The organism is Chloroflexota bacterium, assembly GCA_016219275.1.
Classification (GTDB): Bacteria; Chloroflexota; Anaerolineae; order UBA4142; family UBA4142; genus JACRBM01.
The window spans coordinates 57672-115342 of sequence record JACRBM010000033.1; the positions used below are offsets into that span (position 1 = coordinate 57672).

Genomic DNA, 57671 nt, shown 5'->3' on the forward strand with positions numbered 1-57671 from the left:
AGTCGGCGTGACTCAACAACAAAAATTCGGCGTCAATCACGACATAGACGCTGGCGGAGTGATTGCCGCCAAACAGCGCCGCGCCTTCGCCGAAAAAGTTTCCCGGACCGAGATACAGAATGAACCGGGCTTCGCCGCGTTGCTCGGAAACGATTTTGACAAGACCGCTTTCGATAAAGTACATCGAATCGTCGGGTTCGCCGGATTGAAAAACGGATGCGCCTTTACGCAAGCGGCGGCATTGCAAGCGTTGGGCAACCGCGTCCAATTCTTCATCGCGGAGTGTGCTAAAGAAGGGAATTTTACGTAGGCGTTCTCTCATGGCATTGTTCCGATTCGACCTCGTAGACGTTTATGCATTCATCGGTTTGCGTGGACGCGGCGCGAACAATTGCCGGATGGTGGGTAGCTGTGCGCGCGCGGCTTCTTCACCGCGTTGGATCAATTCGCGGACTTTGTCATATTCGAACGTGCCATAGCGCGCAATGTTGGGCGAGATGAGCACATCTACCGGACCCATCCGCGTGCGGATGATCTCGCTCTCCATTATTTCTTGCGCGCCCATGATGATGCCGAGAAAGTTGGGCAGTTTCCCTTCGCGCTTGAGTTCGCGGCGATGCAATCGGTCTTCGAGACTGGGAATGACGCTACTCGCCAAGATGATGTTCGCGCCGCGATCGGCAAGCAATTGCGTCGGCACGGGATTGACCGAGCCGCCGTCAATCAAGAAGCGTCCCGCTACCGACGCCGGTTCGAGCACGCCGATCACGCTCATGCTTGCGCGGACGGCTTCCGCCACGGGTCCTCGATCAAACACAATCTCTTCGCCAGAAATCAAGTCGCACGCAATAATATACATAGGGACAGTCAAATCGTCAAATGTTTTGTTGCCGAGCATTTGGCGGAAATAACCGAGAACCATATCGCCTTTGATCAAACCGGAGCGCGGCGGGATGCGAAAATCCCAAAAGCGAAAGCCAGTCATAAAATTGTACTTGTTCCGCACATCGTCGGCGAACGCGAAAATCTCGTCGAACGAGCGTCCCGCCGCGTAGAGCGAGCCGAACACGGCGCCGGCGCTGGTGCCGGCGATCAGGTCAATCGGGATGCCTTCTTCTTCGAGCACTTTGAGCACGCCGATATGCGCCATGCCGCGCGCGTTGCCGCTGGAAAGCGCGATGCCGACCACGCGTTGCGCGATACGCCGCGCAAGTCGCTGAATCGCCTTGTCGCTCGAATCCGCGTGCCACAACCCTTTCGGCGCGACATTACGCAACCACGCCGGTTCGTCATCGCCAACCTGGACCGTAATGTCCGCCAATTCCATCGCCTTGAGCGTGAGCGGGGTTTCGTATGGCGAGACGCACAATAACACCCAATAAAATTGCTCGACGAGGCGGCTCAGGTATCCCGCCAAGGTTTCGGTATCGAGTTGCGCGTCGCGGATGAGCGTCACATTCGCGCGCGCCAACATGCCCTGGCTTAAGGTCACATTCGCCAGTCCACCCAGGTCGAGCACGGTCACGGGTTCGCCGGTCACCTGGGCAAGGTAACGCGCGAGCGTAGGCGCGGCGCGTCCCACCGTCGCAACGATGTTGAACTCTTCGCGCAACACGGGCGTTTGCTGCGACTTGCCCAAGCGGCGACCCAGTTCGCGCGTCATCATCAACGCGATGGCGGGGTGTTGTTGCAATAACTCTTCGAGATCGTGCTGCCGCAGCACAAGCAAATCCGCGTCAATCACCACGCGCACGGTCGCCGAACGCTTTTCGGCGAGCAGCAGCGCCATCTCGCCGAAGAAATTGCCGGGACCGAGATAGTTGTAAATTTTTTCGCGCCCGCTTTTCTCGGAGACAACCTTGACCTGCCCACTCTCGATGATGTACATACAATCGCCCGGTTCGTCTTCCGCAAAGACGATCGCGCCTTTGTGATAATGCTCACGCTGGAGACGCCGCGAAATTGCGTCCAGGACAGTATCATCTAGTTCGTTGAAAAAGGGAATCTGCCGCAGGTCGTGTTTACTAGCCATGTTTATGCCTGGTTCTTCAATTCATCGAGTTCGGCGCGTGTCCGTGCGGCTTCCGCTTGCGCGCCCAATCGTTCGAACGTCGCCAACGCATCGGTGAACGCGGCGTGCGCGCCGTCTAAATCAAGACGCGCGCGCAAGACGAGACCGAGTTGATACCGTGTCCGCGCGAGTTCGATGGGATTGTTGAGCTTGGTCAGCACGTCCAAACTACGTTGCAAATAGTCCACCGCCACGTCATACGCGCCTTGGACGCGCGCCACTTTACCCAGGACGCGCAGCGCTTGACCTTCGTTCACGCGACTGCCAATCTCGGCGGCAAGGGTACGCGCGTCGGCGGCGGCTTGATACGCTTCGTCAAGCATATCTTTGCCGAGATATGCCTCGCCGGTCAGCCACAACGCTTCCACACGATTCTCTTTATGCCCGATTTCAGTCGCAATGTCAAGACTACGTTTGAGCTGTTCCAACGCCCGATCAAACTCTTGCTGCAGAATGAAAACGTGCGCAAGGTTATTAAGTGCGAGACAACATAGGTTGCCATCCTTGATTTTCTCGGCGCTTGCCAACGCACCCGCGAAATTGTCGCGCGCGCGGGGATGGTCTCCTTTTTCGCGATAGACCAGACCCAGGTTATTGTTGACTTGGGCGATGCCACGCGTGTCGCCGGTCTTTTGCCGGACATCGAGGGTACGCTCAAAATGTATCAACGCGCGATCCCAATCGCCTTGACCGAGCGCGATGTTACCCAGGTTGTTGTGTGAGTTGGTGACACCAGTCAGATCGCCGATGGACTCGCGCAAGTGCAACCCTTTTTCAACGTACGCCGCCGCGCGTTCCCAATCACCCTTGCGGCTGAAGAGGACAGCCAGTCCGTTATATGTGGATGCCATCTCGCTGTAATTGTCGGTGCCTTCAACGATCTGCAGACTTTTCATTCGCCACTCGTACGCTTGATCAAATGCGCCGAGACGATATTGTACCCAGCCAATATCATTGTAAATACGCACGCGCTCCGGCACTTGACGATCCAGATGTTCCAATTCGCCCAAGGCGTTGTTGAGCCAACGCAACGCTTCGGCATAATCCCCGCGGCGCTCACACACGCGTCCGATTTCGCGCATAATCTCGGCGCTTTGGCGCTGCGCTTCGACCGTGCGCGTGAGGGCGCGATTCATTTCGAGCGCAATCAAATACGAAGTCGTCGCGCCGTCATAGTCCGCTGTAAAAGTTTGGACGGAACCGAGTCCATTGTACAGGTCAATCTTCTGGGTTGTAGTTGGATTGGTTTTACCCAAACATTCGACGGCAAAGCGGAACTGCTTAAGCGCCTGATCGTTCGCAAATCGCTCTGCGGCATGACTCCCCGCGCGAATCAGACACGGCAATGCGCGATCGTAATCCTTGCTTTCGTAATAGTGAAACGCCAGCTCTTCCGTGTGCTCGTCGAGACGCTCTTTAAATTGCGCTTCAATCCCTTCCGCGATTTTGTGATGCAGAAACTCACGTCGCCGCACCAAGAGACTAGCATAGACCGTCTCTTGAATCAAGATGTGATTGAAACGATAATGCACGTCGCCATCCGCACCGATGCGACTGACCAACGCGCGTTCTTCCAACTCACCCACTTGGTCGGCAAGGTTACGCGCATCCTCCAAGGTGCTCGAAAGCAAGCGCAGTCCAAAATCACGCCCGATCACGGCAGCACACTGCGCCGCTTGCCGCGCGCCCTCGCTCAACGCGTCCACGCGCGTCATAATCAAACCTTGCAAAGTGGTCGGTACTTGAACGTCGTCCACAGCCGCGCCCGGCACAATCTGCCAACGATCCTCCTCGCGCCGAATGATGCCGCGATCAATCAACATGCGAATGATCTCTTCGAGGTAGAATGGATTTCCTTCGGCGCGTTGCAGAATAATTTGCCGAAGCCGTTCGGGCAATTCGTGAATAGTCAAAAGTAAGTCAACTAACTCGACGCTGTCCGCATGTGAGAGGGGCATCAGGGGAAGATGCAGAAATTGCGCCGCATACGACTGCGTGCCAAGTTTCTCCAAGCGCGGCGCAGCCGTACCTTCAGTTGGACGCGAGTTGCAATAGATAACGACCGGGCTGCGCTCAATCACATTATTAATAAAAACTAGCAAGTCGAGCGAAACCGGATCAATCCAATGCACGTCTTCGAAAATGAGCACGAGCGGGCGATACCGCGCGCGTGCGATGAGCAATTCGCGAATCGCGAGAAAGGTTTGCTGTTGTAACTGGGGCGGTGCGAGATGGCGGATGCGCGCCGCCATTTCTTTTTCGAGAACACGAATCGAAAAGAGATGCTCGATGTACGGCAAGATGTCGGCGCGTGATTGTTCGGGCAACAAATATTCGTTCGCGGTGCGTTCGATTTTTTCGCGCACCACTTGCTCGGAATCATCGTCAGCGATACCAAAGTACATTTTGAGCAAACGGATAAACATTCCGTATGCAGGTTGCCCGTAAGCGAGACACGCGCCTTCGAGCACTGTCACATGTTGGTCAACGAGATGTGCTTTGAGTTCCGTAGTCAAGCGCGATTTTCCAATGCCGGCGTTGCCGGTTGCTAGAACGAGCCGCCCCATACCCTCTTCAACGAGCGCATCAACGGCTTGACGAACTTGCGCGAATTCGGCGCGACGCCCAACCATTGGCGCGCTCAAGCCAGGAATTCCACGCACACGACCTTCGTGTTTGCGCGGCGCGACGGCTTCGAAAATCTCAACTGGCTCGACACGATTCTTAACGCGAATCGCGCCCAGCTCGCGGTACTCGAACAATGGATTAGTCGGTTCGTAAACCGCACGACTAACCAGAATCGTGCCTGGCTCTCCCGCATTCTGCAAACGCGACGCGACGTTCACCGTATCGCCGAGCGCGGTATACTCCATGCGCAGATCCGAACCGATGCTGCCGACAACGACTAGCCCGGCATTGAGACCGATCCGGACTTGAAGCGTAATCCCCAAACGCGATTCGAGGTCGGCATTGATTCGCCGCAACGCGTCTTGCATTCCAAATGCGGTACGCACCGCGCGCGCCGAGTCATCTTCATGCGCGATGGGCGCGCCAAACAGTGCCATCAATCCATCGCCCATCACTTTGTCGAGCGTACCCTCGTGTTTATAGATTTCCTCGGTGAACGCGCGCAGAGTACTGTCAATCAACTCGTATACTTGCTCGGGATCAAGTCGTTCGGAGATGGAGGTATAGCCGCTCAGGTCTGCGAACAGGACCGTGACATTCCGGCGTTCACCTTCGACCTGCTTGCCGACGCGCGCGATTTTTTCCGCAAGCGAAACCGGCATCGAGTTGGTCGCGCGCTCGCGATTCTCATCGGCAGTAGGCGTCGTGAGACTCGCGCTGCAATTGCCGCAAAATTTGAAATTGCCGGGGTTTTGAAAATCGCATTGAGCGCATCGCCGTGCGAGGGAAGCGGCACAAAACGTACAAGTTGACGCGCCAATGGGATTGGCGCGACCGCACTGTGGGCAAGGCAAAGTCATGAGTGTCTACTCAAACTGATCAACGTGTATGAACCGATTATACTACAGGTACACTCAACGCGCAATCATTTGTGACCGGATTGATGAACGCGCTCAAATGAACAGAGGCAACCCGGAGGGACAGCGGGTTGCCTCTGCAAGGGAAGGGCAACAAGCCCAGCTATGTTGAAGTATCCGTCAGACAACAACGTGAATTACCGCAGACGGAACAAAAAGTTCAGCGACCCTTTCCCATTATTCCGCCGCACTTCACTCACGCGACCGTAGTTTGCAGTCACCGTGGGCGTAGATGCTAACTTGCCATCTACGACGACAAGCATCCAGTTGTGATCGCCACGTTCGACCACATTTGTGATCAGTGGCACGTTGGGTCCCGGGGTCTTGCAACCACCTTGACGCTGATTGCCATAGCGCGCGTCATCCGGTACATACACCTTGACTGCTGATGGTTTCGCCGCGATGACCAACAGCCATTCACCGTTGACGCACAACTTGGGGTCGTCCCACGCTTCACCCGCGCCGACCGTAGCGAAGGTCAGGGAGAGCAACATCACGACCAGAGTCAACGCAAACAATGTTTTTTTCATCTTGCCTCCTTTGTCTTGGTTGGTTCCTTGTAACCACTTCGCCGAAAATAAAAAAACTGTCTGTTCCAGAGCGGAATAGACAGATCGGTTCGCGTCGTATTCCACTTCGGCAGCCTGGCAATCTTAGCGCACAGTCCCTACGCTGAAGACCCATAGCTTTGCGTCCTCGCCTTTCGGCGAGTTTGCCTTTATCGGTGGTTAATAGTACTTTTTTTTCTTGCGTGTATAGTACTCGACTGACATAGAACAAACAATAGGACAGTAGTACTTGTTACGAACAAATCCTAACACTCCACGCCATCGGCACCCCCCTTGATTTGCGCCGCACTCTGATTGTATACTCTCGCGGCATGAATCGCGTGATGCGGTGATTGCGTATCACGTGTACATATATTTCCAGAAAGGTGGACAGCATGTCACGACGTTCGGCAATCCTTGTCGTCGGCGGCGCGGTGGGATGCAGTCTGATTTTGCTTTGTGTATTCCTTGCCGCGATGGCTGGCTATACTTATTTCAATATTGCCACCGCGCGCGTGGTGGATCGCATCGCGTACGTGGACAATGATTCGAATATTCAAATCGTGGACGCGCGCGGCGAAGAACGGACTGCCCTAACCCAGGACGCCTCGAGCCAACACATTTACGATTATCCAACCTGGTCACGCGATGGACAATCCGTCGCGTTTGTCAGTGTGGATGCGAGCCAAGACGAACCCGAAGCGATTCTGTACACCGCGTCGGTCGTCACCAAAAATCGCAACACGGTGTTCAAGAGTCGCTCGCAATCCCCGTTCTATCTCTATTGGTCGCCCGACAGCCAACACATCGGTTTTCTCGCGCAGGACGCGAGCGATTTGTCAATGATGCTAGGACGCGCCGATGGCAAAGAGGATGCGCGCAGACTCGAAACTGGTTCGCCCTTTTACTGGAGCTGGTCGCCAGACAGTCGTACCTTGTTGATGCACATCGGCGGGAGTCGGCGCGATTCACACTCGGCGCGGCTCGCGTTGTTGCGTTGGCGAGATTCACCCACGTCGCAAACGCTGAGTCACGGTCCCGGCGAATTTCTCGCGCCACAATATTCGCCGGACGGTACAACGATCCTCTACGCCGCGGCGAATAATGGTCAAGATGCGCTACATCTCGCCGATGCCCAAGACGGCAACGCACACGCGATTGTCGAGTACGCCGGGCGCATCGCGTTTGCGTGGTCGCCTGACGGCAAAAAGATTGCATGGGTCGTCACGCCCGAGGACGCCGAATTACCGCACTTTGGCAAGGTCGTCATCGCCAATGCCGACGGCAAGAATCAGCAATCCATCACGAACGAAGACGCAATCGCGTTTTTCTGGTCGCCCGATGGACAACGCATCGCGTATCTGACGATTGAACAGGAACAGAATTCGCGTGGACGTACGCCGACCCAGCATCTCGCCGCGCCGCTGGCGCAAGGCAATCCCATTCGTTTGCTGTGGCGCGTCGTAGACCTACCGACCGGCACTCCGCGGACGCTGGCTACCTTCACACCCACGCGCGATTTTATCTCCTTGCTTCCGTACTTCGATCAATACGCGCGCTCGCTCACCTTCTGGTCGCCCGATAGCGCCAGGTTCGTTTACACGCATCGCGAACGCCCCGGTGCGGGCAGTGTGTGGGTTGCCGATGTTACTGGCAAAGAACAACCGCGCCGCGTCGGCGATGGTTTGGTTGCCGTGTGGTCGTGGAAATAAAAAGTAGAGACGCCCCGGCGGAGCGTCTCTACTCTACAGCTTTTGACACGTCGGACAAAAATGTGTGCCGCGTTGTCCAACAACCGTTTTTACAATCGGTGTGCCGCAACGACGACACGGTCGTTCTTCACGATCAAACGCGCGTAGACTATCTTGGAATCCGCCGCTCGCCCCGTTAACGCGTTTGTACATGACGTCAATGCTCGTCCCGCCTAGCGCAATCGCGCGGCGCAGCACCTGGCGAATCGCGCGCTGCAGTCGCCCGCGTTCCTCGCGCGTGAGTGTTTCGGCGCGGCGCAGCGGATGCAAACGCGCGTACCACAGCGACTCGTCCACATAAATGTTTCCCAGCCCCGCAAGAAAAGTTTGATCGAGCAAGAGTGGTTTCAAGTAGCCGCGTCGTTTCTCGAACAACGCGTGAAACTCTTTCGCAGAAACCTCCGGCGCTTCGGGACCCAGTTTGCCGGTGACGATTTCAGGATCGTTCACCAGCCACATCCGTCCAAACTTGCGCGTATCACGAAAACGTAATTCGAAGCCGTCACTCAATCTGAGAATGACGTGCATGTGTTTATCGCGCCGCGTCGTCGGTGTGTCTAGATGAAAACCGCCGGTCATTCGCAAATGCACCAGCATAAATTTGCGCGGCGACAAATGAAATACCAAGTACTTGCCGCGTCGCGTAATCTTGATAATTTTGCTCCCGCGGATGGCGCGCGTAAACTCCGTCGCGCTGGGCGCGGCAATCGTGCGTCGCCAACGCACGATCACCCCAACGATTTTGCGCCCGACAAGATGCGGGCGTAAATCACGCACCACGGTTTCGACTTCGGGTAATTCGGGCATAGTTATATCGTGCGATAGTGCGATAGTGCAATAGTTGGATAGTGCAACAGTCGCATTCGCGCAACTCAACTATCGCACCATCGCACTATTACACCATCGCACTAGAATCCGTATTCCTTCCAACGTTGATCCACCAACGCTTTGATCTCCGGCGACATAGCGATTTCCTCGGGCCATTTCTGATGCGGACCTGGGTCGCGTTCCGTTTTGCGCGTGGCATCAATCCCCATCTTGCCGCCATAATTCTTTTCGAGCGCCGCGTGATCGAGATCGTCAGCTGCACCGCTAACGATTTGCACATCGCGTAAAGGGTCGTAATTCGCGAGCACCTCGAACGCGACCTGGGACAGGTCGTGCACGTTCACGTCCTCATCTACCACGATGATCGTTTTCGTCAGCATCATCAGCCCCAAGCCCCACAAACCGTACATCACTTTGCGCGCGTGCCCAGGATACCGTTTCTTGATGCTCACAATCACCAGATTGTGAAACACTCCTTCCGCCGGCATATTCACGTCAACGATTTCGCCCTGGAACAATTTCATCAAGGGCAAGAACAATCGCTCGGTCGCTTTGCCCATCCAATAATCTTCCATCGGTGGCTTGCCCACGATCGTCGTCGGATAGATCGCGTCACGCCGATGCGTGATCGCAGTGACGTGCATGACCGGATAATAATCCGCGAGCGAGTAATAACCGGTGTGATCGCCAAACGGTCCTTCGATGCGTTGCTCACGCGGACCCACGTATCCTTCGATCACGATCTCCGCGTCCGCCGGTACTTCGAGTGGTTGTGAAATACACTTTGCCAGCTCCACCGATTTGCCGCGCAACCAACCAGCCAGCATCATCTCGTCAATGTTCGGCGGCAACGGCGCAGACCCAGCCCAAATGATCGCGGGATCGCCGCCGAGCGACACGGCAACCGGAATTTTTTCCATGCCGATGTCTTGCGCGACGCGTTGATGCTCCGTACCGCCTTTGTGCCTCTGCCAGTGCATTCCCAGTGTTTGATCGTCCAGCACCTGCAAACGATACATTCCGACGTTGCGCTTGCCGGTTTTCGGATCGCGACTAAACACGGATGGCAAGGTGATGTAACGCCCCGCGTCGTGGGGCCAACATTGAATGATCGGCAGCGACGCGAGCGATGGCTTTTCTTGAATCACTTCTTGGCAAACGCCGCGATTGATATACCTGGGTTCGGTGACACGCAAGCCGTTCAGCATTTCGAGTCCACGTTGCGCTTTTTCGAACAGCCCGCGCGGCATGTCCATCGAAATGAACTCGGCGAGTTTCGTGTTCAACTCGTCGAGCCGTTCGACATTGAGCGCCCACGCCATCCGCTCTTCGCTGCCAAAGAGATTGATGACGACGGGCATCGTATTACCACGCACATTCTCAAACACCAACGCCAGGTTTTTTTCGGGCGCGCTTTTCATCACGCGATCAGCAATCTCGGTGATTTCTAAATCCTGATTCACCGGCGCGCTAATCCGTTTCAGTTGTCCGCTTTTTTCGAGGCGCGCGAGAAACTCGCGCAGGTCACGATATGCCATGCTTCCTCCAAGGCGAGATAATAACAGAAAACGAAACGGTTGGCAAACGAAATTTCCATCGCGCGCTAATTTGACAGATTCTAGTTCCTTTGGTATTAATCCTACTAAGCCAGTAGGATTTGTAGGAATATAGACGTTCTAGTCCACTTCACACAGCATACTTTGGAGACACATCGTGACTTTGTTCAAATCGTCGTTCATGTTGCTCGTGATGGCTTGGGCGCTCATCGGCTGCGCCAATCAAGCGCCCGCTACGCCCAGCGTCGTCCGCTTCGGTTACTTTCCAAATATCACGCACGCCCAAGCCGTCATTGGTATCGCCGACGGCACATTTCAGCGCGCGCTCGGCGACGGCATCAAGATTAACGCGAAAGTATTCAACGCGGGTCCATCGGTCATCGAAGCATTGTTTGCCGGTCAGCTCGATCTTGCGTTCATCGGTCCGAATCCCGCGATCAACGGGTTCGTGAAATCAAAAGGCGAAGCGCTGCGCATCATCGCCGGCGCGACGAGCGGCGGTGCGGCGCTTGTCGTGCGCGCGGATGCGGGACTGAACTCGCCCGCCGATTTTCGCGGCAAGAAAATCGCGACGCCGCAACTGGGCAATACGCAAGACGTGGCAGCGCGCGCGTGGTTGCTGCAACAGGGGTTCAAGTTCAAGGAGCACGGCGGCGACACCCAGGTTATCCCGACTGCCAACCCAGACATCCTCGCGCTGTTTCTCAAAAAAGAAATTGACGCGGCATGGGTCCCCGAACCCTGGGGTGCGCGACTCGTCCGCGAGGCAAACGGCAAGATTTTTCTCGACGAACGCGAACTGTGGCAAGGTAGCAAGTTCGTCACCGCGCAAATAATCGTTAGCTCAAAATTTTTGAAGGCGAATCCTGAGATCGTCAAGCAATTTCTCGTCGCGCACGTCGAACTGACACAACGCATCAACAACGATCCCGCCACGGCGAAGCAAAAACTCAACGCGGAAATCTTGCGCCTCACCAACGCGGCATTGTCGAACGACGTGTTGAACGACGCGTGGACGCGACAAACGATTACGTACGATCCTGTGCGCGCGTCACTGATCAGTTCGACAGACGCCGCGTTCAAATTGGGCTTTCTCGGCGACACACCGCCGCAACTTGCCGCGGTTTACGAATTGACGATACTAAATCAAGTATTGAAAGAAAAAAATCTTCCATTGATTCAGTAGATGACTACCGACTGCGATTCAGTCGGCGGTCGTTCGAAGGAGTATCGTTGAAGTTAGCAATCCGCGAGGTGGGCAAAACGTTTCACAGCAAAAATGGCGCGATACCCGCGATTGACGCGATCACGCTCGACATGCGAGCGGGAGAATTCGTTTGCTTGCTCGGTCCCTCCGGGTGCGGCAAGTCTACCTTGCTCAACCTGGTCGCGGGCTTGGATAAACCGACGCGCGGCGAAATTTTGACGGACGGCAAACGCGTGAACGGAACCGGCACCGATCGCGTAATGATCTTTCAGAGCGCCGCGCTTTTTCCCTGGCTGAACGTGCGCGACAATGTCGAGTTCGGTATGCAAATGATTGGCAAACCTTCCGCACAACGACGCGAGACCGCGCGACATTTTCTCGCGATGGTGCATCTCACCGAATTCGAAAACGCGTATGTCCACGAATTGTCCGGCGGCATGAAGCAACGCGCCGCGATTGCGCGCGCGCTCGCGCTCGACCCGGACGTACTGTTGATGGACGAACCATTCGGCGCGCTCGACGCGCAAACGCGCGACATACTGCACGGTGAATTGCAGGCAATTTGGCGCGCGACGAATAAAACGATTCTCTTCGTCACTCACAACGTCCGCGAAGCCATCGTGCTCGGCGACCGCGTTGTCGTCTTTTCGGCGCGTCCGGCGCGCATCAAACGCGAATGGACATTGGATTTGCCGCGTCCGCGCCAAATTGAAAGTTACGCCGTCGTGGATTTATCGCGCGAGATGATGGCTATGCTCAAAGACGATGTGCTCGCCAGCCAACACGACTTGGTTACAAATCGTCTGCGCGAATTTGAAGCACAAATGGTAGGGGATGATGTGCTGTGAATCGTTCTACCATATTTCATAATCCACTCTTTCGCAAGCTTGCGTTCTTCGCCGCGTTGCTGATTGGATGGCAATTGCTGGCGATCCTGGGAATCTATCCCGAGTACGTTTTTCCAACCCCACTCGGCGTCGCGCGCACGCTCACGCGCGGATTCCAAAATGGAACGTTCATCCTGGGAATCCTCACGAGCATGGAACGCATCATAATTGGGTTTGGCATCTCCGCGATACTCGGCACTACGCTAGGACTCGCGCTCGGTCGCATCCGCGTGCTCGACGACACCATCGGCGCGGTCGTGCTCGGTCTGCAAGCACTGCCTTCGATTTGTTGGCTGCCGCTCGCGCTGTTGTGGTTCGGGTTGAGCGAGACCGCGATGTTGTTCGTCGTCGTGATGGGCGCGTTGCTCGCCATCACGACCGCGACCGAAGCCGGCGTCAAGAATACGCCGCCGCTTTACTTGCGCGCGGCGCGCAACCTCGGCGCACGCGGCTGGAAGATGTACGCGCGAGTGATCCTCCCTGCCGCGTTACCTTCGATCATCACGGGGATGAAACTGGGATGGTCCTTCGCGTGGCGCTCGTTGATGGCGGCGGAATTGCTCTACGTGTCGCTCGGCTTGGGACAATTGTTGACGATGGGACGCGAGTTGAATGATATGAGCCAGGTCATCGCGGTGATGTTCGTCATCATCGCGATTGGATTGATCGTGGACCGTCTCGTGTTCGCGCCGATTGAAGCGCGCGTGCGCGAACGATGGGGCTTGGTGGGATAATCAGAAAAAGACCCTGCGGGTTTCGTAGACCCGCAGGGTCTTTTCATGTTGTCGGTACCGTAAACCAAAACCTGCTTCCCTTGCCACGTTCACTCTCCACGCCGATTTTTCCACCCATCGCTTCAATCAACGATTTCGCGATCGCTAACCCCAAGCCAGTCCCGCCACTCGCACGCGCGCGCGATTTGTCGCCGCGATAAAATCGGTCGAACACGCGCGGCAAATCTTCCGGCGCGATGCCATCGCCAGTGTCCTGGACGCTCACCGTCACAAATTCTGGTTGACCATCGAACACGGAACACCGAACACGAATCGCTCCCCCACTCGGCGTGTGCCGCAACGCGTTTGATAGCAAGTTCCGGAAAACCTGGGCAAGCCGATCTGGGTCGGCGCGCGCGAGCAACGCGTCCGATGCATCACACGTCACGCGTACATTCTGCAAATCCGCCGCCGCTTGGAAATTCGCGACTGCCGTTTGCGCGAGCGCGGCAACCTCCACCGCCTGCACATTGAGCGGCAGTTGCCCCGACTCGGCGAGCGAAAGCTCGCGCAGATCGTTGACGAGCCGCGCGAGCACGCGCGTTTCGTCGTACAGCGTCGCGATTTCCGCGCGGTCGAGCGGGTACACTTCATCGAGCATCGCACTCAGGTTGCCTTGCAGAACGGTGAGCGGTGTTCGCAATTCGTGCGCGATGTCCGCCATCAAATTTCGGCGCAAGGTTTCCGCGCGTTGTAGTTCGTCCGCCATCGTGTTGAACTCGCGCGCGACCTCGGCGATTTCCTCCGCGCCGCGTACCGATGCACGCGCGTGCCAATCGCGCGCGGCGAACCCACGCGCGGCTTGCGCGACCTGCGCGAGCGGCGCGGCAACCGTGCGGCTGATGACGAGTCCCAATAAAACGCCAAGCGTGCTCGCAATCAGCCCGGCAACGATAAAGCCCACGCGTAATTGATCGAGAAATGCTTGCTCGCCCGGCGCAAGTGCGCCGCGCCCTTGCGAACCGAACAACAAATACCCAACTGTCTTTCCATCCGAAACGACTTGCAACGCGCCGGCGCGATCCTCCGGGCTGATCGTCGTTCCGACCATTGTGCCGCGTTCATCGAACACCACACGTCCGCTCGCATCGGCGAGCACGAGCGGCGGACGTCCGCGACCCTGGCTCGCTTGTCCGCGTCCGCGTCCCGCCGGCAAAACCAGGTTTGCATTCACCAGCATCGTCTCGACGCCATCCCAGGTTCCACGCTGTTGATAAAACGCCGCCAGCGCGTCGAGCGCGCCACTCTGCGTGAGTGCGTCTTGGCGCGCGAGATATTGGCGAAACGTATTGTTCGCGCTCCAATCCGCGATCAACGCGACGACGGCAACGCCGACGAGTGTGACGATCAGAAACGCGAGCGTGAGACGAACCCAGAGGCGATTCATTTTTTCTTTTTGCCTTCGTCGTTCAAACGATAACCGACGCCAAACACCGTCTCGATGTACTGCGGGTCGCTTGGGTCATCCTCGATTTTTTTGCGGAGATTTTTGATGTGGCTGTCGAGCGTGCGCTCCAATCCTTCGTACGCATAACCGAGCGCCTTTTCGATCAACTCGCCGCGCGTGAACGCGTGATTCGGATTTTCCATCAGCGTTTTGAGCAGAGCAAATTCGGTCGGCGTCATTTCGAGCGCGTTGCCGTTGATGCTCGCGGTATGCCGATCTGCGTCGAGGCGCAGTTTGCAAATTTCGATGACACGCGACGCGGCGGGCGCGGCGCTGGATCGGCGCAGAATTGCGCGCACGCGCGCGACGACTTCGCGCGGATTGAACGGCTTGGTCAGATAATCGTCCGCGCCGAGTTCGAGACCCAGGATTTTGTCGGTGTCTTCGATGCGCGCGGTCAGCATCAAAATCGGCGTCGCCGCGAGATTCGCGTCCGCGCGAATCGCCTGGGTGATGTCCCAGCCGTCCTTGCCCGGCAACATCAAATCGAGCACGACAAGATCAGGGCGTTCGTGGCGAATAATGCGGAGCGCGTTTTCACCGTCGAACGCGGTCAGCACCACGAACCCAGATTTTTCGAGATACGATTGAACGAGTCGGACGATTTGTTTGTCGTCGTCCACGACGAGGATGCGAGTTGCCATTGGGAATTTTCGATTTTCGATTTTGGATTTTGGATTGACCGATGCTGATTATAGCATAAACCGTGAATCGTGAGGCGTGATGCGTAAACCGGTCTCACGCCTCACGCTTCACAAATTACTTTCCTTGCAACGCTTCCACAACTTTTTGCGCGTCCGTCACTTCGGAAATCTTGCCTTGCGAAACGAGATCGCGCAACGCGATTTCCGGATTCGTGTCCGCTGAGAGCTTCAGCCCTTCGAGAATTTTCGCGAGCGGCACGCCGGTCTGTTCACTCACCGAACGCAGAGTCATGCTTCCTTTGATCTGGCTCGCTGGGAGAATTTGTCCGGCAGGCATTGGCGTCGGTCCCGTCCCAGTGCCGGTACCCGCCGTGTGTGTCGCGGTCGCGGCGGGTGTCGCCGCGGGAGTTGCCGCTTGCGCCGGCGCGGATGTCGTCGCAGCCGGTGCAGTCGTCGTCCCACGTTGCGCGGTCAGCGCGTCACGCAGAACCGACGTTTCGAATCCTGGGACGAGTTTTTCCAAATCTTTGAGCGGCGTCGTCAACGGCGTATCGGCTGGAATGTTGCCTGCCGCGTAAACCTGCTCTTTGGAAATCTGCAAACCATCCACCACTTGTTGCAGAGTCATCCACCCCTTGAGATCGGCAGGCGTTAACTTTTCGAGATTGACCGAGGTCTTGCCACTCGTTGACCACTGACCCATCGCTTGTGCAGTGAATACAGTCCCCTGCATTGCCATGATCAGGATGATCGGCATGAAAAATGGATTGACACGCATTTTGGCTCCTTTATTTTCCGGCTTGCGCGGAATTGAGATTCGGCAACCACACCGGCGCGATCTTGACTTCGAGTGTCGCGTGACGCGGACATGACTCGACGCACTGCAAGCAACCGATACAATCGCTGCTGATGCGATCCACCGTTGCGACCGGCAATTTCACCGGGCACGATTTTTCGCAGACGTTGCATCCTTTGCACGCCGCGCCGTTGCGTTGAATTCGCAAGACGCTCAACTTGCCGACCAGACTAATCGCGCCGCCAAGCGGACACGTGTAGCGACACCACGCGCGTTCGACAAAGAGCGAGGCGACAAGCACGACGAGGACAAACGCGTATGCGAACCAACTCGTAGACAGATCGAACTCGAACAACCAACCCAGACCGAACAGTGTGCGATACGGATCCCAATCGGCGAACCAGAGTTTGACCGTGAAGATCGTTTGATAGAGCACGAGCGCGAGAACGACATAGCGACCATAGCGCAAAATTTTGTCGAGCCATTCGGGTACGCTGATTTCTTTGATGCGAAGTTTGTTCCGCACCCAGGTCATCAAATCCTGCACCGCACCAAACGGACAGACCCAGCCGCAGAACGCGCCGCCCGCGAGCAGAACACCCAGCAACAAACCGCCGCCCAGGATGAGATTGGAGAGATGCGTTTTGGAAACGTACTGACCACCGCTCGACACCCAGCGCCAAAAAGTTTCGACGCCGCCGAACGGGCACAGCGCATCAATCGAAGCGACCGCGCCATCTTCCGTCGCGAGGTTATGCATCACGCTCAACGCGAGGATGAAGCCGGCGAACGCAAGTTGAGTTAGGCGACGCGCGCGTTCGCTCCACATCATTTTGAATCGCCGCAGTGCGGCGGGTGTTTTTGGTTTGAGATCGAGAAACAAGTTGTTCGTGGACATTCGCATTGCCTCCTGTTTTGTTGTCTGCATCATACAAGAGGCGTGTGGAAGAGTGATGGAGAAGCGATAGACGCGCGATGGAAATCGTCCTAGCAACAAGAGACCAGGTTTCTTGGAGAAACCTGGTCTCTGTCGAACAACTTGTGCAAGTTTGCGTTTTTATACAGCGTGAATGAGCGTCCCTTCATCAAACGATTCATCCATCAGCGCGCGCGCGATCACTCCCTCACGCAACGCACTGATAATCCGCACACGAATCATCGGCGCGTGTTCGACAAGCGCGACCATGCCTTGCACCTTGGCGAGCATTCCTCCCGTCACATCAATCCCATGCGACCCTTGCAACTGCGCGATGATGTGCGGAAAATTTCCGGGCGTGATTTCGCGAATCAACTGCGCGGACGCGTCCTCGAATGGATCGGCAGTAAACACACCATCCACGATTCCCGCAAGTAGAATGCGCGTGGGCTTCAGCACCGGCGCGAGGTACGCGAATATCATTTCGGTGGACGCGATGGACATGCGACGCGTTTCGTCGAACGCGACATCGCCATGCACGAGCGGTACGAGTCCGTGCTTGAGCGCGGTCTCAATCGGCGTGGTCGCGAGTTCGACGAGCTGCCCATCGCGACAACGCGCGGACGCAGAGGGTTGCATCGCCACGACGGGAATATCTTCCGCGAGAAATGCATCGGTGACGATGCGCGTGAGCCGCGCCGCCGCCGCGCCGGTTTCCGCGTACGCGCGCCAATCACCTTGCGCGCCGAAACCGGATTTCCGCGCGGCAAAGTGACCGAACGACCCGCTCCCGTGACCGATCAAGAGTTCGAGCGCGGGATTCGATTCGCGCGCGTGTTTCACCTCGCGCGCGATTTGCCGAATCACATCCAGGCGCGCGGTCGCCTCGCGCGTCTTGTCCGTAATCGCCGAGCCGCCTAGCTTAAGAAAGATCACATCACACTCCGTCACTTCGCGAAAATCACAATCACCCGCGCGACGAGATCCCGCCGATTGTTGCCTGGGTCGCCCCAGATCGCCAAGCTGACACCAGGTCGCAGATCGGCAAACGTCGCGGGCGCGCCTTCACTGCCGCGTCGCACCGTCGTCTTGTCCGTCAAGCCAATCGTGCGCGGACCTTGCGCGGTCGTCACCGTCAAAGTATTCTCGCCGTAGAATTCCAAAACGCCAAGCACATTCGGCGACCCTGTCGCGCCGGCGATGCCCGCGTTCGGTAACTTGCCTTGCGCTTGCACGTTCCGCGCGATGCCCATCACGCCGAACGACAACGCGCAGACGAGCATCAACGCGATGAGAAAAGTCGCGCCACAACCGATCATGATTTTGCGTGACATTCCCCCGCCCATCATTTCACTAGCACGCTCCCCGCGTCCACCCACTCGACCGAGATGCCGGTCGCCGCGAATTCCGCCGTTCCGATTTGCAACCGATGTGCGCCGCGCTTCAAGTACGATGGAATCACCAAATCGTACTCTTCGACAATGACACCATCACGCGGCACGCGATTTTCGCGCACATAGCGCGCGAGATTCCCAAATCCCAGGTCGTGCGTTTCGAGCGTCGTCCCGTCCACGCGCGTCGAAATCACGTACGCGCGCGGTTGCGTGATGCGCCAGTACGTTTTGAGATGCACACGCGGGCGCGGCGCATCGTCCACGCGCGTCATATCATATCCGAGAAAGACCAATCCGCCAAAATCGTGATTTACTCGCGATGGCGGTTCTGCGTCCGCGACGATCAACGCGGGCGGCGTCGCGCTCGCGCGATACAAGGTCAGGTCGCGTCCATCGCCGATCAGAACTGGGATGTACCACGCGTCGAGCGGCAAGAGCTCACGTGGCGGCGCAAAGATACCACCCTGGACTTGACCATTCTCGACGCGCACCGTCGTGTACAGCGGCGCATCGCGTTGCGGCAGAGGAATGTTGCGCGCGACCGGGAGCGTCACATCGGGACGCACGTTGTAAATCGCTTGCCAGAAAAACGCATCGTACGCGAACACCGCACGCCGACCGACGAGCACACTGTCGCGCGGCAACATCGCGTACACGTTCTGATAGAAATCGGGAATGATCGTATCGGTTGCGCGATTGTTCACACGGAAATTAATCGCGGTGAGCGATGCAAGCGGCACGGCGAGAAAAATCACACACGCAACGATCAACGCGAACGAACGCGCGCGCGGTGAGAAACGCCATCGCGTCAACAACGCGCCGAACCAGTCGCCGAGTTGTTGCGCGCCAAACGCGACGAAAATCGCAAAGACAAAATGCGCGGGAATGAAAAATACGTCGAGATCGAAAACTTTGTACTGCGTAAAGAACCAGACGTTGACGAACCACATTCCGATGAAAAGCCAGAAATGTCTGGGCAGACGAAACAACAACACCCACATGCCGAGAATACCCAGCGCGAATCCGACCGGCGTGAGATTGGCGATCGCATATCCAACGTAAATAACGATGCGGTCCGGCATCGCGGTAAGCGGAAACGCGAATCGTAAGTTGGTGAACGCACCGAGCGTGTACACATAGAAACCGACGGGTGTGTTGAGCGGATAACGCGTCAGCAACGGCTCGGTGATCGTCGCGGCTTGGAGCGGAATCCAAGCGTACTGCGCGACGCCGATCATAAACGCGACGAACGCGCTGAGAATCGTCAGCGGTCGTTTGAGGATACGCCAATCGGTGAGAAAGACGAAGAGCGCGAATGCCGGCGCGAATCCCAGGTTGCTCAAGTGCATGCCGAGCGACAAGCCGAAGACGAGCGCGAATGCAATGAACCAGAAACCCCTCCCGCCCCCTCCCCTTGACAAGGGGAGGGCTGGGGTGGGGTCCGCCCACTTTAATAACAGCCACACCATCGACGCGATGAAAAAAACGTTCGGCGCGTACACTTCGGTGATGACCGCTTGCGACCAGAGCGTGGTTGAAACGCCAAAGAGCAGTGCGGACAATGCGGCAATCACGCGCGACAATTCGACGTGACGCATGATGAGATACAAAATCGCGACGCCCGCCGCCGCGAGCGTCGCGGACATCAAGTTCGTGCGATGCGCGACATCGCCGATTGGGACGAACGTAAAGAGTTTGCCGAGCCAGGTAAAGAGTGGATAACCGGGAGGATGCGCCAAGCCGAGCGTCGCCGCGATAGTCGTGAGTTCATTGCCATCGGGACTCGCGTACGACAAACTCGGTGTGAGCGTCGCGTTGTAAAGCGAGAGACAAATCGCGAAAATAAAAAACGCGATGAGTGGATCGAGCCAACGGGATTGCGGTTTCATCGCGTTTATTTTCGCGTGCGCGGTTAAGAGGAAAATGAGCCGCATGTAAACGGCGTGTAAATTACTTGATCACACTCGGCGGCGGCGCGGGCGTGCGGTCACCCAAATCGAAATGGTCTACGCGCACACCAGCAGTCTTGAGATACTTCATCGCTAATTCGTCCGGGTAATTGCCAGCATAAATGACATGCACTAGCCCCGCGTTGATAATCATCTTGGCGCAGACGTGACACGGTTGATGCGTCGTGTAGATCGTGCCGCCCTCGAGCGAAATGCCGTGCAACGCGGCTTGGATGATCGCGTTCTGTTCCGCGTGCAAAGTACGAACGCAATGCCCGTCTATCACTTCACATCCTTCATCGAGACAATGCGGCAGACCTTTTGGCGCGCCGTTGTAACCGGTTGTCAGGATGCGTTTGTCCTTGACGATGATTGCTCCAACTTGCGCGCGCAAACATGTCGCGCGACGCGACACGTCGAGCGTGATGTCCATGAAATATTGATCCCAGGAGGGTCGGTTCATGTCAGTCATCAGTGAACAGGTAACTGTTTACTGTTCACTGTTCACTTGGTTATCCCGTTCCAAACTGCCGGTCGCCCGCATCGCCCAAGCCGGGAACGATGTACGCGTGTTCGTTGAGATGATCGTCCACTGCCGCGAGATAAATCGGCACGTCGGGATGCGCGTCCTGCAATCGCTTGATGCCCTCCGGCGCGCCGATGAGTCCGACGTACTTGATGCGTTTCGCGCCCCAATTCTTGAGCATCCGCGCCGCTTCGACGGCGGTGCCGCCGGTCGCGAGCATTGGATCGAGAATCACGCACACGTCCACCGTTGGCGCGACCGGGAGTTTATTATAGTAGCGCACCGGTTCGAACGTCGTGTGATCGCGATACAAACCCAGGTGCCACACTTCGGCGGCAGGCATCATTTCCCAGAAACCTTCGACCATGCCCAATCCCGCGCGCAGAATCGGCACGAGACCGATCATCTCCTTGAGTTCAAATCCCTGGGTTTGCGTCAATGGCGTAGTGACGTTCTTTTCTTGGAGCGCCAAATCCTGGGTTGCTTCGTACGCGAGTAGAATGGAAATCTCGCGGATGAGTTCACGGAATTTTTTCGGCTCGGTTTTCACATCGCGCAACATCGCGAGTTTGTGGAGCATCAACGGATGATTTGAAACGTGGACGTTGGACATGATTCCTCCAGTGAACAGTGAACAGTGGGGCAGTGAACAGTAGCACTGCCCGGCTGTTCACTGTTTACTGTTCACTGTTTACTTTTCTTTTCACTTTCCAGCCGTGCGATACTCGCCACCGCGTCGCCTTCTTTCAACTTGATGACTTCAGGTTCCTTCGACGTGCGTTTACTCTTGGGCATATTCGCGACGCGCGCGCGCAACACGTGACCATTCGTCGAGATGATCGTCACGTCGTCTTCTTCGTTGACGACGCGCGCCGCCGCGACGATGCCCGCGCGCGCCGGATCGCGTCCGAGCGTCGAAACGCCCTTGGTGTAGCGACCCTGGATCGAATAATCTTTGATCGGCGTGCGCTTGCCGTACCCTTTCGTCGTCACAAGAAGCACGAATCCATCCGGCTGAACCTGGTCCATCGAAGCGACCTTGTCGCCCTCGTTCAACTTGATGCCGTAGACGCCACCCGCCGCGCGACCTTGCACTGGCACGTCTTCCTCTTTGCAACGCAACGCTTGACCTTGCTCGGTGACAAAGAACAATTCGCCGTCGCCGTGCGTGAGCCGCGCCCAACCCAGCTCGTCGCCGTCCGCAAGGTTCAACGCGGCAACACCGCTCGCGCGAATCCCGTCGAACTCAGCGAGCGGCGTGCGCTTGACGCGCCCTTGCGCGGTCGCCATCGTCAAGAATTCGGCTTGCGAAAAATCGGAGACCGCGACGGCGGAGGTAACGCGTTCGTTTTGCTCGAACGAGAGGAAATTGTTGAGTGGCAGACCTTTCGGCTGGCGTTCGACATCCGGCGCTTGATGCGCGCGGAGCGGGTACACTTTGCCGCGATTCGTGAACAGCAAGAGCGTGTCGCGCGTGACGGCGGGAATCAAGTACTGCACCGCGTCTTCTTCGCGCGTCTGCACACCCTTGGAACCGGTCGCCGTGCGGCGCACCGAAGTCAGCGGCATTCGGCTTATGTAACCGCGTTGCGTCACCGACACGAGCACCGCTTGCTCCTGCACCAGGTCTTCTTCCTTGAACTCGGTCTGTTGTTCCTCGGTGGTGCCTTCCGAAATGTGCGTGCGCCGCACATCGCCAAAGCGTTTTTTCAAATCGGTTAGTTCTTCGGAAATGACGCCCAGGATTTTTTTGGGATGCTTGAGCAAATCTTCGAGGAACTTGATTTGCTTTTTAACTTCGGCAAGTTCATCTTCGATCTTTTTGCGTTCCAATGCGGCGAGGCGACGCAGTTGCATATCGAGAATCGCTTGCGCCTGAAGCTCGCTCAACTTGAAACGCTTGATCAAACGTTCCTTCGCCGTGTCTGCATCCGGCGATTGGCGAATCGTTCGGATAACTTCGTCGAGATGATCGAGCGCGATTTTGAGTCCTTCGAGAATATGCGCGCGCGCTTTGGCTTTTTCGAGATCGAATTTGGTGCGGCGCGTGACGACTTCTTGCCGGTGTTGCACGTACAACTGCAACATCCGTTTGAGCGACAAGACCTTCGGCTCGCCTTCGACGAGCGCAAGCATGTTGATGCTAAACCCAGTTTGCAGCGGCGTGTATTTGAGCAGTTGATTGATGACCGGTTTCGGGTCCGCCCCGCGCTTCAATTCGACGATGATGCCCATGCCCTGCCGGTCGGACTCGTCGCGCAAATCGCTAATGTCTTCGATCTTGCGGTCGCGCACGAGATCGGCGATGCGTTCGATGAGCGATGCCTTGTTGACCTGGTACGGCAGTTCGGTGATGACGATACGCGATTTGCCGCCGCCCGCTTCTTCTGTGTGAATCTTGCCGCGCACGACGATGCGCCCGTTGCCGGTCGCGTATGCTTGCTTGATGCCTTCCGCGCCGAGGATGATACCTGCCGTCGGAAAATCGGGACCCTGGACGAATTTCATCAGGTCGTCCATTTCGATGTCTTCAATTTTTTCCCAGTTCGCAATCAGGTAATTGATCGCGTCAACGAGTTCGTTCAAATTGTGCGGCGGAATGTTCGTCGCCATGCCGACCGCGATGCCCGCCGTACCGTTGAGCAACAAGTTGGGAACTTTGGCGGGAAGGACGCGCGGCTCGCGCATCGTGCCATCAAAATTGTCGCTAAAATCCACCGTGTTCCGATCAATGTCGAGCAACAGCTCTTCCGCGATTTCGGTGAGGCGCGCTTCGGTGTAACGCATCGCGGCTGGCGGATCGTCGTCTATACTGCCAAAATTTCCTTGTCCGTCAATCAACGGATAGCGCATCGTAAAATCTTGCGCCATGCGGACGAGCGCATCGTACACGGCTTGGTCGCCGTGCGGGTGATAACGCCCTAGCACATCGCCGACAATGCGCGCGCATTTTTTATACGCGACATTGTGGCGCAAACCCATCTCGCCCATCGCGTACAGGATGCGCCGTTGCACCGGTTTGAGTCCATCGCGTACATCGGGCAACGCGCGCGAGGTGATGACACTCATCGCGTAATCCAAGTACGCGTTCTTCATCTCGTGATCAATTTCGATTGGCTTGATGATGCCGAAATTTGATGCCATTAAAATATTTCTCCCGGAATTTATCCGCGCTCATTATACTCAATTCCGAACAAAAATGCTATTTCAAAAAACGATGGACTTGTACGCAACGAACCATTTGGAATTTTGATTTTTTGTCTGAATCTCCGTATACTGCATCTCGACTCGCAGCGCGACGCGCAACCATCGCGAACGCGCCAAGGATCGAAAGAAATGAACCGAACCACTTTCCTCCGCACACTCCTCGCCGAACCAAGTATTTTGATTGCACCCGGCGCGGCGGACGCACTGACCGCGCGCTTGATCGAAGAAGCTGGGTTTCGCGCGGTGTACGCGACCGGCGCCGGCATCGCGAACGCTCAGTTCGCTCTGCCCGACATCGGCTTGCTGACGATGACGGAAATGATCGCACATATTCGCCGCATCGTCGCCGCAACTACCGCGCCGGTAATTGCCGACGCGGACACCGGGTACGGCAACGCGCTCAACGTTCAACGCACGATCCGCGAGTACGAGCACGCGGGCGTCGCCGCGATTCAACTCGAAGACCAGGTCAGCCCAAAAAAGTGTGGGCATTTTTCCGGCAAGGAAGTGATTCCCGCCGGGGAAATGCTTCAGAAAATCCGCGCCGCGCTGGACGCGCGCGCGGATCGCGACCTGGTATTGATCGCGCGCACCGACGCACTGGCGACGCACGGTTATGCCGAAGCCGTTCGCCGCGCGCAATTGTACGCGCAAGCCGGCGCGGACGTGATCTTTGTCGAAGCGCCCACCGAACCCGAGCTGATCGCGCGTTTACCGCGCGAGATCAACGCGCCGCTCCTGTTCAACATGACCGAAGGCGCGAAAACACCCATGTTCAGTGCACGCGAGTTGCAAGAGTTTGGCTACAAGCTCGTCATCTATCCAAATACACTGTTACGCGTTGCAATGCACTCCATTCAACATTCGCTCGCGATTCTGCGCGACGAAGGATCGAGCGCGTCACTCGTGTCGCGCATGATCGCGTGGGACGAACGCCAACGCGTCGTGCGACTGAGCGAATTCGAGGAACTCGACAGCAAATTTGCCAAGTGAACATTGCGCGCGGAGAATTGTAGAGCAAGTTTCCAACTTGCCTTGCTTCACAAGATCGGGACCATGAGCAAGTTGGAAACTTGCCCCACAGAGGAGTCAAGTGAAAGATCGTTATCAAGACATGTTCGCGACGTACGCAACAAAAAACCATGCCTTGCCCACTGACACGTTGCACGAGGTCAAACGCCGCATCATTGATTCGTTCGGCGTAATGTGCGCGGCGATCAACGACGATTCGCCCACCGTTGCACGCGCGTACGCTGAACAGTATCCGCTGCAAGATGGCACGACTATTTTTGGATCGCGCCTACAAGCCAACCCCGAAGTTGCCGGGTTTGCGAATGGCGTCGCCGTGCGTTATCTCGATTTCAACGACACGTACCTCTCGCGCGAACCGCTCCATCCGAGCGATTGCATTCCTGCGTTGCTCGCGCTCGCCGAGTGGAAAAACCTGGGTGGGCGCGCGCTCGCCGAAGCGATTGCGATTTCGTACGAAATCAGCATGAACTTGTGCGACGCGGCAAGCCTGCGCCAGCATCGCTGGGATCACGTGAATTACATCGGCATCGGCGTCGCGGCAGGCGCGTCGCGTTTGTTGAATCTCACCGCCGAGCAAGCCGCGCACGCGATTTCCATCGCGATGGTGCCGCACGCGGCGATGCGCCAAACGCGGGCGGGCGAACTCTCGATGTGGAAAGGCGCGGCGGCGGCGAACTCGGCGCGGCATGGCTTGTTCGGCGCGCTGCTCGCGTCGCGCGGATTGACCGGACCGTTCGAACCGTTCATCGGCGAGATGGGCTTTATTCGCCAAATGCTGGGCGGCAATGCGTTCGACGACGCTGCGCTCACGCGCATCGCGCGCGGCGACGCGCCGCATCGCATTTGCGATTCGTACATCAAAAAATATCCGGTCGAATATCACGCGCAAAGCGCCGTGGATGTCGCGGTGGAATTGCACAACGAAATCGGCAACTGGGAAAACATCGCGCGCGTCGAAATCGAAACGTTCAAGGCGGCGTACGAAATCATCGCGATGGATCCGGAGAAATGGAAACCGACGACGCGCGAGACCGCCGATCACAGTTTGCAGTACATTGCGATTGCCGGGCTGATTGACGGTCAAGTAGACGAGTCTACTTTTTCCCCGGCGCGATTACGCGACGCACGCATTCGCGATCTGCTCGCGCGCACCCAGTTGCGCGAATCCGCGGAACTGACCGCGCGCTATCCGGAAAGTATTCCGAATCGCATCACGGTGACGATGAAAAACGGCGCGGTCCACTCGCGCGAGGAGCGTTACCCGCGCGGACACGCGGGCAACCCGATGAGCGACGATCAAGTCGCCGCCAAATTCAATCGGAACAGCGCGCGCGTGTTCGCGCAGCGCGAGCAGGCGCTCGACCTGGTGTGGCGGCTGGAGCAACTCGATTCGGTCGCGGAATTGACTCGGCTTTTGCCAAAACAAGCCGACTAGACAGAAACCAGGTTTCTTGAAGAAACCTGGTTTCTGCATCTCACTTACGTTTTCCGGCTTGCGACGTGCCGCCGACCATATTTTTTCCACACGATGTAATGCGACAAGCCGAACTTGCGTAGCGACGTTTGCTCCAGCGCGTAGGTCGCCCAACGCAAGAACCGGGCGAGCAATGCGCTGCGCCGCGCGATTTTGTCGTAGCCGGGAAAAATCTGGGTCTGCAAAAGAAACTCGCCATCGAGTTCGCTAAATAAATCAACGATTTCGTTTAGACGATACGCGCGCACATGCGGCGCGAATTTGTTGCGCCACTTGTCAGGCAGCCAACCGATAAACGGAATGTTGCCAAAAACGTACCACTTGCCAAAGTATGCGCCGTGCGTTTCAAACGGATACAAGCGATTCGGCGCGAACACGAGCATGCGCCCATTACGTTTCAAAACACGACTCGCTTCGCGGATCGTCGCGCGGTCGTCGGCGACGTGCTCGATAACTTCGTGTAAGAGAACAACGTGGAATGTATCGTTGGCGAACGGCAACGCTTCGGACGCCGATGCCGCGATGTGAATCAATCTTTTTTTGCGGTGCGCGTCCTCTAACTTTTCGATGTCCGAGTCCACACCGAATTCATGCGCGCCGAGACCGCGAAACTTGTCGAGGTACGTGCCAATACCACAACCGATGTCGAGAATCATCACGCTGGGGAAACGCACAAAGCGGCGCATCAAATCAAGGCGACGATCCTGACCAAAGCGCCAAACGTACGAAGGATGACCGAGGGTGATTGCTTTGTCGTCTTGGCTCACACCCTTATCGTATCAAAAAACCAGGGAAAATGCAATAAGACCGCAGACAGCGGAGCACCGACCGCGGCGTTTACACCGCATGATTCCCGAACAGTCCGCCTGAACTGGGTTCATCAAAGAGTGATAATGGCAATAAGAAACCTTCCAGGTTTTCGCACAAGCGCCTGGAAGGTCTTGGAATCAAGTCAGCGGTCGTGCATTACCACGAATACCGCACGGTGTAATTCACAACCTTTTCGCCGTCGGACGGAACGCCCACGCGAAACTCGATGGTCTGCGCGTCGGTCTTGATATAATCCTGGGTCAGGTTTTTCAATTCCCAATTCGACCAGCGGAACAGGTGCTCGACCGCGCGTACTTCGACTGCTTCTTTTTTGTGATTGCGAAGTTTGATCTGGTACGTTTCCTCGATCACGCGGTCGCTGACCTTGGTGAAATTCATTTGCTTACGCTCGCCCACCACGTCGAACGCATTGCCGATGTTGAGCCGAATCATCTCGTCTTTCGGCGTGTGGTCAATGTTGTCCTCGCCGATGAACTGATTGCCGCCATCGCCATCGGCTTTGTAGACGCGAATCGTCCCTTTGGGCAATGGCATCCCCATTTTGTTCGCTTCGTTGTTTTTGAACTCGACCATGACCGCGACTTTGGAGTTGCTTGTCTTGCCGTAATTCGCATCGGTGATTTGGTAACCGTAGAAACGGAGATTGCTCGCGCCATCGTAAACGAACAGTTTGTTGATCGGCACACCTGCCGCCGTCGCAAATTCGATCTGCTTTGTCTCGCGGTTACGAATTGTCGTCGCGCGTTGCAACGCGTAGAGGTGGTACTCGAAGAAATCTTGTTGCGTGAATTGCGGTTCGGGTTTCGCCGCGGCGGTCGGCGCAGCCATCAGCGCGCCATCGCGCGCGGCAGGCGCCGGCGTCACGCGGCGCACATCGCCCGCGACGAGTTTTAGTTTCGCGTCCTCGTACGTCGCGCCGCTTTGATTGTCCACGGTCACCCAGCCATTCAGATTCATCGCCGTGTCCTTGTCGTTCACGACGACCACGTAATTCGCTTTCCACGTAATGCCGTTCGTCAGGTATGTCACCTGAGCGTCGTGATTACCCTCTTTCGCCGCGTTGACCATCCAGACCAGGGTCGGCTTGGTGATGAGACCACCGGGCAATTGCGGGAATTTCAATTCGCGCACGCGCGCGAGTTTCACCGTCGTGACTTGCCCATCCTCGCTCTGTAAAATAATATCGTCCGAGCCACTGAGCAATTTGCCGGTGTACTTGCTTCCATCCTCGGTTACGAGCGACACGGTTTGATCCAAATACTTTTGCAAAATCTTTTGCGAGCCAACGATATCGTACGCGTAATTCTGTTCGAGCACGCGCGTGTTGCTCGGATCGGTCAGCGAGGTGAACTGCACACTCGTCGGATCAATCTGCGACGCGACATCGGTGAAACGAATTTGGTTTGCACCCGACTTGAGCTGAAGCGTGCGCCGATCCTTGACGAGCGCGACGTTTTGATTGTAAACGGTAATATCCACACCGGCACTCGCCGCACTCGCCGCCGGTGTGGTGGACGAAGATAACGGGTTGCCGCCCTGACAGCCCACGGCGAATCCAAGAATCAACAACAATCCAATAGACACACACACCAGAAAAATTTCTCGTCGTAACATCGCTGCCTCCCGGCGAATCACCCCTCCCTTCCCTCCCCTTGGCAAGGGGAGGGCTAGGGTAGGGTTACAATTTTGGTTTTCACTTTCAAGACGTTGGCGAAGTGAAAATAGTTCCAACCCCCACCCCAGCCCTCCCCCGCTTTCGGCGGGGAGGGAGTCGAATGAAAAACCTTCGAGGCATCACCTCGAAGGTTCTGGGTCACTCGTTCACGATCTGCGCGATGTTCGCGGAGGCAATTCTCGCCGCGCCGGCTTCGAGCATTTGCCGCGCCGCTTTTTGGGTCGCGATGCCACCCGCCGCGCGCACCGGCAAATTCGGACACGTCGCGCGCAACAAGCGCACATCGTCCGGCGAAACGATCCCAGGGCTAAAGTCGGTCGCCGTCTTGAGCGTGGACGCGCCCGCGACTTCGGCAAGTTTGCACGCACGCACTTTTTCTTCGTCGGTCAGCAAACCCACTTCGAGAATCACACAGACCGGATGCAACCGCGCGATTTTCGTCACCGTTTGAATGTCGTTCTTGACCGCGAGGTCATCGTGATCGCGCAACGCGCCGATGTTGATGACCATTTCGATTTCGTCCACGCCGCGCTGAATCAAGTCTTGCGCGGCATACATTTTCGTCGCCGTCGAAACGCCACCGTGCGGAAAGCCGACGACGGACAGCACCTTGACGCGCGAATCCTTCAACACTTTGCGAACGTGCTCAATGTAGTGCGGTTTGACGACAACGGCGAAACAATCCGTTTTGATCGCGAGTTCGCAACCGGCTTCGATCTCGGCGCGCGCCAATTGCGGCGCGAGCAAAAGCAAATCCATTTTTCGAACTAACTCGAGCGGCGTCCAATTTTCCATTCCCGTCTTTCCTTGATGCGTTTATCAGAATCCAGGTTTCTTGAAGAAACCTGGATTCTATCTCCGATTCCAACTACTTGTCCGACAAAAGCGTTTCGAGCGGCTTGCCATTGATCCAGACCGCCACGCGCTTGACCGTCGCGAATTGTAGCGCGGTCTCTTTGATCTGCGCGTCAACGCGCGGATTGTCGCACACACCACCCAGTTTCAGCGAGCCGCTCAACCGAATCTCGGCACGTTCATTTATAACCGAAACGCTCTCAATTTTCAAATCGGACATGGCAAGCGCGTTGTGCAAACCGGACTGTCCGTACTTGGTATCGCGCACCGCGAGCAATTCGCGCAGCACGGCGGTGAGCGGCGCGGTCGTCGCCGGGATCGCGCGCTCGACCGCGATGATGCTGTCGTCGCAACCGATCTTTTTGCCGGACTTGCCATTGTCTTCGAGCGCAACGAAAAATAATTTGACGCGCATAGTGCCCGCCGCGAGTGTCGTCGTCGGTGCGGGTCGCGTCGCGGTCAAGGTGCGCGCGGGAAGCGCGGTTGGTTGCGTCTGCGTCAACACGAGAGTCGGTATGACGACCGGCGTCGCAACGACCGGCACAGTAATGATCGTCGGCATCGCCATCGTCGTCGGCGCTTGCGTTGGCGCGATGGTTGGCGTGGGCGTGCTGGGTGTGGCAGACGAGCAAGCGACCAAACCAATCGCGCAAACGATCAACCACAAATGTTTCATTTCACTCTCCTTTCAAAAATTCGCGAATCGAAATCGCCGCGCTGGCGCCTTCGCCGACTGCGCTGGCGACTTGCTTGGTCGAACCGGCGCGCACATCGCCCGCCGCGAAAATACCGCGCGCGCTCGTCTCCATAAAAGACGGAATGCGCTCGATGCGTTCGCCGTGATGCACGAGATCGTGTCCGGTCTTGATGTAACCCCACTGATCGAGCGCGACCATCTCGCGGACGATTTGGTTATTCGGCACTTGACCGATAAAGATGAACGCCGCGTCGGGATATAATTCCTCGACCACACCCGTCGCGATGTTTTGGGTAACGATCGTTTGCAATTTGCCCTTGCCGCGAAATTCGGTAACGCGCGTATTGAATTTCACTTCGACCGCGCTCGGCATTGCGAAAATCTTATCTTGCGCGAATTGGCTCGCGGTTAAGCGTTCGCCGCGCACGAGGATCGTCACGCGTTGGGCAAACTTGGTGAGGAACAATCCTTCTTCGACCGCGCTGTTGCCGCCGCCGATCACGACGATTTGTTCCGCGCCTTTGTAAAACGGACCATCGCACGTCGCGCAAAAGTGAATGCCCGCGCCGATGAAATCGTCTTCGCCTTGCGCGTTGAGCTTGCGATAGTCCGCGCCGGTCGCGACGAGAATCGCTTGCGCGCAATAACGACTACCATCGCGCAAGTGAATGATCCGGTAATCGTCCGTCGCCTCGATGCGCTCGACCTCTTGCGCTTGCAAAATCTCGACGCCAAAGCGGCGCGCTTGCGCAACGATGCGTTCCGCAAATTCCGCGCCGCTCAATCCTTCGGGAAACCCAGGAAAATTATCAATCGCGCCGGTGATGCTCGCCTGTCCGCCGAGCGCGCTCTTTTCGATGACGAGCGTCTCGATACCTTCGCGCGCAGCGTAGATTGCGGTGGTCAAGCCCGCGGGTCCACCGCCGACGACGATGAGATCGTAGAATTGCATCTTGGCTTGCGTTTGCAGACCCAGCTTTTGCGCGAGTTGTGCGTTCGTCGGCTCGACGAGGAACGATCCATCGGCAAACACAATCGTCGGGATGATGCGCTTGCCGTTGTTGATTTTTTCGATGTACGCGCGCGCGGCGACATCTTTCTCAATGTCCACCCAGTCATAGTGCACCATTTGCTCGCCGAGAAACTTTTTCGCGCGCTTGCAGTCCGGGCACCACGTTGCGCCGTAGACGGTAATGTTTGTTCGGGACATGACTACTCCAATGCATTGGAAATCTGCAATAGCACAGATTCGATATTCTGTAGAATTTCGTTATTCCAAAATCGTATCACGCAATAGTTTTTTTGCTCATTCAACCATTGCGTTCGTTTAGCATCATACTCGATTTGAGCTGGCTCACCGTGATTATCTCCATCAACCTCAACGACCAATTTTGCTTCCGCACAAAAGAAATCCACGATGTACGGACCGACCGCGTGTTGTCGGCGAAACTGCACGCCGAGTTGATTGTCGCGAATGTGATACCATAGCTTCTTTTCGGCAGGCGTCATCGCTCGGCGCAGTTCGCGGGCGCGATATTTGTTCGCTTCGGTCGTGCGCCAACGATTTCGAGTCATGCTTTTGCTCCTAGTGCATTATTAACAAAGCAGTTGTGCATTGCAAAAGATTTTGTAGCGCAAAACGCAGCCCCAATGCAAAACAAGATTGTTATAGATGCACTAGGATGCGATGTTCGACGATCAGCCCCCATCCCCAGCCCTTCCCCCGTTCACAAAAAACGTGAACGGGGGAAGGGAGTCCGCTCGCGTGTCCCCTCCCCTGTTCGCTGAACTTGCGAACGGGGGAGGGTTAGGGAGGGGGCTGGTTCGCCTTCAACCTCTCCACCAACTCCCGTACCTCCGCCAAATCCCTGTGCCGCAGCCGCTCGTAAATCTTCAGCGCATCTTGCGCCAGTGGCAGCGCCAAGTCCACGTGCCCTTCTGCTTCGTGCACGCGCGCCAAACTATATGTTGCCTCTGCAACCCATTCCTGGTTTCCAAGTTCTTTCGCTAGAGCAACTTCTTTTTCAAACCACTCTTGCGCTCTCGCCCACTGCTTGCAATCACAAGCAAGTTGTCCCAATTCACTGTAGACTTTTACTTCGTGTCCGCGACTTCCGCGCTTGCGTGATAATTCCAGGCTTTGCATGTAATATCTTTCTGCAATCTCATATTCTTTTTGGTCACGTGCTATCGTTCCCAATTGGTGGAACGTTACTTCAAGTTGTAAATCCGAAATTGAATTGTGCGAATCAGAAAGTGATTCTTTCAAAAGACGAGCAGCCTCGGTGTAATCTTTCTTCTGAAACGCAGCCATTCCGAGAATAAATGGACCAAAAGTCGTATCACGCTTCGCGATGTGCCCAAGACTATCAGCCAATCTATCTTGCCAATATACTTTATCCACATCGCTACCGCGCGCTTCGCTAATAGAAAACAAAGTCATGGCACAAAAGGCGGCATTGCGCCAATTTCCCATACTATATGCCTCTTCATATGCGGTGCCGTTCAGAATCAATGCTTCATCCCAACGTCCAGAAAATCGCAGGAATTCATCTATAGCGCGCACCAATTCAATATAGAGTTGCGCTTTATCTTGCCTCGCAATTGTATTGACTTCAGCAAACCATTTTATCGCCGCGTCTAGGTTTGCCCACTCAGTCTCAAGTTGGCTATACGTTTTACAACTTTCCTTACTACTTCCACCATATTGTTCTGCATAATCCACCCAATATTGTGCAAACCGCATTCCAGTTTCGCGTGCAACATTCGCATCGGCAAGTAGTTCGTCGCGGACAAAGGCGCGCGTGAGTGGATGCAGGGCGTAGCGTTCTTCGCCTGCCAGCACGTCCACCAGCGACAGCGCGCTCAAGCGGTCAATTGTCGTTTCCAACGCGTTGCGCGACAGGTCCGCCACTTGCATCCACGCCTCGAACGTCGCGGAGGGGACAAAGAACGAGAGCGCGCCGAGCGCGGCTTTATCGTTCGTCGTCAACTCTTTGTGCGCTTCTTGGAAAATAAATTTCTGCAAATCGGGGTCGTGATTGCCGCGCAACATCGCCAGCGCGCCGTCAAACGTCAACGCGGCGCGCACGCGCATCAAACCCAGCGTATGCACCAACGCCAGCGGCGAACCGTTCGTCTCATCGTACAATTCCTGCCAGCGCGATTCTGGAACACGGCGCAGTTTGTTTGCCAGTCCGACATCGCGCGCCATTTCGTTATCGATGATGCCGCGCGCCGCGTCCCAATCCAATTTCTCAACGCGCAACCACACCGCGCCTTCGCCGCCGCGCCGTCGGCTCGTGATGATTGCCTTGCACGCTTGCGGCAGTTCGCGCAGAAAATCCGCCATCGCCTCCTGCTCCTCTTTCGACAGCGTTTCGAGATTGTCGTAGATAAGGAGCGCGCGCGACGCGCGCAACGCGTCGAGCAGCGCGCGTCGTTTTTCGTCGGACGACAGTTTTGGAATCCCAGGTTGCCCCAGCACGCGCGCGGTCTCGTTCAAGAAATCGTTGAGCGTGCGTGCGGCAGGCGTTTGCGCTTGAATGCCAGTCGGCTTGAGAATGTTTTGCTTGGCGGTGATAAACACGAACGCGTCGAATAACGAAGTATCCTGCGCGCGATACGCGGCTTCAATCGCGAGCGCGGTCTTGCCGATGCCGCCGATGCCATCCACGAGGACACCCCACGTGCGGTCGGCGGGGCTGAGCGCGCGCATCACCACGTCCATCTCTTTCGCGCGACCAAAGAACGCGGCGCGGCGCGGGAGGTTGTTGGGGGTTTGGGGCGCGAGGATTTGCGCGACTTCAGGCGTGATGGGCGTTTTCGATTGCTCGCCGTACTCGATGAGCAGTTTTTGCAGATTGTCGAGCGCGAGTTTCTCAAACACTTCGGGTGTGTCGAACGATTGCGTCAAGACGCGAAACTCGCCTTGCGGGTCTTGAATCTCTTTGAAGAAATCCTTGACGCGCTGCGCCTGCGCGAAATCCGCGTCGAGTGGAATCGCGCGCGTGCAACGATACATCACGATGCGCGGCTTTTTGAATTCTTTCCACAAACGATACGCCACGCGGAATTCTTCTTCCGTTCCCGACAAATATTCTTTTTGCGTCTGCGGGTCTTTTCCACCAGGCGGCGTGCCAAAGCGATGCCACAAGATGCCGACGAAAATATCCCACGAGGTCGGCTTCAACTGGTCAAAGATAATTTGCTGGGCGCGACCCGCGTCAGGCACAACCGCGCGCCAGTCCACGACTTCCAGCGTCAAGCCGAGATAATCCGCTGTCGGCTTGAGCGACGCGACGACCGTTTCCAACTTGGCGCGTTCCGTCGCCACGTCGGATGGTGACGCGGCAAAGATGCGGAGTTTCTTGAGTGTGTCTGGCATTGTCAACACCTTTTATGGGACACAGATAAACACTGATGAACACAGGTTTTTCTTTTGCATTATCAGTGTTCATGTGCGTTAATCTGTGTCCCATTAATTTTGCGGCAACCAATGAATCTTGACGTGGCTTTGCAGTTGCTTGAACTCGGGATCGCCCGTTACGATTTCGAGTTTGTGTTGGCGCGCCAGCGCGGCGGCAAAACAATCGGCATACGCCAGCTTGTGCTTGGCTTTGAGTTTGGCGGCTTGGTTTGCCAATTCCCAATCCACCTCCACCATTTGGAAACCAAGACCCAAAATTTCTTTAATGGCTTGGTCGGCGTCCGCGGCGGCGCGCGCGCGTGCCATGCTGTACCATACTTCGCCCAGATTGATCACCGTGACGAGCAACCCATTTTCAATGTCTTGCGCTTCGGCGATCAGCGCTTGCACCTGCTCCGCCGCGGGTTCATCTTCGAGAAACGCCATCAATGCCCAACTATCGAAGACGCGCGGTTGCTTTGCCATCTTCCAGCTCCCTTTCGCGTTTGCGTTCCGCCATCAATGCTTTGAGCGCGCCCGCGCCTTTGAACATGCCGCGCACGCGTCGAATTTGCTCGCGCGTAACGGGTTGCAGAACGATTCGCCCATTCTCCTCAAAGACGTGAATCTTGGTGCCGGCTTTGATTCCGAATTTGCGTCGCAATGCCACAGGAATCAAAACTTGACCTTTGGTTGTCGCCGACGTATAGGTTTGCATTTTGCCTCCTCCGCATCAGAGTATAACATAATTATTAAAGTAACACAATTTGTTTTGTATTACATGTGCTGGAAACTGCACCCAACGTACCCGGCGCGGCTCCCCGCGCGTCAGCGCCGCACCCTGCCCTCCTAACGAAATGCTACAGCACCACGCACTTTGCGAATCTCCCTAGTCTGTGCTATATTTTCCGCGCTATGAAAAGCGAAATCACCAAACGCGATTGGTTTCTCAGCGCGATGTTGTTCGTCGGCGCACTCGCGTTGTACGCGCGCACGCTCGCGCCTTCGGTCGCGTTTCTCTTCGACGATACACTCGACTTTCAGTACAGCGTTACACGCCTCGGCATTCCGCATCAAACTGGGTATCCGCTTTACACGCTCCTCGGCAAACTCTTTTCAGTCGTCGTCCCGTTGAACGATGCCGCGTATCGCTTGAACCTTTTCACCGCGCTGTGCGGCGCGCTTGCCATCGCGATGCTGTACCTCGTCGTGCGGCAACTCACCGCGTACCGCATCGCCGCGTTCGTCGCCGCGCTCACGTTCGCGGTGAGCAAGACGTTTTGGGAGAACGCGGTCGTCGCCGAAATCTACACGCTGCAAATGCTCCTCACGACACTCGTGTTGTTTCTCGCGCTCCGTCACGCGTCACGCACACCTGCCCTGGCGGACGGTGCCAGGGTCACGCATCACGCGCTCTACGCGCTCGCGTTCGTGATGGGCTTGGGGCTCGCACATCATCGCTTGATCGCGCTCACGTATCCTGCCATCGCGCTGTACGTTTGGTTGAGTGATCGCGCGATTCTGCATGATCGCAAAATTTTGATTCGCGCCGCGATTGTTTTTCTCGCGCCGTTGTTGCTCTACCTGTACTTGCCACTGCGCGGAAACATCGGCTCGGCGGATGGCACGTACGAGAACACGCTCGGCGGTTTTTTCAACTGGGTGATGGCAAGTCAGTACACCGTGTTCCTCACTAGCAATCCGTTGAACATTGAGCGCAATCTCGCGGATTACTGGACGCTGTTTCAAAACGAGTTCGGCATCGTCGCGCTTGCGCTCGCGGTGCTCGGCGCGGTGTGGCTGTTGCGTCGTCCGCGCGAGTGGGGATTGATCGTCGTCGCGCTGATCCCGATCACGCTGTTCGCGTTCAACTATCACGTCGCCGATGTATCGGTCTTTTTCCTAACGACATTTTTGCTCTGCGCGATTTTTATCGGCGCAGGCGCCGACGCCTTGTTAAACGTATTTTCGATTTTCGATTTTCGATTTTCGATTTTCGTTCAAGCCGGCGCAATACTACTCGTTCTATTCATTCCCTTGAACTTGGTACTCAACAATTTCGCCACGAACGATTTGTCGGCAAAATGGGACGTGCACGATTACGGACTCGATGTGTTGAGCCAGCCGCTCGAGGCGAATGCGACGATCATCGGCATCGTCGGCGAAACAACGCTTGTGCGATACTTGCAAGAAAATCGCGGCATTCGTCCCGATGTGCAAACCATTCCCGCCGACGATGAGCGTGCGCGTCTTGCCGCCGTCGAACGCGCACTCAAAGAAAATCGCGCGGTGTATCTGACGCGTCCGCTCAAGGATGTCGCGAACGCATATTCGCTCTCGTCGCGTGGCGCGCTCGTGCGCGTGCAACCTGGCTCTACGCAAACCCTCACGCCGCAACAATGGCTCGACGCGGATTTCAGCGCGGTCAAGCTGATTGGTTTTGATTTGGATACCACGCGATTCGCCGCGATCCCAGATCATTGGCACGCGGAGAATGGTCGCGTCGCGCGGGTAACACTGTACTGGCAAGTGACGGATTCCATCGCGCGCGATGCGATGGTGTCTGTGAAAATCGTACGCGCGGATCGGCGCGTCGTCGGTCAAGTGGATCATCGTCCTGTGAATGGCGCGTATCCAACGACCGCGTGGCGCGTCGGCGAAATTATCACGGACACGTACGATGTGCCGCTGTTTCTCGGTGTAACGCCCGGCGCGTACGCGGTGAACGTTACAATGTATGACGCGTCGTCGAACGCGGTGCTCGGTCAGCGCGACATCGCGCCGCTGCAACCTACCGCAGACACATCTACGCCGCGCCGCGAGTTGTGGAACATCGCGCATATCGCCGACGCCGATTTTGGTGCGCTGACGCTTGCCGGTTATTCGCTCGACACCGAACACGCGCCATTGCGTCCCGGCGATGTCTTGCCGCTCACCTTACTTTGGCGCAGCGGCGCGAACCCCGTGCCTGACAGTCTTGCCGCGCGCTTGTGGCTCGAGGACGCGAACGGCAAAACGGTCGCGAGCCGCGAAACGGCGATCAGTGTCGGTTATCCGCCGTTCGATTGGCAACCGAATTCGTTCGTGCGCGATTGGTCGTCCGCGCGTGTGCCCGCGAATGTTGCCGATGGAAAGTACGTCGTGCAATTCGCGCTCTCGCGCAAAAACGAATCGCTAGGTTCGTCATTGTTCCCGTTCGTGCCGACTGTCGTGCGACTGGGTACCGTGCAAATCAAGAATCGCGTGCGGGCGACGATTGCGCCACGAATCTCACAACCCGTCGAAGTGCTCTTCAACCAAAAGGCGCGCTTGCTGGGTTTCGATCTCGCGCTGGATGAGCAACGCAACATGCGATTGATGTTGCACTGGCGCGCGCTCGCATTGATGGACACCTCGTACACCGTGTTCGTCCATGTGCTCGACGCGCAAGGAACGGTTATCGCATCCGGCGACGCCGAACCTGGGAATGGCGAGTTCCCAACGACTGGTTGGATCGAGAACGAGTACATCGCGGACGTTCACACGTTCAACATTCCCGATGCGGCGCTAGCAGGTACATATCAAATTGAAGTTGGATTGTACGATACGACGACAGGTACACGTTTGAAAACCGTAGATGGTCAAAATCGTGTGATTCTCACTACTGTCAATCTTCCACTTCGATAGGATGAAAACTCGCTTTGATTTCACACGACTCGCGTTTCCCGTTCTGCTTGGCGCGTTCATCGCGCTTGCGTCCGCCTACAGTATCGTGACTCCACTCGGGGAAGGTCCTGATGAGGTTTCGCACTTTGCGTATGTGCAGTATGTGATCGCGCATCACCGCTTGCCGATGCCTGAAGGCGCGGTTTTGGGCGAATCGCATCAACCGCCACTGTATTACATTATCAGCGCGCTCGCCGTTTTCTGGATTCCGCAGGACGAATTCGCGCCAATCGCCAACCCCGACTTTGCTTACGACAAGCCGCAGACCCCGAATCTTTTATTGCACACCCGCCGCGAAGCATTTCCCTATCGAGACGCTCCGCTGGCATGGCACTGGCTGCGTCTGCTCTCAGTCGTCATGGGCGCGGTCACAGTCTGGGCAACGTGGCACATCGCATCGGTATTTGTCTTGAATGACCCCTGGATCGTTTGGGGGGCGACCGCTTTCGTTGCCTTTCTGCCCGCATTCACATTCCTCAGCGCATTGGTGAACAACGACAACTTGATTATCATGCTGTCGAGCGTGAGCGTGTTACAAATTTTTCGGATCGCGCAGAAACCACCACGCCTGCGCGATGCTGCTCTGTTAGGCGTACTGCTGGGATTAGCGACGCTCGCCAAGTTGAGTGGCTTGGTCGTTTGGTTATTTGTTGGAGTTGTCATGGCATTGCTCGCGTGGCAAAGCCGACAGTGGAAAACCTGGATGATTCAGGTGACCATCTGTTTCGGAGTGGCGGCAGTCATTGTCGCGCCCTGGATCATTTACAATCTGGCAAACTATGGCGATCCACTCGGCTGGGCGCTAGTGCTCTTGACCACACCCCAGCGTCTTACTCCGATGACGTCTGATGAACTGGTCAAAATAATCGGCTGGGGTTTGTACACCAGTTTCTGGGGACGCTTTGGTGGCGCGCTGCACCTCAGAATGTCGGATGCAATATATGCTATCCTTGGAATCGTGCCGTTGCTCGCGCTGCTGGGTTGGATGCGCCATGCACGCGCCGCACGTTCGGCGAATCACGCTACTCACACGCGCGCGCTTGTTGCCGCGTTTGGCGTGTTCTGGGCAGTGATGCTTACCGCATTTGCGCGCTGGACACTTACTGTACTAGGAACGGATCAGGCGCGGCAATTGTTTCCAGGACTAGCCTTGTTCGTGATTGTCTTGACGCTGGGGGTGGGGTACCTTTTTGGAACACGCAAAAAAATCGCACTTGCCGCGATCTATGGCGGATTGTTTGCGTTGAATCTCGCCGTTCTGCTATATCTCAATGTAACTTTTGCCGGAGCGCCGCAGAATCCAACTGCGTTACCCAAGCTGGGTGGCACGGCTGCCCCGGCAGATTTCGGAAACGCGATTCGCGTGCTCGATTATCGCGTCGAGCCGGCGCGGGTCGCGCCGGGTGATTCGATTATTACGCAAATCCAATGGCAAGCGTTGAGCGATGGAACGGAAAACTATTGGTTGTTACTCCGGCTTGGCGCAGAAGATCCGGTGGCGGAAAAGGAGGGTGTCCCAGCTGCTGGTCACCCTACGACGGATTGGTGGCAAAGAGACCAAGTATTTACATCGCACCATACGCTCGTCGTTCCAAAAGATACCGCGCCGGGGACATACACACTATGGCTTGGCTTGCATCCATTCGAACGCTGGGAATGGCTGCCGGTGCGCGGAAATGAGATGATGGGGCTAGGCAATATCAAAATAGAAATTCCATAAGGTGAACATCTTTGCCGAATTTGGATTGACTCTATTTATCGCTTTGCTGGCGGCATGGGTGACTTTATATTCTGAGCTAGTTTGACAAAGTAACTCAAATCCAGTACTCTCTCAGTTACTACGGTGGAGGTCACACAAAAGTATGGATATCGAAAAAATCGTTCTGATTCAGCCGGCGCACCAAGGACGGATTTTGGGCAAAGCCGCCGGTTCCCCCTATACGTTGATGCGTCTCGCTTCGATGGTGCCGGCTGACATCCCGATCGAAATCTGGGATGAAAACTTGGGACCATTGAACTATGCGCGACTCAACCCGCGCACGCTCGTCGGCATCAGCAGTATGACGGTAACCATCGAAGGCGCGCAAGTGATTGCCACGCGCGCGCGCCAGCGCGGCAGCACGGTGGTCGTCGGCGGCGTTCATGCTACGCTCGTGCCGGACGAAGTGACGCCCTGGGCAGATACGGTCGTCGTCGGCGAAGCGTACCGCACCTGGCTCCAAATCATTCACGATTTCGCGAACGAAAAATTACAACCGCGCTATGTGGATGTCGAATGGGCGTCGCTCGACACGCTTGCGCCCATCACCGATCGCGTGATCCAGCACGTGGATGAGCATCGCAACTATTGGACGCCCTCGCTAGAGATTACCCGCGGTTGTCCGCGCAACTGCACCTTTTGTACCGCCGTGCGCGTGTCCGGCAAAATCATGCGCCATCGTCCGGTGGAACAAATCGTGGAAGAGATCGAACGCCGCCGCCTCAAACGCTTTTTCCTGACCGACGACAATCTCGGGTTGAATTTTCACACCGACCCGGCGTACATCGAAAAAGTTTTTCGCGCGCTCGAGCCTTTGCCGATTCGCAGTTGGACGACGCAAACCGAGTTGATCGTCGCGCAGTATCCCGATCTGATTGATCTGGCGCGACGCGCGCACATGGACAAGTTTTTCATCGGCTTTGAATCCATCAACCCGGACAATCGCCGTGACCTGGGCGGCAAGACCAAGGGGCAGGTTGCCGATGTCAAGCGCGTCGTCCGCGCGATTCACGCGCGTGGTTTGAATGTCGTCGGTCTCTTTGTGTTCGGTTTCGACCACGACACCACCGATGTTTTTGAAAAGACCTGGCAGTTCATCCGCGAGACCGAGTTCGACGGCGTCAGCGTGACCGTGTTGACGCCTTTCCCCGGCACGCCCCAGCGCGAACAGTTGATCGCGCAAGACCGCCTCCTGCCGAACGTTCCGTGGCGTCATTATGACACCGCGCACGTTGCTTTTCGTCCCGCGCTGATGACGGTCGAGCAGTTGCGCGAAGGATATGATTGGTTGTGCCGCCAGGTCTATGCGCCGCGGCAGATTGCCACGCGGGGCATACGCACGCTCGGTCGTTATCCCTTGAGTCAGGCGCGCGCCAAAGCATTCTCGAGTTTCAGCACCGACATCGGCTACCGCAATGCCTACGCACTCCGCTACCGCTAGTCAGTCTGTCATTTCGCAACGAGTCTGGTCTTTTGCCAAAATCGCGGTCAGTCTCGGCGTCCTGATTTTCTTGTTGACGCGGCTCAATCGCGCCGACCTGATCGAGCGGCTCGCGAGCGCGCAACTACTTTGGCTGGGTCTCGCGCTCGCGCTCTATTTCTGCGCGATCTTACTGGGCGTACTCAAGTGGCATCTGCTTGTGCGCGCCCAACACCTCGCCATTTCATTTAGGAATCTCGCCACGTTCACGTTTACCGGCTTGTTTCTCGGCAATGTCCTGCCCTCCAACATCGGCGGCGATGTCGTTCGCGCGGCGATGCTCGCCCAAGCGGGACGCGGGACAACTGAAGCCGCCGCGATCTCGGTCGTGGTAGATCGCCTGTTGGGTCTTGCCGCTTTTTTTGGCGTCACGCTGATCAGCGCGGGCTTGGCGGTGGGATTGCTCACGCGCTCGACCGAACTCGAAGCGATTCAAACGGCGACCACGATTATCGCAACGGCTTTTGCCATAGGTGGCGCGTTCTTTTTCAGCCGGCGCGCCGCGCGGCAACTCGCCCGCATTTTTGCGATTGGCTGGTTCGCGCGTTTCAAGCCGATGGCGTTACGCTTCTATCACGCGATTCAAATGTACCGGTTCAACTATGCCGCGCTGGCGGCGAACATCGCGCTCTCCACCGGTATCCTGGTGGTTGCCACGCTCGTGTGGTATTCGGTCGCACGCGCGCTCGATCTCCACATCTCGCTCATCTATTTTTTCCTCTTCAATCCGCTCATCGCGTTTGTCTTGTTATTACCGATCTCATTCAACGGCTTGGGACCCAAAGAAGCCACCGCCGTCTTTTTTTTCGGATTGATCGGCGTGCCGAGCGAAGCCGCGTTCGCCTTGTCGCTCCTGTTCCATGCCATCGTCGTGCTTACGAGTTTGCCCGGCGGCGTGTTCGTGGTGCGTAGCCGGACAGACCAACCTGGGCATCCCGACGAATGACTCCGGCGCTAGGCAAATCTGGGTTGTCGCGCGCGACCGGCGATCTCCTCGCGCTGGGTGTGCTGGGCGCGCTGGCGCTGTTCGTCGCCGGCTTTCTCCTGCGCGACGATGTGTTCATCTACGGCGACCACCCCGGACATTATTGGCTAACGTGGTACACGCTCAACATCGCCGTTCCACTCCACCATCGTTTGCTCGATTGGATTCCGTACTGGTACGCCGGTTACCCCGAACTGCAGTTCACCCCGCCGGGTTATCTCCTGCTCGGTTGGGCGCTGAATGTGCTCACCCTGGGCAAGTTCTCCGCCGCGTTCATCTACGCGATGGTCGCGTTCATCGGTTATGCGCTTCCTGGGTTTACATTTTACTACGCCGTGCGTCACCTAGATTTTGGACGACGCACCGCGTTCAGTGCGGGTCTGTTCGCGCTTGTGTTCCCGGCATTCTTCGACGGCGCGCCCGGCGCGTTCATCGGCATGATTGGGTCGCGGCTGGCGTTCGGGTTGAACGCGCTGTTTTTCGCGTGGACGATTGACGTGTTGGAGCGACGCGGCGCGCGTTATTTTTTCGCCGCCGCGCTCACACTCGCCGCGATTGTGCTCGCGCATCCGTACCATACGCTGGGGATTTTATTCGCGCTCGGATTGTACATTCTCGCGCGGCGTTTGCCGCGCGTGCCTTCTGCCATGCAAATGATCGCGTTGGTCGCCTGCGCCGCCGCGCTCGACGCGTTCTGGCTCGCACCGTTGTTCGCGCATTCGTCCGGCGCAATGGTCCCGATGTTGCGCGCGACGCTCGATCAAACCTGGCGCATTCTCACCGATGCGTCGCTCGCGCCGTTTGCCGTGCTCGCATTATTCGCGCTCGGGCGCGTGCGCCGCGAACGCGATGTCCAATCACGCGTGGTCATCCTCGTCGTACTTGCACTCCCGTTTGTTCTCGCTGGCGGAATGCTCGTCGCGCATCTCGTTCTGATCGAACCGCAACGATTTTTCCAACTCGACCCGATTCGTCTGATCGGCGAATATTATTTCGCGTTGATCTGGCTCGCCGCGCTGGGCGCATCCGAATTGACGGAATGGCTCGGTCGTTTCGTGGCACGTCCGTCTTATGCAACCTGGACGCGCGCGCTCGCCACCGCCGGCATCGGCGCGTTCTTCGCGATTTCAATTTGGCAAACCGTCGCGTTTTTTCACCCGCGTCCGAACGCAGAGCCGCGATTTCTGAGTCAAGCGATTCGCGATTATCGGCTCGCTGAATTGTGGGATACGTTGCGCGACACACCCGGCCGCGTGTGGTTCACGTCGTACGCGACCGAACTGAACGCGCGCGGGACTGAATCGCTAGCAACTACATTGATGTCGCTCACACCGCTGTACACAAATCGCGAATTGATGGGCGGCACGTACAGTCATTGGTCGCCGGTCGCCGCGCGAATGTGGACGGGACAAACGCACCCGCGCGTCCTGCGCGGCTTGAATCACGAACAGGACAATCGCGCGCTCTTTGGTGTTCCCCTCGAATCATTCACCGAAGCGCAACTCGTCGCCGAGTGCGAACGCTACAACATCACCGCCATCGTCGCGAGCGTGAACGATGAGCGCACGCGCGCGGTGCTCGACGCGATGCCGCGCGTGCAATCGTACTTCAACAATGGTTTCTTTTTCGTCTATCGCATCAAGAACTGGGACGGCGCATGGCTCGCCGCGGAAAACGCGACGGTCGAACTCATCGCCAAACAGGACGACCAAATCATTATGCGCGTGCGCGCCGCGCAAGCGGATGCGCGCGTGCGCGTGAAAATCCAGGCATATCCGCTCTGGCGCGCGGTCACGGATCGCGGCGAGCGCCTCACGATTACGGCGGACGATTTCGCGTTGATGCAAATCGCGTTGCCGCGCGGCGACGACTATATCGTGACGCTCCGCTACGCCGAAGACACGGTGGAACACATCGGCAATTCGATTTCGATCTTGTTCATCGTCGTTGGGGGCGCGGGCGTCCTCTTCGCGTTCGCGCGGCAGAGATTTCAGTTTTGACAGCTTGGCGTATCGGCGGTACAATCGCATCAGTTTGACGATAGGGAGGAAAACATGCCTTTTCGCTTTGAACCGACCGACATTATCATCATCGCGTTTGTCGCGTTCCTAATCTTCGGCGGCATCGGTCGCTTGCCAGAAACGACGCGCGCGATGGGCAAAGCCATTCGCGAGTTTCGCGCCGCGCTCGCCGGCAAAGACGACGAGACGCCGAAAAAAGAAACGCCCCCAGCCCCAACCGAATCATCCAAACCCAGTTGATTCTCCGATGGTCTGGCTCCAATTCATCGTCTGCGCCGGTTTCATCGTTGTCGCAGGCAATCAACTCTCACATTATGGCGACGTACTGGCAGAGAAATCCGGCTTGGGACGTTCTTGGATTGGAGCCGTCTTGCTTGCCAGCGTCACGTCGTTGCCCGAACTCATCACCGGCACAAGCGCGATCGCGCTCGTCGGTGAACCCGACCTTGCCGTCGGTGGCATTCTCGGCAGTTGCCTCTTCAACCTCGTCCTCCTCGCGTTGCTCGATTTGATCTATCAACCGCGCGCCGCGTTGAACGACGCGCACGAAGGTCATACGCTTTCCGCCGGTTTCGGCATTCTGCTCATCGGTTTGACTTCGACGCGTCTCTTAGCCGGCAAAACCTGGCACGAGTGGACGCTCGGCTGGGTCGCACCGACGAGTTTGGTTATCTTGCTCGTCTATTTGGCAAGCCAACGGATGCTCTTTGCGTTCGAGCAACGTAGCATGGCGAACGGCGCACGCGACATGACGACGAATTACACGCACATCGCCACACGGCGCGCGGTGATCATCTTTTCCCTTGCCGCTCTCGCGATCGTCGCGCTCGGCGTGTGGCTCGCGTTTATCGGCGAAGACATTGCGCGCACGACCGGTTTGGACGCGAGTTTCGTCGGCAACGTGTTCCTCGCGATCAGCACCTCGCTTCCCGAAGTCGTCGTGACGATTGCCGCCGCGCGGATGAAAGCCGTAGACCTCGCGGTGGGCAACGTGCTCGGCAGTAACGTATTCAATATCGCGATCCTCGCGGTGTACGATTTCGCGTACACGCGCGGCTCGATCTGGGAATTTGTTTCGCCGATTCACGCCGTCGCCGGTCTCGGCGCTATCGTCATGACCGCAGTCGCGATCATCAGTCTTACCTACCGCGCGTCCACGCGCGTGACCCGGCACGTGACGTGGGACGCGGCGCTCCTCATCGCGCTCTACCTAGCGAATGTGAGTTTGCTGTATTTGCTTGGCTCTGCCTAACTCGGACATGCCAAAACTAAACAGCACAATTTAGATTAGCGCCAAGCCGGTTTTGGTGATTTTACCCGCTTTGACTATAATGGTGCCGAGCGTGCGCGCTCACGGATAAACAACGAATGCGTTTTTTTGCGCGTCTCAAGCGCCCCAGTTGGAAATGGTTGTATGTGGGGCTAGGGGTCAAACGCTGGCTCGTGTTGCTGATCCTCGGCATCACGATGCTGGGTTTGGGTTTCGCCTACCTGCTCATCAACATTTATCGCGAAGCGCGCATGCCGGACGCGTTCTACTACATGACGCTGCAATTCATTCCGCGCGAGGTGCGCGGCGCTCTGATGGGCTTGCTCGGCATCGCGTTGGTCGCCGTCGCGCTCGTCAAACTGAATCAGTCGCTCCTCTCGCCGTTCATCACCGACGAGACTGATCTGATCGAAACGTTGTATCGCCAACGCGCGCGGCGACACGGTCCGAAAATCGTCGCGCTGGGCGGTGGCACCGGACTTTCGACGCTGTTGCGCGGATTGAAAGAACACACCGATCAACTCACCGCGATTGTCACGGTCGCCGACGACGGCGGCAGTTCAGGACGCTTGCGCCGCGACCTGGGTGTGTTGCCGCCCGGCGATTTTCGCCAGTGCATCGCCGCGCTCGCCGATTCGGAACCGTTGATGACCCAGTTGTTCCAGTACCGCTTCGGCGAAGGCGCGGGACTCGACGGGCATTCGTTCGGCAATTTGTTTATCGCCGCGATGGCGGGCGTGACCGGCAATTTTGAACGCGCTTTACTCGAATCATCGCGCGTGCTCGCGGTGCGAGGACGCATTCTCCCTTCGACATTGCAGAGTGTGACGCTGTGCGCCGATCTGCGCGAGCCGATGTCGAATGGCAGCACGCACGTCGCAGGCGAATCGGAAATTTCGCATCAGGGCAAACCGATCGAGCGCGTGTATCTCGAACCCGAACACGTTCCGGCATATCCCGATGCGGTGCGCGCAATTCTCGACGCCGACCTCGTCATCGCAGGACCGGGTAGTCTGTACACGAGCGTTATTCCGAATTTACTTGTCGAAGATATTCAGCGCGCGCTCCACGCCTCGAAAGCCGCGAAGGTGTACGTGTGCAACGTCGCGACCCAGCCCGGCGAAACGGACGCGTTCACGGTTCACGATCACTGGGACGCGCTGACACAACACGTCGGCGCGCAAGTTTTCACGCACGTCATCGCCAATCGCAATTGGAACGTGAATTTTCCCGCGCACACGTCCAGCCAATTGGTTCGTCTGCGCGACGAGAAACCGAGCGCGTTTCGCGTGACGCTCGCCGATCTCGTGGACGAAGGAAAACCCTGGCGACACGATCCGCACAAACTAGCCAAAGTGGTCTTGCAGTGGTACGACAACAATACAAAACACACGCGCGCGATTTGAATCGCGTGACGTGGTTGGTAAACTAAGGAGGATAGTCGCATGGCAACAAAAATCGGCATTAATGGTTTCGGTCGAATCGGGCGCTTGGTTTTCCGCACGATCAAGGCGCGCGTGGCGGACAAGCTTGACGTGATCGCCGTCAACGACTTGTTCGATCCCGCGACGAACGCACACCTGCTCAAGTATGATTCGACGTATGGCGCGTATGCCGGCACCGTCGCCGCGCAAGATGGCAACCTGGTCGTGGATGGCAAAACGATCAAGGTCTGCGCCGAAAAAGATTTGAACGCAATCAAGTGGGCTGAACTTGGCGCGGAGATTGTGATCGAATCCACCGGCTTGTTCACCGACGCGACGAAATCGGTGGGGCACATTACGTCGGGCGGCGCGAAAAAAGTGATCATCAGCGCGCCGGCGAAGAACGAAGACATTACGATTGTCTTGGGTGTCAATGATGACAAATACGATCCCGCCAAACATCGGATGATCTCGAACGCGTCCTGCACGACAAACGGACTCGCGCCGGTCGCCAAAGTGCTTAACGACAAATTCGGCATCGAAAAAGGTTTGCTGACGACGGTGCACGCGTACACGAACACGCAGAAACTGCAAGACCTGGGCGCAAAAGATTTGCGCGATGCGCGCGCCGCCGCGCAAAACATCGTCCCGTCCGAAACCGGCGCGGCAAAAGCCGTCGGTCTCGTGATTCCGGAACTCAAAGGCAAATTCGGCGGCATGGCATTCCGCGTGCCAACGCCGACCGTTTCAGTCGTGGACTTTACCGCGATCTTGAACAAGGAAGCGAGCAAGGAAGCAATCCGCGAGGCGATGCTTGAATACGCGGCGGGTCCGATGAAAGGCATCCTCGATGTGACCGACGAGCCGCTCGTTTCATCCGATTTGCGCGGCACGACGTTCTCATCCGTGTACAGTTCGATGGACACGCTCGTCATCGGCAACATGGTCAAGGTCGTCGCGTGGTACGACAACGAGTGGGGTTATGCCTGCCGCGTCGTGGATTTGGTCGCGATGGTGGCGTCGAAACTCTAGACAATGGAAATTAAAAGTTAGAAATTGGAAATTAGAAATTGGAGGTTGGAATTGTTCCAACCTCCAATTTCCAACCTCCAGGTGAACGATGAACAAAAAATCAATTCGTGACATTGCGCTTAAAAATAAACGCGCGCTCGTGCGCGTGGATTTCAACGTGCCGCTCGACGACAAAGGTCAAGTGACCGACGATACGCGGATTGTCGCCTCGCTCCCGACGATCCAGTACATGGTCGAGCAAGGCGCGAAAGTGATCCTGTGCTCGCACCTGGGACGACCCAAGGGCAAGGACCAGAAATTTTCGTTGCGCCCGGTCGCGACGCGCTTGGAGCAACTGCTTGGCAAGCCGGTGACGTTTGTGAGCGATTGTATCGGTCAGCCGGTGCAACGCGTCGTCGAAGCGATGAACGCGGGCGATGTGGTTTTGCTGGAGAACGTGCGGTTCTATCCCGAAGAAGAAAAGAACGATCCAGAGTTTGCGAAAAAACTCGCGGCGTTCGGCGATGTGTACGTGAACGACGCGTTCGGCTCGGCGCACCGCGCGCACGCGAGCACGGAGGGCGTGACGAAATCCTTGCCCGGCGTCGCGGGGTTCTTGATGGAAAAGGAACTCGCCTACCTGGGCAAGGCGCTCGCGAATCCGGCAAAACCGTTCGTCGCGATACTCGGCGGTGCGAAGGTGAGCGACAAGATCAAGGTCATCGAAAATCTATTGCCCAAGGTGGACTCGCTCTTGATCGGCGGCGGCATGGCGAACACGTTCCTCGCGGCGAAGGGATTGAACCTGGGTCAATCGCTCGTCGAAGCGGACAAACTCGACACGGCAAGAGCGTTGATCGAAAAAGGCGGAACGAAAATCGTTTTGCCGGTGGACGGGGTGATCGCGGACAAGTTCGACAAGGACGCCGCGAAGAAGGTCGTGGACGTGAGCGCGGTGCCGAGCGATTGGCGCGTGCTCGATGTCGGACCCAGGACGATTGACGCGTTTGCGAAAATCCTGGGCGATGCGAAAACGGTCGTGTGGAATGGACCGCTCGGCGTGTTCGAGATGCCGGCGTTCGCGAAAGGCACGGTGGAAATTGCGAAACGACTCGCGTCGTCCGGCGCGACGACGATCATCGGCGGCGGCGACAGCGCGGCAGCCGTCGAGCAAGCCGGCGTCGCGGACAAGATGACACACATCTCGACGGGCGGCGGCGCGTCGCTCGAATTTCTCGAAGGGCGCGTGTTGCCCGGTGTCGCGGCGTTGCAAGATAAATAGTCGGGTGAGACCTGGAAGGTTTGAGAAACCTTCCAGGTCTTTTTTTGCGCGTTGTGGTATAATGCGAACGATGAGAGGTGCAGTGTGATTACGCAAACTCAATTGATAACGGCGGAAGAACTGGAACGCATCCCGCAAAACGACGCGCACGTCGAACTGGTGAAAGGAGCAATCGTCAAGATGCCACCAGCAGGACATGAACATGGGGAAGTCGCACTTGCCATTGGTTCGCTCATTCGTGATTTTGTCAGACGCAACAAACTTGGCAAAACGTACGGCGCAGAGACCGGCTTTATTCTTTCGCGTAACCCAGACACTGTTCGTGCGCCCGATGCCGCGTTCGTGTCTACCGCGCGCGCGGCACAACAAACGCGGCGCACAGGTTTTTTCGACGGCGCTCCGGATTTAGCAGTCGAAGTGGTCTCACCTGAAGATACGGTTGGCGAAATTGACGCGAAAGTGATCGAGTATTTAGAAGCCGGCGTCAGACTGGTTTGGATACTGCACCCTCGCACGCGCACGATCACGGTCTATCGCTCGCTCGACGATGTGCGCGTGCTGACGGCGAACGATTCGCTCGATGGCGGCAATGTTTTGCCAGATTTCACGGTCTCAGTAAAAGAGATTTTTGAAGGATGAGCGTTTCGCAGATTCGTCTCGCGCGCCTTGATGATGCCGACGGCATCGCGCGCGTTCACGTTGACACATGGCGCACGACGTATGCCGGTATCGTGCCCGAGGAGCACCTGGCAAACTTGTCATACACGCAACGCGCGGAGCGATGGCGTAGCATCTTGGAACAGCCCGGCAATTCATTCATCTTCGTCGCCGAAACCGGTGCCGGCAAAATCATCGGGTTTGCGACCGGGATGCCCGAACGCGAAAACGATTCGGTCTACAAAAGCGAGTTGGGCGCAGTCTATGTGCTCCAAGCGTACCAAGGTCAAGGGATTGGACGACAACTCGTCGAAAAAGTTGTCAAACGATTACGTCACGACAGATTCAACACGATGCTCGTCTGGGTGCTCGCCGAAAATCCGTCGCGTCACTTTTACGCCGCGCTCGGCGGCAAGCCCGTGCGCGAGAAACCGATTGTGATCGCCGGCAAAGAATTGGTCGAGGTTGCGTACGGCTGGGATGATCTCGCCGCGCTTGATAAACTCTTGGACGAAAAAACCAAGCGCGCAAAACTCACGTGAGAAGAATAAAGAAACCAGGTTTCTTCGCTTCGCGGAAACCTGGTTTCTGTCTTTTTCTTATTCACCCAGTTTCCATCGCGTCATATCATCCGGAAATTTCGTCCATGCAAACGCGAGATGCGGACGCATCACGTACAAGCCACCGTTGTCCCACTGGGTCGGCTCTGGCGCATAACCCATCTTCGCGTACTTGTTCTTGTATCCATTCGCCACGCGCACAGCCAGCGCCGAATCCGGTTTGCCTGCCTCGCGCGCCTCACCTTCGAGAATCACCACGTTCATTCCGTCTTCGAGATGCACCGACACTTGGGCGTTCACGACGAGATCGCGCGCGCGGCGCGTTTTCGGACTGCCGTCAAAGTAGAACGCATCGTCAATCCACACACCCCACACCGGCGTCGCGTGCGGTTGACCGCTCGCGTTCGCGGTGCAGACCCAGTAGTTGAGCGCGCTCGTCATGCGTTCTTGCACATGACTCCATGACAGCATTCCCTCTTCGCTTTTTGGTACGCCGTATCCTTCAATGAACGGACGACTCGCTTTCACGTTCGCCACACTTCACCTCCGTGATTGAAAAACATAGAGACGCCGCACACCACCCGAACGTCTCTACAATCTTTTAGCTCACTGCATACTATTCACTGTTCACTGTCCACTATTCACTGTTCACTGTTCACTGTTCATTGTTCACTGCCCTACTGCCCCAACGTCCAATCCGCACCCAGGATCACGCGAAACTCGGTATCGCTTTTGGAACTAGGTGTCTGGCGTACATTGTCCGGCGTCACGCGCAACAATTTCGTTAGCGTATCGAGCGTCGCCGTTTTCGCACCGTTGTAATCAATGAGCACGGATTTGCTATAGTCGGTCCGATCCGCATTGCCGTAACTGATCACCTGCAAACCTTGTGCCTGGAGGTACTTGGTCGTTTGTTCGGCAAGCAACGGACGCGTGGTTCCATTCAACACGATGATGCGCGCCGCTTCTTGTTGCACCCGTTTGGTCTGATCGGAAACATCTTGAGGAATGACTTCATCCATCAACTTGCCGATCTTGGCGCGATCCGCCCACAGCACATTTGCGCCGGTATTCGCGCGAAACTGCACCGTCATCGTTTGATCAATCGAGCCGGTCTTGATGTTCTCCGGCTTGACTTGGCGGGCAATCGGCGCAAGGGCGAGCACATCTTGCGCCGTCATGTCCGTCTTGACAACGTTTCCCATAGATTGCATCAGTGTCGGAAGCTTGGAAAGCATATCCAGCCGCATCGCTTTTTCGCGCACCGCGAGCATCACCTGAATCTGCCGGCGCATCCGTCCATAGTCTCCATCCACGTGCCGCGTGCGCGCGTACTTGAGCGCCAGCTCGCCGTTCATGTGTTGGCGTCCCGCCGGGATGTACAGCGGACTGTAACCGTTGTTTTCATCCGGGTAGAGCGGATCGTCAATCACCCGGGGAACATCAATGTCAATGCCGCCGAGCGTATCAATCGCGCGGCGAAAGCCGTCGAAATCAATCAGTACGTAAAAATGGATCCGCCGACCCAGGTTATACTCGACGGTGCGCTTGGCAAGCCCAGGACCGCCGCCGGGAAATTTGTAGAGCGTGCCGTAATAGTACGCGACATTGATCCGGTCTTCGCGAAAATCCGGAATCGGTACGTAGAGATCGCGCGGAATCGAAACGACACCCGCGCTCAACGTTTTGGGATCGAGCGACGCGATCATCATTGAATCGGTGCGACACAAACCGTGATCCACCGCGCGGCAATCCGTGCCCATCAATAGCACATTCACGCGCTCGCCCGCCGCGATATTCGGCGCGGGCGCGGCAGTCGGTTGCGATGCGGCTTTGATGATCGGTGGACTCTCGATCTCCGGCAAGCCATTCAGGACGACCGCTTCGCGCACCATGTCGTACGTTTGATAGCCAAAGAAAAGCCCGCCACACACGACGAGCGGGATCAGTAGCACAGCCAGCACGCGCAACATACAGCCGGCAGTTGTAACAGATTTCGTCAAGGCATTCCTCCAACTTTACGAGCGCGGAAATTATAGCACATTCGCCTAGGCGATACAAGATTTGACTTTTCGTACAGGACGTTATATAGTTTCTGCCGATGTCACTCCTCGGTGAACGATTGCGTCTCGCGCGCGAGGCGCGCGGCGTTGCCGCATTGCAAGTTGAAATTGATACGCGCATCCGCGCGACCGTCATCAACGCGCTGGAACAGGGCGATTATGAAAGTCTCCCGCCCGAACCGTTTTTGCGCGGCTTGATTCGCACGTACGCGATGTATCTTGGTCTGGACGCAGAAGAAATGGTGCGGCTGTACGTCGCCGATTTCGCGCCGCCGCCGCCGCCGCCCACCGAACCGGTGCCGCGCCCCGTGCCCCCCGCGCCGCAATCCGTCGAGCCACCCCTGCCGCCGCCTACCGTCCCGATCATTCCACCCTCGAACACGCCGGGCGCGAGTTTGTTCGCGCGATTCAATGACAATGGTGCGCCGCCGCCGCCGGAAACTTTCGGGTCCGAGCCGCCCGCGACGATGCCCGAGTTGCCGGAAAAACAAAACGCGATGCCGACCGCGCAAATGATTTTCTCGCGTCGCTTGCCGAGCATCATGCCGACACGCTTGCCGATGCCGGTCATTTTCGCGATTGGAATCGCGATCGCGGTTATGCTTCTCGTTTGTGTCGCGTTCGTGTTCACCCAGGGTCTGCCCGCGCTTGCCGCGATGATTAACCCGCCGCGCACCGCGACGCCGACGCGTGCGCCCGCCACGCGCACGCCTGCCCCGATCAATTCCGCGCCGACGAGCGTACCTACCTTTGCCGCGACCGCGCCACCCTTCGCAACCTTTGCCGGTAATGTAACGCCCGCGCCAACCGCGCGCACGACGCCGCGTCGCACGATTGAACCGGCGCAAACCGGCTTGGACCTCACCATCGAAGCCGTCGAAAAAGTGACGGTGCATATCGGTCTCGACGGTGCGCTCGTCTTTACCGGCACGCTCGACCCAGGTACGACGCGATCCTGGTCGGCGAAAGAATCGCTGTACGTACGCCTGGAGAACGCGAAAGGCGCGGCATTGATTTTCAACGGCAAAGCGCAAGCGGCAAAAACATTTGCCGAGCGCACGACGATGGAACGTCAGTGGACGCTGAATCCCAAAGGCACACCCGTCGCCGTGCCGCCAGTCGAACCGCCGCCGATTGCGCCGACCCCGCCAGCCGCAACACCCACACTGACGCCAACGGCATAGAAATCGAAAAGCACATTCATCGCACAGGCACAGACACTACGCGCGCGGAAAAGTTTTTTCCGCGCGCGTAGTGTCTGTGCCTCTGTGGAACAATAAACGAAACAAAAAAATGAAGACGAACTATTTTCTGCTCACCCTGGGTTGCGCCAAGAACGTCGCCGATTCCGACGGCATCGGCGCGTTACTCGATGAGTACGGCTACACGGCGGTTGCCGACGCGCAAGCCGCGGACGTACTCATCGTCAATACGTGCGGCTTTTTACAAGCATCGCGTAAAGAATCGCTCAACGCGCTGCGCGAACTGGGCGAAGCGAAACGCGCTGACCAAGTACTCATCGCCGCGGGCTGTTTGATTTCGCGGTACGGTGCAGTCGTGCAACGCGAAGCGCCGCAAGTGGATAGCGTGATTGACGCCGGCAAATGGCTCGCCCTACCGCGCTTGATTCAGTACCTGCAATCCGACGAAGACGTGCCCGACGACTGGCTCACGAGCGCGTACGCCGGTTTGCCGCTCGACCAACTCGCCGCGCGCTCGATTGTCGAACCGATGCCCCGGCTCGTTCACGGACCGAGCGCGTACCTGAAAATCGCAGACGGCTGTGATCGCCCGTGCACTTTTTGCGTCATTCCCGCGATCAAGGGCGCGCATCGTTCCAAGCCGGAGGACGCGATCATTGACGAGGCGCGCGACCTGGTTGCGCGTGGCGTCAAGGAGATCGTCCTCGTCGCGCAGGACACGACCGCGTATGGCTGGGACTGGGGCAAGCGCGATGCGCTCGCGCCGCTCATCGCGCGATTGTGTACCGACGTGGACGGACTGGAATGGCTGCGCTTGATGTACGCGTATCCCGGTCACGTGACGCCGCGCCTCATCGAAACGATGGCGCGCTATTCCCAGGTCGTTCATTACCTCGACGTGCCGTTGCAACACGCACACCCCGATACGCTCAAGCGGATGAAACGACCGAACCAACCAGTGACGCAACAGATGCTCGACGATTTGCGCGCCGCGATGCCCGACCTCGCGATTCGCACGACGTTCATCGTCGGCTTTCCCGGCGAAACGAACGACGAGTTCGAGGCGTTGCTGGAATTTTTAGAGGCGCAACGCTTCGACCGCGTCGGCGTGTTCGAGTACTCGCGCGAAGACGGCACGCCCGCCGCGTTCTTGGAAAACCCCGTGCCGGCAAAAATCAAAAAGCAACGCCGCGATGACGCGATGGCGTTCCAGCAAAAAATTTCGCTCGCGAAAAATAAATCCTTCGTCGGCAAAACGCTGAATGTGTTGATCGAAGGCGTCGGCGATGGCGTCAGTATCGGACGGACGTATCGTGACGCGCCGGAGGTGGATGGTATCGTGCTCGTGCAACGCGAACTCGCGCCCGGAAAAATCGTGCCAGTGCGTATCACCGGCGCGATGGAGTACGACCTTGCCGGTGAGGTCATCGAAAAATAGTAGGTGTTCATGTCGTGCAGGCGGCTCGCCCGCCGCCACAGTACCACTGCTTTTGAAGCACAGAAACCAGGTTTCTCGAAGAAACCTGGTTTCTCTTTCCATACTTTCGCCAAATGCCAATCGGAGTGGGCAATTTGGAAAATTGCCCCACAACTGCGCGCTCCGTTTTTTGATTGGCAATTAGATTGTCTTTGCCACTCTACGCTCCGCTCGTCGCAATCGCCGGCGGCGTTGCCGTCGCCGCGAGATACCCTTCCGTCCACACACTCGACTCGAACACCTCGTACACTCCAGTGAGAAACAACAGCACGATCAACATCACCAAACCGATCGCGCCGCCGATGATGAAACCGGTCACGACCGTGCTCGTCACCGCATACGCGACAAAACCGGCAATGAACGCGATCACTGCCAGAATCGCGATCACCGGAATCAGCACGATACTAAAACCGATGCTCGTCGCCATCGTGAGAATGTAGAGCACGATGACGTTCTTGAGATTTGTGCGCACCACGCGATACCCTTCGCGAATCGCATCGAGCGCGCCGCGCTTGCCAATGACGCACGCGCGCACGAAGAATTCGTAAAACGGATACACAACGAGCCGCACCACCCACAAACACGCGCCGGCGAGACAAATCATCACGACCGAACCGGCGATTCCCGCGACGAGCGCTGGTGTCGCTTCGCGAAATCGTTGCGCGACGATCAACGGAATCACAACCGCCAACGCGGGTGCGAGTGCGATCAAAATCAACACGAGCGACAACAGCACAATCGGCAAGTTGACGACCAAGCCAATCCCAAACAACGACCGCCAACGTTCCCAGCCAATGCCAAACCCGCGTCCCATCGCCGGCGAAACCTGGGTCGTTTCCAACTCATGCACCGACCCGATCAGTGCGCCGCGCGCGAGAAAGCGCACGATCAACATCAGCAGACTCCACATGAGGATCACCACAAAGACGACGACGATAATCCACAAAATCATCTCATCTGAAACGCGGGGAAGCTCCGGCATGATGTCCGGTGTCGAGGTCCTGCCGCCATCTCCCCCGCCACTCGGCACATTGAACCCGCCGCCACTCCGACTTCCGCCTGCCAACGCGAACAAAATGCCGAACAGCCACAAGGCGCGATGTTTGAGCGTGATTTCAAACGCGCGCGTCAAAATCTTGCCATAATCCATCCTGCCTCCTTGGTGATTTCAAATTTCGGATCGCAGATTGGATTCGTCCTGGTCTGAAATCTAAAACTTGAAATCGGCTATCAATCGGTGAGCGATGGCGCGAAAACGTCCCCAGTCGCGCCAATCTTCCGGTAAGTCATCGAGCATTTGCGCGAGGCGCGGCAAGTCGCTCCACACAGCTTCGCGGAACTGTGTGATGCGTTCGCCCGCGTCCATCGGGTGCGGCGCATCATGCGTTTCATCCGCGAGAAAGACGTACGAGACGAACGGCACGCGCTCCTCGGCATGACGAAACTCGTACTCGATGATGCCGAGCAAACGTGTGAGCGGCGCGGTGAATCCGGTCTCTTCGCGCATCTCGCGCCGCGCCGCATCCTCGACGCGCTCGCCCAGGTGGATGCCGCCGGACGGCACGCGAAATACACCGCTTGGGTAAAAATCCTTGGTGTGCAACAACACGCGTTTGCCGGGACGCGGCAAGGCGAGTACGATTTCCGCCTGACGTTTCTTCGTCGCGTCGCGCCACTCTGCGATGGTTTCGCGCGTCACGTCCAGCGCGCGCGTCCAGCGCACCGGCGCGCCGAAACGCGCGGTCAGTTCCGCCAATT

Annotated in this window: 49 protein-coding genes and 1 riboswitch (2 of these 50 cut by a window edge); of the genes, 20 read left to right on the plus strand and 29 right to left on the minus strand. The window is 57.0% G+C overall.

The features are described 5' to 3' along the window. From HY868_07130 to HY868_07145, 4 genes are all read right to left on the minus strand, one after another. Positions 1 to 322, minus strand: the beginning of a protein-coding gene (locus HY868_07130) for a patatin-like phospholipase family protein (protein MBI5301892.1). It extends 1352 nt beyond the left edge of the window; only the first 322 of its 1674 coding nucleotides appear in the window; it begins with the start codon at positions 320 to 322; its stop codon lies off the left edge, out of view. 30 nt (positions 323 to 352) lie between these two features. Next, the gene (locus HY868_07135) at positions 353 to 2032 is read right to left on the minus strand and encodes a cyclic nucleotide-binding domain-containing protein (GenBank protein MBI5301893.1); all 1680 of its coding nucleotides are present in this window, start codon (positions 2030 to 2032) and stop codon (positions 353 to 355) included. 2 nt (positions 2033 to 2034) lie between these two features. Next, entirely contained in the window at positions 2035 to 5361 is a 3327-nt protein-coding gene (locus HY868_07140; protein ID MBI5301894.1) for a tetratricopeptide repeat protein, read from the minus strand. A 392-nt stretch (positions 5362 to 5753) separates the two neighbouring features. After that, complete coding sequence (locus HY868_07145) at positions 5754 to 6146, minus strand: hypothetical protein (GenBank protein MBI5301895.1); 393 nt, start codon at positions 6144 to 6146, stop codon at positions 5754 to 5756. A gap of 105 nt (positions 6147 to 6251) precedes the next feature. Next, positions 6252 to 6343: riboswitch (cyclic di-GMP riboswitch) on the minus strand. 216 nt (positions 6344 to 6559) lie between these two features. Between HY868_07145 and HY868_07150 the strand changes: the two genes are divergently transcribed. Beyond that, a complete protein-coding gene (locus HY868_07150) occupies positions 6560 to 7876 on the plus strand; it encodes a PD40 domain-containing protein (protein ID MBI5301896.1) in 1317 nt (438 codons plus the stop codon). Positions 7877 to 7909: 33 nt separating this feature from the next. On the opposite strand, the gene mutM is transcribed toward HY868_07150, so the two are convergent. Both mutM and HY868_07160 read right to left on the minus strand, forming a co-directional pair. Next, positions 7910 to 8722, minus strand: coding sequence for a DNA-formamidopyrimidine glycosylase (mutM, locus tag HY868_07155; protein ID MBI5301897.1), 813 nt, complete (start codon positions 8720 to 8722; stop codon positions 7910 to 7912). Positions 8723 to 8823: 101 nt separating this feature from the next. Further along, positions 8824 to 10281 carry a menaquinone biosynthesis decarboxylase gene (locus HY868_07160; protein MBI5301898.1) on the minus strand — a complete coding sequence of 486 codons (1458 nt, stop codon included), beginning with the start codon at positions 10279 to 10281 and terminating at the stop codon, positions 8824 to 8826. A gap of 199 nt (positions 10282 to 10480) precedes the next feature. Between HY868_07160 and HY868_07165 the strand changes: the two genes are divergently transcribed. The 3 genes from HY868_07165 (at position 10481) to HY868_07175 (ending at position 13127) form a co-directional block, all read left to right on the plus strand. Next, entirely contained in the window at positions 10481 to 11485 is a 1005-nt protein-coding gene (locus HY868_07165) for an ABC transporter substrate-binding protein (protein MBI5301899.1), read from the plus strand. Positions 11486 to 11616: 131 nt separating this feature from the next. Then, on the plus strand, positions 11617 to 12354 hold the full coding sequence (locus HY868_07170) for an ABC transporter ATP-binding protein (GenBank protein MBI5301900.1): 738 nt from the start codon (positions 11617 to 11619) through the stop codon (positions 12352 to 12354). A 74-nt stretch (positions 12355 to 12428) separates the two neighbouring features. Then, complete coding sequence (locus tag HY868_07175) at positions 12429 to 13127, plus strand: ABC transporter permease (protein ID MBI5301901.1); 699 nt, start codon at positions 12429 to 12431, stop codon at positions 13125 to 13127. 43 nt (positions 13128 to 13170) lie between these two features. Here HY868_07175 and HY868_07180 read toward each other — a convergent pair whose 3' ends face one another. The 10 genes from HY868_07180 to gyrA all read right to left on the minus strand — a co-directional run bounded on the left by HY868_07180 (position 13171) and on the right by gyrA (position 23982). Beyond that, positions 13171 to 14553 carry a HAMP domain-containing histidine kinase gene (locus HY868_07180; protein MBI5301902.1) on the minus strand — a complete coding sequence of 461 codons (1383 nt, stop codon included), beginning with the start codon at positions 14551 to 14553 and terminating at the stop codon, positions 13171 to 13173. Next, positions 14550 to 15257 (minus strand): response regulator transcription factor, encoded by a 708-nt coding sequence (locus HY868_07185; protein ID MBI5301903.1) that lies wholly within the window; start codon positions 15255 to 15257, stop codon positions 14550 to 14552. Before HY868_07185 ends, HY868_07180 begins: the two co-directional genes overlap by 4 nt. A gap of 115 nt (positions 15258 to 15372) precedes the next feature. After that, positions 15373 to 16035 carry a hypothetical protein gene (locus HY868_07190; protein MBI5301904.1) on the minus strand — a complete coding sequence of 221 codons (663 nt, stop codon included), beginning with the start codon at positions 16033 to 16035 and terminating at the stop codon, positions 15373 to 15375. Positions 16036 to 16045: 10 nt separating this feature from the next. Beyond that, positions 16046 to 16951 carry a 4Fe-4S binding protein gene (locus tag HY868_07195; protein ID MBI5301905.1) on the minus strand — a complete coding sequence of 302 codons (906 nt, stop codon included), beginning with the start codon at positions 16949 to 16951 and terminating at the stop codon, positions 16046 to 16048. Between the two features lie 159 nt (positions 16952 to 17110). Then, complete coding sequence (locus tag HY868_07200; protein ID MBI5301906.1) at positions 17111 to 17905, minus strand: isopentenyl phosphate kinase family protein; 795 nt, start codon at positions 17903 to 17905, stop codon at positions 17111 to 17113. 11 nt (positions 17906 to 17916) lie between these two features. Beyond that, positions 17917 to 18303, minus strand: coding sequence for a hypothetical protein (locus tag HY868_07205; protein MBI5301907.1), 387 nt, complete (start codon positions 18301 to 18303; stop codon positions 17917 to 17919). 11 nt (positions 18304 to 18314) lie between these two features. Next, a complete protein-coding gene (locus tag HY868_07210) occupies positions 18315 to 20252 on the minus strand; it encodes a DUF2723 domain-containing protein (GenBank protein MBI5301908.1) in 1938 nt (645 codons plus the stop codon). A gap of 61 nt (positions 20253 to 20313) precedes the next feature. Beyond that, the gene (locus HY868_07215; GenBank protein ID MBI5301909.1) at positions 20314 to 20775 is read right to left on the minus strand and encodes a cytidine/deoxycytidylate deaminase family protein; all 462 of its coding nucleotides are present in this window, start codon (positions 20773 to 20775) and stop codon (positions 20314 to 20316) included. Positions 20776 to 20824: 49 nt separating this feature from the next. Beyond that, entirely contained in the window at positions 20825 to 21451 is a 627-nt protein-coding gene (gene upp / locus HY868_07220) for a uracil phosphoribosyltransferase (protein MBI5301910.1), read from the minus strand. A gap of 71 nt (positions 21452 to 21522) precedes the next feature. Next, the gene (gyrA, locus tag HY868_07225; GenBank protein MBI5301911.1) at positions 21523 to 23982 is read right to left on the minus strand and encodes a DNA gyrase subunit A; all 2460 of its coding nucleotides are present in this window, start codon (positions 23980 to 23982) and stop codon (positions 21523 to 21525) included. A 192-nt stretch (positions 23983 to 24174) separates the two neighbouring features. Here gyrA and HY868_07230 point away from each other — a divergent pair, with 192 nt between their 5' ends. Next, positions 24175 to 25038 carry an isocitrate lyase/PEP mutase family protein gene (locus HY868_07230; protein ID MBI5301912.1) on the plus strand — a complete coding sequence of 288 codons (864 nt, stop codon included), beginning with the start codon at positions 24175 to 24177 and terminating at the stop codon, positions 25036 to 25038. Positions 25039 to 25159: 121 nt separating this feature from the next. Further along, positions 25160 to 26512: an MmgE/PrpD family protein gene (locus HY868_07235; GenBank protein MBI5301913.1), complete on the plus strand. Its 1353-nt coding sequence runs from the start codon at positions 25160 to 25162 to the stop codon at positions 26510 to 26512. 44 nt (positions 26513 to 26556) lie between these two features. Here the strand turns inward: HY868_07235 and HY868_07240 are convergent, their stop codons facing one another. From HY868_07240 to HY868_07280, 9 genes are all read right to left on the minus strand, one after another. Then, positions 26557 to 27318 (minus strand): methyltransferase domain-containing protein, encoded by a 762-nt coding sequence (locus tag HY868_07240; GenBank protein MBI5301914.1) that lies wholly within the window; start codon positions 27316 to 27318, stop codon positions 26557 to 26559. Between the two features lie 199 nt (positions 27319 to 27517). Beyond that, the gene (locus tag HY868_07245) at positions 27518 to 28996 is read right to left on the minus strand and encodes a DUF4139 domain-containing protein (protein MBI5301915.1); all 1479 of its coding nucleotides are present in this window, start codon (positions 28994 to 28996) and stop codon (positions 27518 to 27520) included. Between the two features lie 199 nt (positions 28997 to 29195). Next, positions 29196 to 29852, minus strand: a complete 657-nt coding sequence (gene deoC, locus HY868_07250; protein ID MBI5301916.1) for a deoxyribose-phosphate aldolase — start codon at positions 29850 to 29852, stop codon at positions 29196 to 29198. Positions 29853 to 29925: 73 nt separating this feature from the next. Beyond that, positions 29926 to 30588: a GerMN domain-containing protein gene (locus HY868_07255; GenBank protein MBI5301917.1), complete on the minus strand. Its 663-nt coding sequence runs from the start codon at positions 30586 to 30588 to the stop codon at positions 29926 to 29928. Between the two features lies 1 nt (position 30589). After that, entirely contained in the window at positions 30590 to 31819 is a 1230-nt protein-coding gene (locus HY868_07260; protein MBI5301918.1) for an FAD-dependent oxidoreductase, read from the minus strand. Positions 31820 to 31821: 2 nt separating this feature from the next. Beyond that, positions 31822 to 32184, minus strand: coding sequence for an endonuclease domain-containing protein (locus HY868_07265; protein MBI5301919.1), 363 nt, complete (start codon positions 32182 to 32184; stop codon positions 31822 to 31824). 232 nt (positions 32185 to 32416) lie between these two features. Continuing rightward, positions 32417 to 34996 (minus strand): tetratricopeptide repeat protein, encoded by a 2580-nt coding sequence (locus HY868_07270; GenBank protein MBI5301920.1) that lies wholly within the window; start codon positions 34994 to 34996, stop codon positions 32417 to 32419. A 93-nt stretch (positions 34997 to 35089) separates the two neighbouring features. Beyond that, positions 35090 to 35503 carry a type II toxin-antitoxin system VapC family toxin gene (locus HY868_07275; protein ID MBI5301921.1) on the minus strand — a complete coding sequence of 138 codons (414 nt, stop codon included), beginning with the start codon at positions 35501 to 35503 and terminating at the stop codon, positions 35090 to 35092. After that, a complete protein-coding gene (locus HY868_07280) occupies positions 35475 to 35735 on the minus strand; it encodes an AbrB/MazE/SpoVT family DNA-binding domain-containing protein (protein ID MBI5301922.1) in 261 nt (86 codons plus the stop codon). The genes HY868_07275 and HY868_07280 overlap by 29 nt, the downstream gene beginning before the upstream one ends. 197 nt (positions 35736 to 35932) lie before the next feature. On the opposite strand from HY868_07280, the gene HY868_07285 reads away from it, so the two are divergent. From HY868_07285 to HY868_07340, 12 genes are all read left to right on the plus strand, one after another. Then, positions 35933 to 38683, plus strand: a complete 2751-nt coding sequence (locus HY868_07285; protein MBI5301923.1) for a DUF2723 domain-containing protein — start codon at positions 35933 to 35935, stop codon at positions 38681 to 38683. A 1-nt stretch (position 38684) separates the two neighbouring features. After that, positions 38685 to 40442 carry a phospholipid carrier-dependent glycosyltransferase gene (locus HY868_07290; GenBank protein ID MBI5301924.1) on the plus strand — a complete coding sequence of 586 codons (1758 nt, stop codon included), beginning with the start codon at positions 38685 to 38687 and terminating at the stop codon, positions 40440 to 40442. A gap of 142 nt (positions 40443 to 40584) precedes the next feature. Further along, complete coding sequence (locus HY868_07295) at positions 40585 to 41922, plus strand: B12-binding domain-containing radical SAM protein (protein MBI5301925.1); 1338 nt, start codon at positions 40585 to 40587, stop codon at positions 41920 to 41922. After that, entirely contained in the window at positions 41897 to 42907 is a 1011-nt protein-coding gene (locus HY868_07300) for a flippase-like domain-containing protein (GenBank protein MBI5301926.1), read from the plus strand. The genes HY868_07295 and HY868_07300 overlap by 26 nt, the downstream gene beginning before the upstream one ends. Continuing rightward, on the plus strand, positions 42904 to 44946 hold the full coding sequence (locus HY868_07305; protein MBI5301927.1) for a hypothetical protein: 2043 nt from the start codon (positions 42904 to 42906) through the stop codon (positions 44944 to 44946). Before HY868_07300 ends, HY868_07305 begins: the two co-directional genes overlap by 4 nt. 54 nt (positions 44947 to 45000) lie before the next feature. Continuing rightward, complete coding sequence (locus HY868_07310; protein ID MBI5301928.1) at positions 45001 to 45207, plus strand: twin-arginine translocase TatA/TatE family subunit; 207 nt, start codon at positions 45001 to 45003, stop codon at positions 45205 to 45207. A gap of 7 nt (positions 45208 to 45214) precedes the next feature. Further along, positions 45215 to 46219 (plus strand): sodium:calcium antiporter, encoded by a 1005-nt coding sequence (locus HY868_07315; protein ID MBI5301929.1) that lies wholly within the window; start codon positions 45215 to 45217, stop codon positions 46217 to 46219. Between the two features lie 116 nt (positions 46220 to 46335). Further along, a complete protein-coding gene (locus HY868_07320) occupies positions 46336 to 47643 on the plus strand; it encodes a YvcK family protein (GenBank protein ID MBI5301930.1) in 1308 nt (435 codons plus the stop codon). A 39-nt stretch (positions 47644 to 47682) separates the two neighbouring features. Next, entirely contained in the window at positions 47683 to 48693 is a 1011-nt protein-coding gene (gene gap / locus HY868_07325) for a type I glyceraldehyde-3-phosphate dehydrogenase (protein MBI5301931.1), read from the plus strand. Between the two features lie 88 nt (positions 48694 to 48781). Then, complete coding sequence (locus HY868_07330; protein ID MBI5301932.1) at positions 48782 to 49954, plus strand: phosphoglycerate kinase; 1173 nt, start codon at positions 48782 to 48784, stop codon at positions 49952 to 49954. Between the two features lie 84 nt (positions 49955 to 50038). Continuing rightward, on the plus strand, positions 50039 to 50593 hold the full coding sequence (locus HY868_07335; protein MBI5301933.1) for a Uma2 family endonuclease: 555 nt from the start codon (positions 50039 to 50041) through the stop codon (positions 50591 to 50593). Continuing rightward, entirely contained in the window at positions 50590 to 51153 is a 564-nt protein-coding gene (locus HY868_07340; protein ID MBI5301934.1) for a GNAT family N-acetyltransferase, read from the plus strand. The genes HY868_07335 and HY868_07340 overlap by 4 nt, the downstream gene beginning before the upstream one ends. 57 nt (positions 51154 to 51210) lie before the next feature. Here the strand turns inward: HY868_07340 and HY868_07345 are convergent, their stop codons facing one another. Continuing rightward, positions 51211 to 51708: a pyridoxamine 5'-phosphate oxidase family protein gene (locus HY868_07345; protein ID MBI5301935.1), complete on the minus strand. Its 498-nt coding sequence runs from the start codon at positions 51706 to 51708 to the stop codon at positions 51211 to 51213. Between the two features lie 140 nt (positions 51709 to 51848). After that, on the minus strand, positions 51849 to 53174 hold the full coding sequence (locus tag HY868_07350; protein MBI5301936.1) for an LCP family protein: 1326 nt from the start codon (positions 53172 to 53174) through the stop codon (positions 51849 to 51851). A gap of 98 nt (positions 53175 to 53272) precedes the next feature. Between HY868_07350 and HY868_07355 the strand changes: the two genes are divergently transcribed. Next, the gene (locus HY868_07355; protein ID MBI5301937.1) at positions 53273 to 54418 is read left to right on the plus strand and encodes a DUF4115 domain-containing protein; all 1146 of its coding nucleotides are present in this window, start codon (positions 53273 to 53275) and stop codon (positions 54416 to 54418) included. A 109-nt stretch (positions 54419 to 54527) separates the two neighbouring features. Next, positions 54528 to 55874 (plus strand): 30S ribosomal protein S12 methylthiotransferase RimO, encoded by a 1347-nt coding sequence (gene rimO / locus HY868_07360; protein MBI5301938.1) that lies wholly within the window; start codon positions 54528 to 54530, stop codon positions 55872 to 55874. Between the two features lie 199 nt (positions 55875 to 56073). Here rimO and HY868_07365 read toward each other — a convergent pair whose 3' ends face one another. Together HY868_07365 and HY868_07370 are read right to left on the minus strand one after the other, a co-directional pair. Further along, positions 56074 to 57063, minus strand: a complete 990-nt coding sequence (locus HY868_07365) for a hypothetical protein (GenBank protein ID MBI5301939.1) — start codon at positions 57061 to 57063, stop codon at positions 56074 to 56076. Between the two features lie 60 nt (positions 57064 to 57123). Then, positions 57124 to 57671: the 3' portion of an NUDIX hydrolase gene (locus tag HY868_07370; protein ID MBI5301940.1), read on the minus strand. 22 nt of this gene lie beyond the right edge of the window; 548 of the gene's 570 nt are visible here — the last part of the coding sequence; the start codon falls outside the window, past its right edge; its stop codon occupies positions 57124 to 57126.

Bases quoted from the DNA above. Each gene is read 5' to 3' on its own strand.
- HY868_07315 (MBI5301929.1), top strand. From the start codon at position 45,215: ATGGTCTGGCTCCAATTCATCGTCTGCGCCGGTTTCATCGTTGTCGCA.
- HY868_07190 (MBI5301904.1), bottom strand. From the start codon at position 16,035: ATGCGTGTCAATCCATTTTTCATGCCGATCATCCTGATCATGGCAATG.
- HY868_07150 (MBI5301896.1), top strand. From the start codon at position 6,560: ATGTCACGACGTTCGGCAATCCTTGTCGTCGGCGGCGCGGTGGGATGC.
- HY868_07365 (MBI5301939.1), bottom strand. From the start codon at position 57,063: ATGGATTATGGCAAGATTTTGACGCGCGCGTTTGAAATCACGCTCAAA.
- gyrA (MBI5301911.1), bottom strand. From the start codon at position 23,982: ATGGCATCAAATTTCGGCATCATCAAGCCAATCGAAATTGATCACGAG.
- HY868_07320 (MBI5301930.1), top strand. From the start codon at position 46,336: ATGCGTTTTTTTGCGCGTCTCAAGCGCCCCAGTTGGAAATGGTTGTAT.
- gap (MBI5301931.1), top strand. From the start codon at position 47,683: ATGGCAACAAAAATCGGCATTAATGGTTTCGGTCGAATCGGGCGCTTG.
- HY868_07145 (MBI5301895.1), bottom strand. From the start codon at position 6,146: ATGAAAAAAACATTGTTTGCGTTGACTCTGGTCGTGATGTTGCTCTCC.
- HY868_07275 (MBI5301921.1), bottom strand. From the start codon at position 35,503: ATGGCAAAGCAACCGCGCGTCTTCGATAGTTGGGCATTGATGGCGTTT.
- HY868_07290 (MBI5301924.1), top strand. From the start codon at position 38,685: ATGAAAACTCGCTTTGATTTCACACGACTCGCGTTTCCCGTTCTGCTT.
- HY868_07180 (MBI5301902.1), bottom strand. From the start codon at position 14,553: ATGAATCGCCTCTGGGTTCGTCTCACGCTCGCGTTTCTGATCGTCACA.
- HY868_07255 (MBI5301917.1), bottom strand. From the start codon at position 30,588: ATGAAACATTTGTGGTTGATCGTTTGCGCGATTGGTTTGGTCGCTTGC.
- HY868_07210 (MBI5301908.1), bottom strand. From the start codon at position 20,252: ATGAAACCGCAATCCCGTTGGCTCGATCCACTCATCGCGTTTTTTATT.
- HY868_07330 (MBI5301932.1), top strand. From the start codon at position 48,782: ATGAACAAAAAATCAATTCGTGACATTGCGCTTAAAAATAAACGCGCG.
- HY868_07340 (MBI5301934.1), top strand. From the start codon at position 50,590: ATGAGCGTTTCGCAGATTCGTCTCGCGCGCCTTGATGATGCCGACGGC.
- mutM (MBI5301897.1), bottom strand. From the start codon at position 8,722: ATGCCCGAATTACCCGAAGTCGAAACCGTGGTGCGTGATTTACGCCCG.
- HY868_07195 (MBI5301905.1), bottom strand. From the start codon at position 16,951: ATGTCCACGAACAACTTGTTTCTCGATCTCAAACCAAAAACACCCGCC.
- HY868_07270 (MBI5301920.1), bottom strand. From the start codon at position 34,996: ATGCCAGACACACTCAAGAAACTCCGCATCTTTGCCGCGTCACCATCC.
- HY868_07310 (MBI5301928.1), top strand. From the start codon at position 45,001: ATGCCTTTTCGCTTTGAACCGACCGACATTATCATCATCGCGTTTGTC.
- HY868_07230 (MBI5301912.1), top strand. From the start codon at position 24,175: ATGAACCGAACCACTTTCCTCCGCACACTCCTCGCCGAACCAAGTATT.
- HY868_07260 (MBI5301918.1), bottom strand. From the start codon at position 31,819: ATGTCCCGAACAAACATTACCGTCTACGGCGCAACGTGGTGCCCGGAC.
- HY868_07300 (MBI5301926.1), top strand. From the start codon at position 41,897: ATGCCTACGCACTCCGCTACCGCTAGTCAGTCTGTCATTTCGCAACGA.
- HY868_07160 (MBI5301898.1), bottom strand. From the start codon at position 10,281: ATGGCATATCGTGACCTGCGCGAGTTTCTCGCGCGCCTCGAAAAAAGC.
- HY868_07185 (MBI5301903.1), bottom strand. From the start codon at position 15,257: ATGGCAACTCGCATCCTCGTCGTGGACGACGACAAACAAATCGTCCGA.
- HY868_07305 (MBI5301927.1), top strand. From the start codon at position 42,904: ATGACTCCGGCGCTAGGCAAATCTGGGTTGTCGCGCGCGACCGGCGAT.
- HY868_07135 (MBI5301893.1), bottom strand. From the start codon at position 2,032: ATGGCTAGTAAACACGACCTGCGGCAGATTCCCTTTTTCAACGAACTA.
- HY868_07280 (MBI5301922.1), bottom strand. From the start codon at position 35,735: ATGCAAACCTATACGTCGGCGACAACCAAAGGTCAAGTTTTGATTCCT.
- HY868_07165 (MBI5301899.1), top strand. From the start codon at position 10,481: ATGTTGCTCGTGATGGCTTGGGCGCTCATCGGCTGCGCCAATCAAGCG.
- HY868_07285 (MBI5301923.1), top strand. From the start codon at position 35,933: ATGAAAAGCGAAATCACCAAACGCGATTGGTTTCTCAGCGCGATGTTG.
- deoC (MBI5301916.1), bottom strand. From the start codon at position 29,852: ATGGAAAATTGGACGCCGCTCGAGTTAGTTCGAAAAATGGATTTGCTT.
- HY868_07215 (MBI5301909.1), bottom strand. From the start codon at position 20,775: ATGAACCGACCCTCCTGGGATCAATATTTCATGGACATCACGCTCGAC.
- HY868_07355 (MBI5301937.1), top strand. From the start codon at position 53,273: ATGTCACTCCTCGGTGAACGATTGCGTCTCGCGCGCGAGGCGCGCGGC.
- HY868_07245 (MBI5301915.1), bottom strand. From the start codon at position 28,996: ATGTTACGACGAGAAATTTTTCTGGTGTGTGTGTCTATTGGATTGTTG.
- HY868_07295 (MBI5301925.1), top strand. From the start codon at position 40,585: ATGGATATCGAAAAAATCGTTCTGATTCAGCCGGCGCACCAAGGACGG.
- HY868_07265 (MBI5301919.1), bottom strand. From the start codon at position 32,184: ATGACTCGAAATCGTTGGCGCACGACCGAAGCGAACAAATATCGCGCC.
- upp (MBI5301910.1), bottom strand. From the start codon at position 21,451: ATGTCCAACGTCCACGTTTCAAATCATCCGTTGATGCTCCACAAACTC.
- HY868_07170 (MBI5301900.1), top strand. From the start codon at position 11,617: ATGCGAGCGGGAGAATTCGTTTGCTTGCTCGGTCCCTCCGGGTGCGGC.
- HY868_07140 (MBI5301894.1), bottom strand. From the start codon at position 5,361: ATGCCGGTTTCGCTTGCGGAAAAAATCGCGCGCGTCGGCAAGCAGGTC.
- HY868_07205 (MBI5301907.1), bottom strand. From the start codon at position 18,303: ATGTCACGCAAAATCATGATCGGTTGTGGCGCGACTTTTCTCATCGCG.
- HY868_07235 (MBI5301913.1), top strand. From the start codon at position 25,160: ATGTTCGCGACGTACGCAACAAAAAACCATGCCTTGCCCACTGACACG.
- rimO (MBI5301938.1), top strand. From the start codon at position 54,528: ATGAAGACGAACTATTTTCTGCTCACCCTGGGTTGCGCCAAGAACGTC.